This window comes from Microbacterium sp. cx-55 (assembly GCF_021117345.1).
Taxonomy (GTDB): Bacteria; Actinomycetota; Actinomycetes; order Actinomycetales; family Microbacteriaceae; genus Microbacterium.
Genome location: NZ_CP088261.1, coordinates 2398372 through 2455203 on the forward strand (window position 1 = coordinate 2398372; position 56832 = coordinate 2455203).

Below are 56832 nucleotides of genomic sequence, written 5' to 3' on the forward strand. Positions count from 1 at the left end.
GAGATCACGGTGCCCTGGGATCGGGTCGCACCGACCCCGTGACGCCGGCGCATCGCGTCACAGTCGGGGAATGGCCGCGCGTGCATCGTCGTCGCCGACACCGCAGGCGGTCAGCAGGTCGACCGTGAGCGGACGCATCGCGACCAGGAGGTTGTTCTCGCCGGTCGTCGCATCGGTCAGCATCTCGGCCGGGTCCAGGTGCGCGGCGATCGCGCGGACGCCCTCTCGCGCCACCGACTCCTGCCCGATGTCTTCGAGCGACTCTCCGACGAGCGCGAGACCGCGCCCGAGACCCGCGAGCACGTCGGCCGACACCGGGCGGGGCACGCCGTCGTCAAGGAGGTAGGCCGCCCGCCGCCCGATCACGCGAAGGTTCCGGACGGCGAGGTCGGTCGCGGTGAGCACCCGTCGGTAGCGATCCAGCTCGCTCCGCCGCCGGCGCAGGAACGGCGAGATCCGGGCGACGGCGGATGCGGAATCCAGCGACTCCTGCCACGCGCGGACGAGCGGGTCGAGCGCGCGCGCCTTCTCCAACCCGCGGTCGGCTCGAGCCCGATCACCGCTGCGCAGCCCCTGCACGATCGCGTTGATGGCCGCATCCGCCCCGGCGAACAGCGCACGCGCGTCGCGCAGCAACTCGGCACGAGGATTTCGGGGAATCAGCGCGGTCACGAGCAGCGCCGCGATCCCGCCGATCGCGCCGTCGACCAGTCGATCCCACGCGGCGTCCGTGCTGGCGAGAGGGAAGAGCAGGACGATCAAGCCCTGGATGGCCGCCGCGATCGCGAAACTCGCCTGCGGAGAGAACACCCGGGCCAAGAACAGCACGACAGCGAGCGTGACCGCGAGTTGCCACCATCCGGGACCGATCGCCCACAGCAGAAGCTCGGCGACGAGAATGCCGAGCAGCATCCCGGCCACGGTCTCCGCCACGCGCCGCGGGCGGGCGTCGCGGACGAGTCCGAGGCTCGAGACGGCGACGGTTCCGGCCAGCACGGGCGAGGCGTGGCCCAGCACGAAGTGGGCGAAGGCGAAGGCTCCCGCCGACGCGACGACGATCTGGGCGATCGCGGGCCAGGATTCGACGGCGCGGACCAGACGCGGCCGCGGATCCAGGCGGTCCCGCACCCGCAGCGGGACGGCGCGGGTGTCCGGCGTCGGCTCCTCCACCGCGGTCAAACGCGGCGGGACAGGCGCGTCAGACGCGGGATGGCCGCCGTCGCGCCGGCATCCGCCGGAACGATCGGAGTGGCCGACGCGGTGATGTCGCCGCCCTCGGTGACGACGATGAGGGTACCGTCGGTTGCGGCGGACCGCTTCACCACGGCCAGCGCGATGGGGCCGTCCTCGTGGTGACGGGCGACCGAGGTAATGCGGCCGACCTCGGTGTCGCCGACGCGAACGACGTCACCGCGTCGCGGCAGCAGATCGTCGCTGCCGTCGAGGTCGAGTGCCACGATGCGACGGGGAGGATGCCCGAGGTTGTGCACCTTCGCGACGGTCTCCTGACCGCGGTAGCACCCCTTGTCGAAGTGCACCGCCGTGCGCATCCAGTCCACCTCGTGCGGGATGGTGCGTTCGTCGACCTCGGTGGCCCACGCGGGCCGCCAGGCGGCGACACGCAGCGCATCGACCGCGAGCGCACCCGCGAGGGTGAGATCGCCGGCCGCGGCCGCATCCACCAATCGCTGCGCTTCGTCGCCGTCGACGAGCAGTTCGAACCAGCGGCGCTCGGCACCCGGATGACCGTCGACCGGCGCGTATCCGATGCCACCCGGCCCGATCTCTGGCCACGGGTCGCGCCACGCGAGCGGCACACCGTTCGGCGCGGCGGGCGTCACGTTCGAGAGACCCGCCTCGGTCACCCCGATCACCGTGAGTTCATCGCTCGCGTCGCGAGGAGCGACGCGGAGGCGGAACCGCATCCGCATCAGCCACGCCAGCAGCGCGTCGGCATCGCCACGATCGACGATGAGCCACGTCGTCTCACCGTCGTCGAGCACCGCCGCGGCGTGCTCGACGCGGCCCTGCGGGTCGAGGATGAGGAGTTCGGTGGAGCGTCCGGGTTCGAGCGCCGTGAGCGCCTGCGAGCTGACGGAGTCCAACCAGGAGAGGCGGTCATCGCCCGCGACCGCCAGCACGCGCCGATCGGCGCGGGGTGCGACGGCGGTGCCCGCCACCAGCCGACGCTGTTCGATCACGGGTTGGCCGGTGTGCTGCAGCACGCCGTCATCGACGACGGCCCCCGGCACGAGACCCAGATCGAGCGCCATCAGGAGGCCTTCGCGAGTCGAGCGGATGCGTGCGACGCGAGTTCGGCGCCGAGGGCGGCGATGTCCCACGCCCACAGCAGATGGCCGTCGACCAGACCGTACATGCGCGTCGCGGCCGTGTACTCCTTGGCGCTCGCGGAGCGGACGACCGCATCCGTCGCCAGGTCGATGCGCGGCCCGCGGATCTGCCCGAGGTAGAGCTCGCTGACGCCGTCGGCGTGCACGATCGCCGCTTCGATCTCGAAGCCGCCCTCCGCGGTGCGGAGCGCTTCGACGTCGTCGGCCGTACGCTGCGGCGCCGCGCCCCGCCCGGGAAGAAATGCGGGTCCGGCGTCGGCGTCGGTCGCGGGTCGGACGAGTCGCCAGAAGCCGACTTCGGACACCAGCGGAACGCGACGATCGCCGTCTTCGACCCACGCGGATGCGGAGTAGTTCATCGCGTCGCCACCGTCGTGACTGAAGCTCACTCGCTGCGAGAACTCGCCGGTGAAGCGTTCATCGCCCGCGGTGTAATCGATGACACCGCTGCCTTCCCACACTCCGAGCAACCAGGAGAGGGGCCCGAGGTCGGCGGGCAGGTCTGTCGGAATCTCAATCACGGGCTCAGCGCTGGCCGCGGTAGAGGTTCTTGATCACGACTCCGGAGACGAACACGATCGCGAGCGACGCGAGGGCCAGCAGACCCACGAAGAAGAGTTCGAGAGCGACGAGGTCCATGCTCACACTCTAGACCGTGCCGACCCCGGCCGGCGCGGCGTTACGCGATCGCCGTGGCGAGTGCGCCGAGCCCGAACGCCGCGCTGATGACGCCGAGGATGAGGAGCGCGCCGAGCGTGCTGATCGCGACCCGCTGGATGAAGCGCTGCGCCCGACCGTAGAAGAGCTGCACGGTGAACGCGAGGATGAGGCAGAGGCCGAGCGTCAACGCCATCCACACCGCTCGTCCCTCTTCCGGGACGGCGACGGCCACGGCGATACCCGCGACAAGAGCCACGATCCAGACGCCGGCGATGCCGCCGATCGACCGACGCGGCACGAGTTCCGGGGTGGACATACGATCATTCTCACTCACCCGTGGCGCTCGCGCACGCACCCCGCCGCGCGCCGTGGGGTCGGCGTGACGCGCGCCACCCCATAAGATGAGGCCCACACCGCCGACCTCGCCCGGGAGGGTCCTTTTGGCACAGCTTCTCGTTCTGAGCTCCGCTGGTGGCGCGCCCGCGCTGCCGGCGCTCGAACTGTTGAGCCACCGTGTCCGGCAGATTCCCGCCGAGCCCGCGCAGCTCGTGAACGCCCCGAGCGCCGACATCATCTTCGTCGACGCCCGCCACGACCTCGTCGGCGCGAAGTCGCTGTGCAAGATCCTCACCACGACCGGCGCCGACGCTCCCCTTCTTCTGATCGTCACGGAGGGCGGCCTCACCGCCGTCTCCACCGACTGGGGCGTCGACGACGTCATCCTCGTCACCGCCGGTCCGGCGGAGGTCGACGCCCGCATCCGACTCGCCGTCGGACGCATGTCGAAGGAGCAGGTTTCCACCCGCATCCAGACCTCCGGCATTACGATCGACGAGTCCTCGTACTCCGCGAAGGTGCACGGCAAGCCGCTCGACCTCACGTACAAGGAGTTCCAACTCCTGCACTTCTTCGCGACCCACCCCTCCCGAGTGTTCACCCGCGAACAGCTGCTCAGCGAGGTATGGGGCTACGACTACTTCGGCGGCACCCGCACGGTCGATGTGCACGTGCGCCGCCTCCGCGCGAAGCTCGGTGACCTCGAGCAGCTCATCGGCACGGTGCGCAACGTCGGCTACCGCTTCAACGTCTACGAGGACGAGCAGATCCCGCCGGCCAAGGAGCGATCGGGCGTCTGACGCGTCGCCGTCCGCGAGGCGGTAGGGGCCGTTCACACGCAGGTCACTTCCCCCTGCAATGATGAGGGGATGATCGCAGACGAGATGCTCGATGCCGGTTTGGGCGACGCGGATGACGACGACTTCGACTCGGGAACGGGCGCGGCCGACGGCGAACTGCCCGAGAACCGCTACCTCGACCGCGAGGTCAGCTGGCTCTCGTTCAACCAGAGGGTGCTCGAACTCGCCGAAGACCCGAATGTCCCCACCCTCGAGCGGGCGAACTTCCTCGCGATCTTCGGCAGCAACCTCGACGAATTCTTCATGGTGCGCGTCGCCGGGCTCAAGCGCCGCATCCTGACCGGCCTCGCTCTGCCGACCAACGTCGGACGCGCGGCGCAAGACGTCCTCGCCGACATCTCCCACGACGCCCACGCGCTCCAGCTGCGGCACGCCCAGGCGTGGCAGAACCTCGTGCGCCCCGCCCTCGCCGACGCCGGCATCGAGGTGCTCGGATGGTCGGAGCTCACCGACGACGACCGCGCGCGGCTCTACGAGTACTTCCAGACCCAGGTGTTCCCGGTGCTCATGCCGCTGGCCGTCGACCCGGCGCATCCGTTCCCGTACATCTCCGGCCTCTCGCTGAACCTCGCGATCCGGGTGCGCAACGCCAAGACCGGACGCCAGGAGTTCGCACGCCTCAAGGTGCCGCCCATGCTCCCCCGGTTCGTGCGCGTCTCGCGCGAGGGCGATCAGGTGCGCTACCTGCCCCTCGAAGAGCTCATCTCCAACAACCTCGGCGATCTGTTCCCCGGGATGGAGATCCTCGACCATCACGCGTTCCGCCTCACCCGCAACGAAGACGTGGCGATCGAAGAGGACGAGACCGAGAACCTCATCCAGGCCCTCGAGGCCGAGCTGCTGCGCCGACGTTTCGGGCCGCCGATCCGTCTCGAGATCACCGACGACATGGACGACCTGACGCTCGATCTGCTCCTCAAGGAGCTCGACATCACGGATGAGGAGGTCTACCGGCTGCCCGGAACCCTCGACCTCCGCGGCCTGTTCGACCTGTCGCGCATCGATCGCCCCGACCTGCACTACCCCCCGCACGTGCCGACGACGGCGACCGCGTTCCAGCCGGGTGACAACAACGAGCGTCCCGACATCTTCGCCTCCATCCGCAAGGGCGACGTGCTGGTGCACCACCCGTACGAATCCTTCGCGACGAGCGTGCAGGCGTTCCTCGAGCAGGCGGCGAAAGACCCGCACGTGCTCGCGATCAAGCAGACGCTGTACCGCACCTCCGGTGACAGCCCCATCGTGCAGGCGCTCATCGACGCCGCCGAATCGGGCAAGCAGGTGCTGGCGCTCGTGGAGGTCAAGGCGCGCTTCGACGAGGCGAACAACATCGTCTGGGCGCGGAAGCTCGAGAAGGCCGGCGTGCACGTCGTCTACGGCCTGGTCGGCCTGAAGACGCACTGCAAGCTCGCCCTCGTCATCCGCCAGGAGAACGGCGTGCTCCGCAGCTACAGTCACGTCGGAACCGGCAACTACAACCCGAAGACCAGCCGCATCTACGAGGACTTCGGCCTGTTCACGGTCAACCCCGAGGTCGGCAAAGACCTCACCCGCCTGTTCAACGAGCTCAGTGGTTACGCGATCGAGAAAAAGTTCAAGCGTCTGCTCGTCGCCCCGTTGCACCTGCGGAAGGGCCTGCTGCGGCTGATCGATCGCGAACGCCGGCATGCCCTCGATGGGCGCCCCGCCGGCATCCGGATCAAGGTCAACTCGATGGTCGACGAGCAGATCATCGACGCGCTGTACCGGGCGAGCCAGGCGGGCGTTCCGGTGGAGGTCTGGGTGCGCGGCATCTGCAGCATCCGTCCCGGCGTGCCCGGCATGAGCGAGAACATCACGGTGCGGTCGATCCTCGGCCGCTACCTCGAGCACTCGCGCATCTTCGCGTTCCAGAACGACGGCGCACCCGATGTGTACATCGGCAGCGCCGACATGATGCACCGCAACCTCGACCGCCGCGTCGAGGCACTCGTGCGCATCGTGGCACCGGCGCAGGTCGCCGAGCTCACGGACCTCTTCTCGCTCGCGATGAGCGACGAGACGAGTTCCTGGTGGCTCGACGGCGACGGGGTGTGGACCCGGCATTCCACGGATGCCGACGGCAAGCCCCTGATCGACATCCAGGACAAGACGATGGCCGCCGTCCAGCGGCGCCGACGTTCGCGGGCGGTGCGATGACGGCGACAGCCGTCTACGCGGCGGGGGGTGTGCTCTGGCGTCAGGTGGACGGAAAGCTGCACATCCTGCTCATCCACCGCACCCAGTACCGCGATGTCACCCTGCCCAAGGGCAAGGTCGACCCCGGCGAGACCCTCGTCGAGACGGCGATCCGCGAGATCTTCGAGGAGACCGGCATCCACGTCGCCCTCGGCCTCCCGGTCGGCGTCTCGCGTTACCACATGCCGAAGGGGCGCGAGAAGATCGTGCACTACTGGTCGGCCGAGGTGACCGAAGATGCTGTCCGGGACTCGAAGTTCGTACCGAACAAGGAGATCGCGGCGCTCGAATGGGTCACCCCCAAGCACGCGCTGTCGTACCTGAGTTATCCCGTCGACGTCGAGATCGTCGAGAACTTCCTGCGGTTCGTCGACGACGGCGTGCTCGAGACGTTCCCGATCATCGTGCTGCGTCACGCGAAAGCGATGTCGCGCACGGACTGGGAGAAGTCGGACGCATCGCGCCCGCTGGCGCGCCGCGGGTTCCGTCAGGCGGCGTCGATCGTCGCGCCGCTCCGCGCCTTCGGCGTGCGCCGCATCATCTCGAGCGACGCCGTGCGCTGCGTCTCGACCGTCGAGCCGCTCGCGAAGGCGCTCGGGCGCGCCGTGCGCACGAGCGAGCTGATCAGCCAGGATGCCTGGGAAGAGGGAAAGCACGACTCCCGCACGATCGTCGGCAAGCGGGTGCGCTCGCGCAAGCCCGCGGTGATCTGCAGCCACGGCCCCGTGCTCCCCGACATCATGAACGAGCTCGCGCTGGCGACCGGCACCCTCCGCGGTTCCTATCTGGGCAGCGCGTCGGCCCTCGAGGTGGGTGCGTTCTCAGTGGTGCATCTCTCCCGCACGAACCCGGGTTCGGGGATCGCCGCCATCGAAACGCATCTGCCGAAGGTCTGACGTGCACAGCGGGCTCGACGCGGTCCGCATCCGGTGGGCCGACGCGGATCCGGGTGACCGGCGCGGCACCTCGCGCCTTCTGCTCGGCGACCTGCTGCCGGGCGCCGTTGTCCGCGCGGGACCGTGCGCGCGCTGCGGCGGAGCGCACGGTCGCCCGTACGTCGAGGGCGGCCTCGACGAGGTGTCGGTCGCCTACGCGGCCGGCCGAGCCTTCGTCGCGGCCGTCTCGCGCTCGGTCGCCACGGCCGTGGGCATCGATGCGGAAGCGGGCGCACCGGATGCACCGGCACGGATCGATCGGATGCGGCCGGAGACCACCCTGCGGGAGTGGACGCGCATCGAAGCCGCCCTGAAGGCGGATGGTCGCGGCCTGACGCTCGACCCCGCGCTCGTCCGCATCCGCACCGCCGCGGACGGGTGGACCGCATTCGTGCCCGGCCGGAGCGCACCGATCGTCGGCCGAGATCTCGACGGGCCGGCCGGCGTCGTGCTCAGCGTCGCGATCGTGCCCGCGGAGGCAGCCGCGGCTCGTCGAGCCACCGGCTGAGAAGCACGACCGCTGCCGGATCGACCTCGCGGACGATCGCGCGGAAGTCGTCGCCGGTGACCAGCCCGTGCCGGTGCCGCGTCGCCCAGTCCCGCAGCAGCACGAAGAACCGGTCATCGCCCAGGTGCCCGCGGAGGGCATGCAGCGTGAGCGCGCCGCGCTTGTAGACGCGGTCGTCGAACATCAGCTCCGGGCCCGGGTCGGCCAGCAGCAGATCCTGCGGTTCGACGCGCAGCACCGCCTCGTGCGCGGACGCACATTCCTGCGCCGTCGGTCCTCCGGAGGCCTCCGACCAGAGCCACTCGGCGTAGCAGGCGAAGCCCTCGTTCAGCCAGATATCGCTCCACCGCGAGATGCCGACACTGTTGCCGAACCACTGGTGCGCGAGTTCGTGCGCGACGAGTCGTTCGGAGTCTGCGGCGAGGTGGTTGGCCCCGAAGACGCCCATCCCCTGCGCTTCGAGCGGGATCTCGAGCACATCCGCGGTCACCACGAGCGTGTACTGCGGCTGCGGGTACGCCCCGAACGCTCGCGAGAACACCGCCCCCATCGCCGCGACCTTCTCGAACGCGCGGACGGATGCGGCGCGAAGCGGCGCCGGCACCCAGAGCTCGACGGGCGCCCCGTCCAGCGACGGTAGCTCGGTGCGGACGTAACGCCCGATCTGCACGGCGGCGAGGTACGTGGCGGTCGGCACGTCGGAGACGTACTCGACGACGCTCCGCCTCCCCTCCGTGCGTTCGGCGACCCGCGTGCCGGTGGCGACCGCCGCGTACTCGCGGTCGGTGGTGATCCGCATCCGGTACCGCGCACGATCGGCCGGACGGTCGTTGCAGGGGAACCACGTCGCGGCGCCCGTCGGCTGGTTCGCGACGAGCGCGCCGTCGGTCAGTTCCTCCCAGCCGATCGTTCCCCACCGCGACCGCCGCGGCGCGGGCGACCCGGCGTAGGCGACCTCGACGGAGAAGGACTCGCCGACCGCGAGCGGACGCGGAAGAGTGACCTGCAGGGCGCGCTGAACCTGCCGGAACACCGTGCGCGCATCGCCATCGACCCGCACGCGCGAGGCGCGGAGGCCGATCAGGTCGAGCGACACGGTACGGATCGGCTGCGTCGCGACCGCCGCGATGAGTGCTTTGCCCTCGAGCCGGTTCGTGCGCACGCGGTAGTCGAGGTCGAGGTCGTAGGACACGACGCGGTACGACGGGTCGCCGCTCTGCGGCGCGTAGGAGTCGCCGCCCGTCACGATGTCGACTGGTACGCGCGCACCTTGACCGCGCGCCACGGGCCGATCGGGTTGCCGCTCCATCGCGTGCCCACGGGAACCGACTCGCCGCGCATCACGAGCGAAGCGGGGCCGACAGTGGCGTCGGCGCCGATCACCGCGGCAGGAAGAACCACGCTGTGCGGCCCCAGGGTTGCTCCGGGTTCGAGTTCGACGACATCCATGCTCATGATTCGATCATGGAAGAGGTGGGTCTGCACGACGCAGCCCCGGTTGACGGTGGATCCGTCGCCGAGAGTGACGAGATCGGGCTCGGGCAACCAGTAGGAGTCGCACCAGACGCCGCGCCCCACGCGCGCGCCCATCGCCCGAAGCCACACCGCGAGGGCGGGGGTGCCGACCGCGCCGCGGGCGAACCACGGGGCGGCGAGCATCTCGGTGAACGTATCGACCACCTCGGTGCGCCAGACGAAACTCGACCAGAGGGGCTGCTCGCCCGCGCGGATCGGGCCGACGATCAGCCACTTCGCCACGACCGTGATGCCGGCCGCGACCGCCCCGGCCGCGAGCAGCACGAGCCCGGAGAGCAGGAAGGCGACGAGCATGCCATAGGCCGCCGTCAGGGCGACGAGCGCGAAGAGCACCCCGAGTCCCACGGCGCAGGTGACGAAGACCGGCAGGATGCGGCAGATCTCCCACAGCGTCCGCGCGAGGCGGAGGACGGGCGTCGGGCGGTAGGTGCGGCTCTCATCACCCTCCGCCACCGCGCGGCGCAGACGCACCGCCGGCGAACCGAGCCAGGATGATCCCGCCTTGGCCTTGCGCGGCGCCGCCGAGAGGACGGCGACCAGGCCGTCGCGCGGCACGCGGTGCCCCGGCGCTGCCATGCCGGAGTTGCCGAGGAACGCGCGCTTACCGATGCGTACCGGCCCGATCCGCAGCCATCCGGCGTGCAGTTCGTACGACGCCACCATGGTGTCGTCGGCGAGGAACGCGCCATCCTCGATCCGCGCCATAGACGGGATCAGCAGCACGGTCGATGCCTCGACGTCGTGTCCGACGCGGGCGCCCAGCATCCGGAGCCACACCGGGGTGAACAGGCTCGAGTACAGCGGGAAGAGCACCGTGCGCGCCGAGTCCAGCAGCCGCTCGGTCGTCCAGGCCTGCCAGGCCACCCGGCTACGTACGCCGTAGGTGCCCTCGCGGAGCCCGATCGCCAGCAGTCGCACGGCGCCGACCACGAAGCCGGCGTAGACGACGCCGGTGACGAGCACGCCCGGCACGAGCCAGACGAGCGCGGCCCCGAACGCCGCGAGGAGGTCGGGGGCGCCGCGCATGCCGGTCGCGACGACGAGCGCGCCCACGAGGAACGCCGTCACCGGCAGCAGCGCCAGAACGAGGGCGGATGCGGCGTACGCCCACAGCCAGCCGTGCGGCGCGGCCGGGCGCCCCTCGGGCCACTCCCGGGCGACCCCGCCGACGCGCACCGCGGGCGATCCCGCCCACGTCTGGTCGGCACGCACGCGGCCGAACACGGCGGAGCCGGCCGCGACCACGGCGCGCTGGCCGATGTGCGTTCCGGGCGCGAGGGTGCTGCGCGCACCGACCGTCGCCTGCGCCCCGATGCGGATGCCGCCCAGGCGCAGCAGGTCGCCGTCGATCCAGTACCCCTTCAGGTCGACCTCGGGCTCGATGGACGCGCCGTCGCCGACCTCCAGCATCCCGGTCACCGGGGGCAGGGTGTGCAGGTCGACGTCGCGGCCGATCTTCGCGCCGAGCGCGCGGGCGTAGTAGGTCACCCAGGGCGCCCCGGCGAGCCCCACGGCGTCGACCTGATCGGCGATCTGCTCCGCGAGCCAGAGCCGCAGGTGCACCGAGCCGCCCCGCGGGTGGTCTCCCGGGCGCACCCCGGAAAGCAGCATCCGGGCGGCGAGCGCCGAGATCGCCATCCGCCCGAACGGGGTCGCGAACAGCAGCCAGCCGGCGATGAGTGGCAGCGGGTGGACCGTCGGGAGCGCGTCGAATCCCGGCACCATGTTCAGCAGAGTTCCCGCGGTCAGCACGTACAGCAGCCAGCGGACGCCGGTGAGGATGAACAGGGGCACTCCCGCGAGCAGCTGCACCCACTGCGACGAGCGCGGAGTCGGGCGCGGACGGCGGTACTCGCCCGGGGCCTCCTCCGCGAGCATGGGGCCGATCGCCTTCGCCATCGCGCCCAGGCGCGGCACGTCGTAGATGTCGGCGACCGCGAACTCCGGAACGCGGGCGCGGATGCGGGACACCAGCTGCGCCGCCGAGAGCGAACCGCCGCCGAGGTCGAAGAAGTCGACCTTCGGCCCCGGCACCGCGATGCCGAGCACGGCCTGCCATTGCTCGGCGAGCCATGCCTCGGTCGGGGTGAGGCCGGCGGCCGGCGTCTCGACGCCCGGGAGCGGCCAGGGCAGGGCGGCACGGTCGACCTTGCCGGAGGTGCGGACGGGCAGTTCGTCGACCGTGGCGAGCAGTGGGACGATCGCGGCGGGAAGACTCCGGGTCAGCCCCGCGCGGGCAGCGGACCGGTCGAGCTCGATCCCGGGCTCCATGACGAGGTAGCCCACCAGAACCGCGACACCCGACTCGGTCATCTGCACTGCGGCGGTCGCCGCCGACACGCCGGGAAGGTTCTGAAGAGCGGTCTCGACCTCGCCGAGCTCGATGCGGCGACCGCCGACCTTGACCTGGTCGTCGGCACGGCCCTGGAATACGAGACCCTCGGGGTCGTAGCGCACGAGGTCGCCCGACCGGTACGCGCGCTCCCAGCCGAGCGTCGGCATGGGCGCGTACTTCTGGGCGTCCTTCTCCGGATCGAGGTAGCGGGCAAGACCCACGCCCCCGATGATGAGTTCGCCGGTGCCGCCCTCGGGCACCCGGAAACCGTCAGCGTCGACCACGGCGAGCGCCCAGCCGTCGAGCGGCAGCCCGATCCGGACGGGCACGCTTCCATCGAGCAGCGCCCCGCACGCGACGACCGTCGCCTCGGTGGGGCCGTACGTGTTCCACACCTCGCGCCCCTCGGCGGCCAGACGCGCCGCGAGCTCGGGCGGGCACGCCTCTCCGCCGAAGATCAGCAGGCGCACGTTCTCGATCGCCTCCGCCGGCCACATCGCGGCGAGCGTCGGAACCGTCGAGACGACCGTGATCCCCTGCCGGATGAGCCACGGCGCCAGATCTTCTCCCGAACGCACCAGCGCGCGCGGCGCGGGCACGAGACACGCGCCGTGCCGCCAGGCCAGCCACATCTCCTCGCACGAGGCGTCGAACGCGACCGACAGACCCGCCAACACTCGGTCGCCGGGGCCGAGCGGCGCGGCCTGCAGGAACATGCGCGCCTCCGCATCCACGAACGCCGCCGCCGACCGGTGCGACACCGCGACGCCCTTGGGCACCCCCGTGGAGCCGGACGTGAAGATGATCCAGGCGTCGTCCTCGACGCGGGGCTCCGGCACCGTGAGCACCGCGTGGGTCGACGGATGCGGCGGAGCCCCGACGTAGAGCTCGGATGCGGCCGCCGGGGCATCCGCATCCGCCCGCTCGCCGTCGCCGCCGTCCACACCGTCGTCGGCGCGCGGCACGTACACACCGCCCGCGCCGATCACCCCGCGAACCGCCGCCTCGCCGAAGACGAGTCGCGCTCGCTCATCGGGGTCGTCCGCGTCGACCGGCACGTACGCGGCGCCCGCCGCGATCACGCCGAGGATCGAGATGTACAGCTCTTTCGCCCCTGACGGCATCCGCACCCCGACGCGGTCTCCGCGCCGCACTCCCGCCTCGTGCAATCGCGCGGCCGTGCGCACGACATGCGCCATCAGCTCGCGGTAGCTGAGGGCCGTGGAGCCGTCATCGATCGCGGATGCTTCCGGGAACAGCGCGGCGGTGCGGCGCAATACCTCGAGGAGAGTCCGCGGTTCGGGCGTCTCCCCGACGCGATCGAGCGCGGCCTGCGGGTCGTGGTGCATTCCCTCAGGGTAGGGAGAACACATGAACGGGCGGTGACGGAGCGCGGGAATCGGCGCGTTCTCGCCTACGGTCGTTCACCTTCCGTTCACCGCCACTGCGCAGTCTGGTCAACACAGATGTCTAGCGTCGGGTGAGCCCCGCACCGGGCACGAGTCCCCAACCCGAAGGATGATTCCGCAGTGAAGATCAACCGCATCGCCCAGGTGGGCGCCCTCGCCGCTGTCGCGGCCCTCGCCCTCGCCGGCTGTGCCGCGAACGAAGGCGGCACCACGTCGTCGTCCAGCGACGCCCCCGCGGGCAACCTCTCCGGCGACCTGGTCGGCGGTGGAGCCACCTCGCAGGAGGTCGCCATCCAGACGTGGACCGCCGGCATCCAGAAGACCAACGCCGACCTGACGGTCACCTACGACGCCGGTGGATCCGGTGCCGGTCGCGACTCCTTCCAGGAGGGCGCCTTCCAGTTCGCCGGCTCCGACCGCGCGTTCAAGACCGACGAGATCGAGGCCGGCCCGTGGGCCGGTTGCGTCGACGGCTCCGACATCGTCGAGATCCCGACCTACATCTCTCCCATCGCTGTCGTGTTCAACCTCGACGGTGTGGACTCGCTGAACCTCGACGCCGCCACCCTGGCCGGCATCTTCGCGGGCACGATCACCACGTGGAACGACCCGGCGATCACCGCCCTCAACGACGGCGTCGACCTCCCGTCGACCGCCATCAACACGGTGCACCGCTCCGACAAGTCGGGCACGACCGGAAACTTCACCGACTACCTCGCCAAGACCGCCGAGTCCGTGTGGACCTACGGCTCGGTCGAGGAGTGGCCGGTCTCCGGCGGCGAGGCTGCCAACGGCACCTCCGGCGTCATCTCCGCCGTCCAGGGCGGCCAGGGCACCATCGGTTACGCCGACGCTTCGCGCGCCGGTGAGCTCGGCACGGTCGCCATCCAGGTCGGCGAGGACTTCGTCTCCTACTCGCCCGAGGCTGCCGCCGCGGTCGTCGACGCGTCTCCCGAAGAAGAAGGCCGCGCCGCGACCGACATCGCGATCGCGATCGACCGCACCAGCACCGAGAAGGACGTGTACCCGCTCGTTCTCGTCAGCTACCTCATCGGCTGCGCCGAGTACGAGGACGCCGATGTCGCCGCGAACGTGAAGGGCTTCTTCTCGTACGCCGCGAGCGAAGAGGGCCAGGCCGAGGCCGCTGCGGCTTCGGGCAGCGCACCGATCACCGACACGCTGCGCGACCAGATCACGACCGCCATCGAGGCGATCAAGTAATTCCCCTTCGATGCCCGGTTCCGGCCTTGCGCCGGAACCGGGCATCATCGTGACATCACCCTTTCTCATCGAGAGAATCGAGCCATGACCACCACACCCGCGGTGTCTCCTCCGGAGACGAAGAAGGTTAAACAACGACCGGGCGATCGATGGTTCTCCGGAGCCGCACTGTTCGCCGGGTCCATGATCCTGGTCATGCTCGCGGCGGTGGCGATCTTCTTGATCGTCCAGTCGGTGCCGGCTCTCACCGCCACGAACGAGCAGGCATCGATCCTGCCCGACAACTTCTGGTCCTACGTCGGACCGCTGGTGTTCGGCACGGTCTGGGCCGCGTTCCTGGCGCTGCTGATGGCGGTTCCGCTCTCGATCGGCGTCGCGCTCTTCATCTCGCACTACGCCCCGCGCCGCCTGGCGCAGGCACTCGGCTACGTCGTCGACCTGCTGGCCGCGGTTCCCTCGGTCGTCTTCGGCCTCTGGGGTATCGGCGTCCTCGCCCCGGCCGCTCAGCCGATCTACGACTGGTTCGTCACCAACGCGAGCTGGTTCCCGCTCTTCTCCGGCCCGGTCTCGAGCACCGGCCGCACGATCTTCACCGCCTCGCTCGTGCTTGCGGTCATGGTCACCCCGATCATCACGGCGATCTGCCGCGAGATCTTCCTGCAGACGCCGACCCTCCACGAAGAAGCGGCGCTCGCCCTCGGGTCGACCCGCTGGGAGATGGTGCGGATGGCCGTCTTCCCCTTCGCCCGCAGCGGCATCGTCTCCGCCTCGATGCTCGGCCTCGGCCGCGCGCTCGGCGAGACCATGGCGGTCGCGATGGTGCTCTCCGTCTCGGGCGGCGTGACCTTCGCCCTCTTCACGTCCGACAACCCGAACACGATCGCCGCCAACATCGCACTGAGCTTCCCCGAGGCCTACGGGCTGAACGTGAACGTGCTGATCGCCACCGGCCTCATCCTGTTCGTCGTGACATTCGCCGTCAACGCACTCGCCCGCTACATCGTGAGCCGGCGCAAGGAATTCTCGGGGGCTAACTGACATGACCGCTACGGCCACTCCCCCGCGCGTGCAGAGCGCATCTTCCTCCTCTCCGAGCCTCACGACCGGCCGGCTCCCGCGCTGGACCCCCTGGGTCCTGCTCGTCGCCTCCCTCGCGGTGATGCTCGCGGTCTTCGCCGTCATGGCTGCCGCCACCGGCGAAGGACTCAACATCGCCGGCTGGCTGGTGACCGGCTCCCTTCTCTACCTCGTGCTGATCTTCGCCATCTCCGCGATCATCGAGGGCCGCCGCAAGGCCGTCGACCGCCTCGTCACGGGCGTCGTGACGGTGGCGTTCGTGCTCGCGATGGTGCCGCTCATCTCGGTCGCGATCACCGTCGTCAGCCTGGGAGCCCCGAACTGGAGCGCCGAGTTCTTCTCGAGCTCGATGCGCAACGTCGTCGGCGAGGGCGGCGGTGCGCTGCACGCCATCATCGGCACGCTGCTCATCACGCTCGCCGCGGCGATCATCTCCGTCCCGATCGGCCTGTTCACCGCGATCTACCTGATCGAGTACGGCAAGGACAACCGCCTGGCCCGGGGCATCACGTTCCTCGTCGACGTCATGACGGGCATCCCCTCGATCGTGGCGGGTCTGTTCGCCTACGCCCTGTTCGCGATCTTCCTCGGACCCGGCGTCCGCCTCGGAATCGTAGGCGCCATCGCGCTCGCGGTGCTGATGGTGCCGGTCGTCGTCCGATCTTCCGAGGAGATGCTGCGCCTCGTGCCGAACGAGCTGCGGGAAGCCGCCTACGCGCTCGGCGTGCCGAAGTGGCTGACGATCTGGAAGGTCGTCCTCCCGACGGCCATCGCGGGTATCACCACGGGCGTCATGCTCGCCATCGCCCGCGTCATCGGCGAGACCGCGCCTCTGCTGATCACGGCCGGTATGACCGCATCCATGAACTACGACCTCTTCAGCGGCCGGATGGCGACCCTGCCGGTCTTCACCTATACCCAGTACATGAACCAGGGCATTCCGGCCGAGGCCTACATCGGACGGGCCTGGGCGTCCGCGCTCACCCTCATCGTCATCGTCATGGTCCTCAACCTTGCCGCCCGGGCGGTCGCGAAGATCTTCGCGCCCAAGTCCGGCCGCTGAGCTCCCGAGAGAAAGAACCTCCGTGTCCAAGAGCATCGAAGTCAAAGACCTCAACGTCTACTACGGCGACTTCCTCGCCGTCGAGGGCGTCTCCCTCCAGATCGAGCCGCGCAGCGTGACCGCCTTCATCGGCCCGTCCGGATGCGGCAAGTCCACCTTCCTGCGCACCCTGAACCGCATGCACGAGGTCATCCCCCGCGCCCGCGTCGAGGGCGAAGTGCTGCTCGATGGCGACGACCTGTACGGCCCGGGTGTCGACCCGGTGCTCGTGCGTCGCCAGATCGGAATGGTGTTCCAGCGCCCGAACCCGTTCCCGACGATGTCGATCCGCGAGAACGTGCTGGCGGGCGTGAAGCTCAACAACAAGCGCATCTCGAAGTCCGACTCCGACGCACTCGTAGAGCAGTCCCTGCAGGGCGCCAACCTCTGGAACGAGGTCAAGGACCGCCTCGACAAGCCCGGCTCCGGCCTGTCGGGCGGGCAGCAGCAGCGTCTGTGCATCGCGCGCGCGATCGCCGTGTCGCCCGACGTGCTGCTGATGGACGAGCCCTGCTCGGCCCTCGACCCGATTTCGACCTACGCGATCGAAGAGCTGATCGACGAGCTGAAGAGCGAGTACACGATCGTGATCGTGACGCACAACATGCAGCAGGCATCGCGCGTCAGCGACAAGACGGCGTTCTTCAACATCGCCGGCACCGGCAAGCCCGGCAAGCTCATCGAATACGACAACACCTCGACGATCTTCACCACCCCGACCGTGCAGGCCACCGAGGACTACGTCTCCGGCCGCTTCGGGTGACCCGCGTTCCCGGCTCCGGCCGGGAACGGACAAGAAGGGGGCGGATGCAGACAGCATCCGCCCCCTTCTTCGTCCTCACCCCGCGTTCGCCTCGGCGAGCGGCGGCGTGCCCCGACACGTCGCGCGCTACTTTTCTGTTCGCGCGCCACAGATCTGTGGCGCGCGAACAGAAAAGAGGCGCGGCGGGAGGAAGGCGCGGCTGCGAGGGTCAGGGAGTCGACGCCTCGGCGAGCGGCGGACGGCGATCGGCCCACGGACGCGCGCTCTCGAGCTGTGCGGAGAGAGCGAGGATCGTCGGCTCGCCGTTGCGGGGACCGATCACCTGCACGCTGAGCGGCAGGCCGGCATCCGTGAACCCGGCGGGAACCGCGGCCGCGGGGTTGCCAAGCGCGTTCCAGATCGACGTGAACGAACTCACCGGACCCGCCTTCTGCACGGCGGCGATGGCGCCGGCACCGTCGAGCTGGCCGACCGGCAGTGCGGCGGTCGGTGTCGTCGGGGTGATCAGCAGGTCCACTCCCCCGAACAGTCGCGTCAGGAAAGGCTCGCCCCGCTCCGCTGCCGCACGCTCGGCCCAGGCGCCGAATCGCGACAGCGGTCGAGCGAGTCGGAGCATGGCCCTCGTGCGCCGCTCCAAAAGCTCGGGATGGTCGGCCCGCGCGGCCTCGTCGCTGATCCCCGCCGCCAGCTGCACCTGGAACGGCAGCGCGAGCCGCGGGTAGTCCGGGTCCGCCTCGATCACCTCGTGTCCGAGGCCCCGCAAGAGGTCGGCCGTACGCCGCACGGCCGATGCGGTGTCGGCGTCGGCCGCCTGTCCGCCCATCGGATTCTTCAGCGACACCATGATCCGCAGGGGCCGGTCGAGAGGTTCCGTGGCGCTGCGCAGCATCGGGACGGGCAACGCTTCTGCCGAGAACCTGTCGGCGGGGCCTGCGCCTCCGATCACGTCGTGGATGAGGGCGCTGTCGGCGACCGATCGTGTGAGTGGGCCGATCACGCCCAACGCGCGCCAGAGGTCTGCGTTCGGGGCGAGGCTGACGCGACCGCGCTGCGGCTTCAGGCCGAAGAGTCCGCACCAGCTCGCCGGAAGCCGGATGGAGCCGCCGCCGTCACCGCCGATGCCCGCCGCGACCATGCCGGATGCGATGGCGGCCGCGGTTCCGCCGCTGGAGCCCGCCGTTGACCGACCGGTGTTCCACGGGTTCCGGGTCCAGCCGAACGAGTCGGATTCCGTGAACGGCCAGATGCCGAATTCCGGCATCCGCGTCGTACCGATGATGATCGCGCCGGCATCCCGCAGTCGCTGCACCACCGCACTGTCGGCCGTCGCCGGGGTGGTGAACGCGGAGCTCCCGAAGCGAGTTGGGATCCCCGCGACATCGTTCTCCTCCTTGATGGCGATCGGCACGCCGTGCAGCGGGCCGCGGAGCGCCCCGGCCGCGCGCTCCGCGTCGAGGCCATCGGCGTGCGCGCGGGCCTCCTCGGTGAAGACGTGCGCGAACGCGTTCAGTACGGGGTTGAGCGCATCGATGCGGGCGATCGAGTGTTCGACGAGCTCTCGCGCGCTGATCTCTCCCGCGGCCACCCACCCGGCCTGCTCGATGACGGTGCTGTACAGAAGTTCCGGCATATGGTGCTCCCTTTCGTCGTCCCCCAAGCGGCCGCGCGACACGCTCGGCCCCGCACTCCTCCGCCCTCCGTCGCGCCGATCAGTCGCGCGGCGAGAGGAGGTACGCGTTGAGCTCCGCCGTGACGTCTGCGTCGTAGGCGAGCGGCGAGCCGTCGACCGCGGTGATGCCCGCGGCGAGCCGGACGCTGGAAACGAGCCAGGCGGCATCCGCCTCACCGAGTGCGGACGCCGGCAGCGTCTCGTACGCGGTCTCGAATCCACGGCCCTCGAGGTGGGCGAACAGGCTCAGCTGGGTCGTGCCGTGCAGGATGCCGGCGCCGGGCGCGGGGGTCACGAACCGGTCGCCGAAGCGCAGGACGAGAGACGACGTCGGGCCTTCGAGCAGAACGCCGTCGCTCGCGACGAACACCGCGTCGTCGGCCCCGCGGCGCCGCGCTTCCCGGATCGCCGCCATGTTGGTCGCGTACGACAGGGTTTTCGCGCCGAGCAGCAGCCAGGGCGCGCGCGCCGGCGCACCGCTGTCGAACCCGCGATCGAGCACCACTACGCGCACGCCGTCGCGGCGCACCGCGGTGTTGTCGGGCGCGGTCGCTGCCGTCACCCAGGCGGTCGGCGCCGGTCCGTGCTCGACGCCCCGGCTGAGGATGAGCTTGATGACGCTCTCCCCCGGAGGGCACTCGGCGGATGCGGCGGCCACCGCCTGCGCCCACTGACCGAGGTTCGGTGCGGGCAGGTCGCAGAGCCGGGCCGAGTGCGCGAGGCGCTCGAGATGGGCCTCTACCTCTTGCGGGTGCCCGTCGACCACACCAATGGACTCGAAGATGCCGTCACCGCGCTGCGTGCTGAGTTCGCCGATGCTGAGCGCGGGGGCGGCCGGGTCGATCGGTCGAAGTGTCGAGGCGTAGTCCGTCCGAAAGTCATCGGATGCTGCCGGGTCGATGATGAGCGCGTGACGCCATGCCATGCCCGCAGCCTACGCGGTGCGGAATACCCCGCGCGCGAGTGCCGTTACACTGGAACAGCCGGGCCGCAGTAACCCCGGGCTCCAAAATTTGCCGCTCCGAGCGGCCTTGCGCCGAGAGGCGTTTCTGCGGCCTGGCACTTACTTTTTCCGGCGGGCGATTCACCCGCCGCTCCCCCTCAGGTGAGGGTGTCGCGCCGCCAGAGTCCGGCCGCCGCGGTCAGGTCGTCGGCATACGTCGATAGGCGGAGCGCCCGAGTGGTGAGACCCGAGGCGCGTTCCGGCTCGGTCTGGTCGTAGTCGTCGGCGAGGTGCGTCGCCCCGGAGGCGACGACACGGCAGAACGCCGCCGCCCGCTCAAGCGCGACCGCGAAGTCGCCCTGGAACAGCCCGCGCATGATTGTGTCGATCAGCGCCACGAGCTCGTCCGGTCCTGCCGGCACGGGTGCGCCGGCGACGATCTCGTCGGCAGACGCGAGCTCGGTACGCCCACGTTCGTAGAGGAGCGCAGCCGTGTGCGGGTCGTCGTGAATCATGACCTGCAGCAGGTACAGCCGCCACAGCGCGCCGGGCAGCGACCGCGCCGGTGAGCGCGACCACAGTTCGGCAATGTCGTCGATGCCGTGCTGGTCGGTGAACGACACGAGACGGTCGACCGTGCCCGCATCCGGATCCGCGCGCACCCGCGTCAGCAACGCGGATGCGGTCGAGTGCGCCACGCGCGACACCTCCGCCGGATCCTCGGCCGAGAAGAGGCGGTCGAACAGCTCCGCCGGGCGTCGAACGGGTTTATGGAAGTGCCGCGAATCGTCCGTCACTCGATCCAGGGTACCGGCGCGTGCGGGCTTCGGCGCGTGTCGGTCAGGCGGTGGCGATGGCGAGGACAGCGTCCGACGTGGGAACGCCGTTCGGCGATCCGCCCGCGTCTTCGACGGTTACCGCGATGACGTCGCCGGGCTGCATCGATCCGTCCAGGACGGCGGTCGCGTCGCCGCCGTCGGCCGAGAAGACGCCGGCGGCGATCGGCTGGCCGTCGCGGACGTACCAGAGCTCGAACTCCTTGCCCTCGTCGATGCTCGGCAGGCCTTCGGACACCAGCACGGCCGAACCGACGCTTTCCGACCAGTGCAACGTCGCTTCGCCTCCGCCCGTCACAGAGCCGGCTGCGGATTGCGCGTCGGGCGCATCCGTGATGCGTTCGAGCGCGACGACGGATGCGGGTTGGGTCACCTGCTGCGAGACCACGACCACAGCACCGCCGATGCCGAGGATGAGAACGAGGCTCGCGGCGAGCGCGAACCAGGAGCGCATTCCCCAGCCGCCGCGCGCAGCGGGCGCCGGCTCCGGGGCCGTAGCTGCGGGCGCTGCGACGGGGTCGGCGGCTGCCGACGTCGCGGCCGGCGCCGCGTCCTGCGGTGTCACGGCGATGCGAGCGAGGAGTTCCGCGCGGATGGCGGGTGGGGGGACGACCTCGGATACGCCGTCCGCAAGTCTCGCGGCCATGGTCGCATCCTCGTCCAGTGTCGCGCGGCGCTGAGGATCAGCCTCAAGAGCGCGAGCCAACATCCGCTGGTCGTCCGGAGTGAGCGCGTGGACGGCGTCGCCCGCAGACAGTTCGTCGAATTCGCGGTCGTTCATGATGCCACCCCCATACTCACTCGTAGGCGGGACAGGGCGTCCCGCATCCTGGTCTTCACTGTTCCGAGTGGTGCACCCACCAGAGCCGCGATCTCGCTCTGCGAATACCCACCGAAGTACGCGAGCGTGATGGCTTCGCGCTGCGCGTCGGGGAGTTCCGCAAGGGCTGCGGCTACCCGTTGTCCCTCTATTCTCAACTCAACCTGCTCAGCGACGCCGTCATACGGCACACCCAGGTCGCGGATTCCTGCACGTACGTCACGATCGGTGCTCGACTGCGACGACCGCACGCGGTCTACCGCTCGCCGATGCGCCATCGTCAGCACCCACGATCTTCCTTGCCCCTTGTTCGGAGCGAACCGTGCGGCGGATTGCCACACCTCGAGGAATACCTCCTGCAGCACCTCTTCGCTCTGCGAACGATCGACCAGAACGCGAAGGATGAGTCCGAACACCCGCGAGGACAGCATGTCGTACAGGCGCGCGAAGGCGGCCTGATCACCTGCCGCCACGAGCTGAATGAGCTCTCCGGCGTGGTCGACGGATGCACCCCCTTCATCGGGGACGTCAACGCCGTCGATCACCATCCCTCCAGCATGCCCGACGCGACCTGAACTTGCCGTCAATGGACAGCGGTTTTCCCTGCCGATTTTCCGCGAGTTCACGGGCGTGGACGGCGAAAACCGCATGCGTCTGCATCCGATTTCCCGATCCGATCCAATCCGATTCGGGGGCGAGGCCGAATGCATATCGACGTCGCACCGCGGCGGGGATGAGGCTCACCGCCGAATCCTTATCGGATCGGCCCGCACCGGGCCTGCACACCGGAGGAACTCATGCTCACCAAGAAGTCCAAGATCACGGCAGCCGTCTCGCTCGCTTTCGTCGGTGCATTCGCACTCTCGGCGTGTAGCGGTGGGTCAGGCTCGACAATGACGGAGGAGACCTCGTCGGCGCCGATGACGTCGGAGTCCGCCAGCCCCAGCATGGAGACCGCATCCGACCTCGTCGGCCCCGGTTGCGCCGACTACGCCGCCGCAGTGCCGAGCGGTGCCGGTTCGGTTGAGGGAATGGCTCAGGACCCGGTGGCCACCGCCGCGTCGAACAACCCGCTCCTCACCACGCTCGTCGCGTCGGTCAGCGGCCAGCTGAACCCCGACGTCAACCTCGTCGACACGCTCAACAGCGGTGAATTCACCGTCTTCGCCCCGGTCGACGACGCCTTCGCGAAGATCGACGCAGCCACGATCGACACCCTGAAGACCGACTCGGCTCTGCTGACCAAGATCCTCACGTACCACGTGGTGCAGGGTCAGCTCTCCCCCGACGAGATCGACGGAACCCACACCACCGTCGAGGGTCAGGACCTGACCGTCGAGGGTAGCGGCGACTCGATCACCGTCAACGGTGAGTCCGCTGTTATCTGCGGTGGCGTCCAGACCGCCAACGCAACCGTGTACCTCATCGACACGGTGCTGATGCCGCCGGCTGAGTAGTCACGCCTCGCGAAAGGCCGCTGACGGGTTCTCCCGTCGGCGGCCTTTCCGTCTGTCCGGGTGCGGGGTGCCGGCGCGTTCGTCCGCGCACCGCGCGAACTATTAGGCTGGACACCGAGGGCCTCTAGCTCAGTCGGTAGAGCATCGGACTTTTAATCCGCGGGTCGTGGGTTCGAGCCCCACGGGGCCCACCAGATTCGCCTTACTCGAACAAACGACCTTGAGATAAAGGTTTGAAGGCTGTTCGTCGAGAGCGTCGGAGATTTCTCCGGCGCTCTTTTGTTGTTGTGCGGCCCATTCGCTGGAAGCCGCTTGGATCAGGGCGATCGGCTCGTGAACCTCACCGTGAGCAGTGACCTGGTTCTGCTCGTCCTCGATCCAGACGCCGCTGAAGAAGGCCTCCAGGATCTTCCGTTTCGTCTCCTCCCCCGCCGATACGTAGAAACTGTAGGGCCGGGCGAGGAGATCGAGGTACGCCAAGACTGTGTCGGCTTGACGCTTCGCCTGGTCCTCACTACGGGAGAGCTTGTCGAGAAGGGTTCTTCTCTGCACGGCGATCGAGCGGAGCCGTTCCTTCACCGCGCTGGCGGCGAGCTCGCCGTCCGCGGCGACGTCCAAAAGGTTCGACTCCTGCGTTTCAAGCTTTCGCAGCTGAGCGGTCAGGCGCCGACGAATAGTGCTCTCCGCCTGCTGTCGAACATCGACCGCGTCCCGCACATGCTGCTTCATCAAGGACACGAAGTCCTCGTCGAGGCTGAGCTTCTTCACCTCGCGGGCAACGGCGCGCTCAATGTCGCTCACGGGTAGATGAGGCAGATCACAGGCGCCGTCTTGTCTGCCCCGGCAGAGGTAGTAGCCGTAGATCTGATCTGCGTGATTCTTCGCTTCGGTGTAGATCATGCGGTGGGCGCGTCCACCTTTTTTGCAGCGGTCGCAACACATCAGGCCACGAAGGAAGTGCTTGTGAACGCGGTCGCGCTGATTCGGACGGCTCCTCTCGGCGTAGACCTCTTGCGCTCGTTCGAACGTCTCACTGGAAATGAGCGCTTGATGGCGGCCGTCGAAGACCTGACCTTTGTATGTGACCATCCCCAGGTAGTACGGGTCTCGGAGGATGAGGCTCAGCTGACTCAACGAGACCGGTCCCGCCTTCCACTTCGCGGTCGGGCGGGTGACGAAGCCCTGCTCGGTGAGCGCATCACGGAGCTGCGCGAGGCTGTACTTGCCGCTGCCGTACTGCTCGAAGGCCCAGCGGATGAGCGGCGCACGCTCGGGATCCACGTCGATTGTGTTGACGAGTCGTCCGTCGAAGTCCTTGCGCACATTGAGGTAGCCGAGCTTCGCGCGACCGACCGTGCCGCCATTTTGCGCCTTGTGCAGCATCTTGTTCCTGATGTCCTCACCGCTCTGGCGGACCTGGACCTCATTCATGATGTCGGTGATCGCTTCCATGGCGTCGGCCATGTAGCCCTCACCAAACTCCTCCTTCGCGGAGATGAGCTTCACGCCCATACCGGCAAGGATGCGCTTGGTGATGGCAGCATCGGTCTGGTTCCGAAAGATGCGCGATCGCATGTAGATGATGACGTGGCGCACCTCGGGATGCTCCTCCACGTAGCCAATAAGTTCGCGGAAGACGGGGCGCTTCGCGATGGACTGGGCAGAGTTGCCGGGTTCGACAAACTCGGCGAGGATCGGCGCCTTTAGGCGTTTACAGCGCTTCACGCACACCTCTCGTTGGGTGGCGATGGAGTTGCCGTCGGCATCGATGTCGATTGCCGTATGCATCTGCCGCTGGGTGGAAACGCGCAGGTACAGCACCGCGCCGCCGCCGTCCGTAGGCGTGTTCAGACTCTCGTCTGGGGCGGTTCCATTTAGGCCAAGAAGTTGCTCCCAGCCTGCGAACGAGGCGCGGCGGGGACGCGTGCTCGGTTGTTCTTCAGTGGTTTCGTTCATGGAGTGTGCCTCCTTTCCGCCGCCCGGACGAGACCGGAGCGGGCTTCCTTATTGACGCTCTCTTCGCTGAGAATGTCGATAGTTCAGGTGATGCGGAATTGTCATCGCTCCGGATGCTCCTGGGGTGCGCATCCGATGACCGTGCCTCCCTCTCGCGGCCTCCGCATGAGACGTCGCGGCGCTAGCGGTAGAACGCGTGCGTGACTCCATCGAGCTTGACGAAGCTGTACATGTCGTTCAGCCGGTCGTGGAAGGCGGTGTGATTCCAGGTGAGGTAGTCGTCGGGGACGCCGTTTTGTTGTTTGAAGGTGGCGAGTTCGGCCTGCCATCCGAGCGCTTCGATGGTGTCGATGACCAGGTCGTCGATGCTGTTCCAGGCGTCGGCATAGCACTGCTCGTAGCGTCGGATCAGGGTGGGATCCTCGGGGGCTGTGTCGGTGAGGCGGAGGAAGGCAGCGAATCCGGCGCCGTGCGTGAGTACCCCTTCGATGACGCGCAGTTCGTCTTCAGGGTTGCTGAGGCGTCCGAGGATGGTGTCGATCGTTCGCTGCGCCTCGGCGCCTGGCGGGGTGAAGAATGCGCGGCGTTCTGGCGGGTCTTCGTGGTGCGGGTTCTCTGGCTTCATGGCCTGGGGTCCTCCTTTCTTGGTTCCGGTGCGGCGTCGGCAGTCGGGGTCGGGTCGCTGATGACCCGGAGCAGCTGATCTGGCGTGGTGACCGCGAACAGTGGGGCTGGGGTGTCCGGGTCTGCCCGGATGGCCGAGCTCAGCCGCGCTACGCGCCGCTCTGTGGGGACAACCCACAGCACTCGGGGAAAGACCCCGCGCTCGACCTGTGCTGCCCCCGTACGCCGGTAGGCCTCGTAGGTGCGGCACTTCTCGAGTAGCACCGGGAGCGATTCCGTTCCGCGGTCGATCTCGATATACCAGTGGTCTTCATAGTCCCCGGTGACGAGCGCGACGTAGAGGTCGGGCTTGAGGATCTTGATGGTGCCGGCCGGTCCGAGAAAGCTTCGCCAGGCTTCGGATTCAACCTCGACCGCCATCGGTTCGCTGCCGTCGGCGCGACCGTACTCGTACAGCTGGGTCACGGTCTCGGTGATTTGCAATGAGTGTTCAAGGAACGGCAGGGCCGGGTCGACGAAGCGTCGTCGCGATGCATTCCGCTTACGTGTGAGGCGTTCGCCGGCACCGTCGAGGTGCCACACGAAGGCGGCGGAACCTCGAGTGTGTCCGCCGACGGGCCTTTCCAGCCTCGTGACGAGACCGATCGACAGGAGCCGGTCGAGCACCCGGATGGTGGCTCTCGTGGCGGCGGTCCTCGTGCGGTGGTTCGTGAAGTACATGCGGCGCAGGTGGCTCGTTGTGGCGTAGCGCTGTCGAGAAAGGAACCGCAAGATCTCGCCATCTCGCTCCGACAGACGGGTGACGAGTCTGGCGAGTTGGACCTGGCTGATGCGCGGCGCATAGTGCGCATCTGGTTCTGACTCGATCGGCTGCACGGGTGAGGGTGCCTCGTTCATCCGTCGCGCCTCCAGGCGAACTGGTTGGTGGGAAGGGTTCCCGCCAAGGGCGGGAATGTCGGCTCCCGTACTGCCGATGGATGGCCGGAATGCCGGGGGTATCGAGCACGTAATGTGCTTGTGGCCGGACGGGCGACCGGACGCTCACTCACCTCTCGGATGGCACTCATTTGTGGCTCCGTTTCGTGCGTCCGATCGGCTCGTTTGCGTCCGGGAAGAGTCCGATCTGTACCGGCGGCGGGGTCTCGACGCAGGCGCCGAACCGGGACTCTGCTTCGGCGATCACTGCGTCTGCCGAAGACACGGCTTTAAGCGGTGGGAGTACCCGGGCGGAGAACCAACCGGTACGTCTGCCGTGGTGTTGGAGGCTGGTGTAGATCTCGTAGGGCGGAAGCCGCGTGAAGTCCTCCGCGTCCAGTCCGGTGAGTCGGGCGGCGGCACGGGCTTCGTCGTCCTCGAGTCCGAAGATGATCTTGTTGCGAGCATTCGCGTCGATGGCGCGCAGGAGTTTGTCGGGCATCTGTGCGCGGTGTTGGTGGGCGAGGTGCCAGGCAGCGCCGAGCGATCGAGACTGTTCGAGCGCCTCGGCGAGATCGCCGAGGTGTAGGAAGTTCTGCGCTTCGTCGATGTAGATGCTCACCGGGCGCCGCTTTGCGGGCGGTGTCGCGGCGCGAGCGAGGATGAGCTGCCAGAGCTGCGCGACGACGAGTGCGCCGATGAGGGACGCTGCGGTTCCTAGCATCCCCTTGTTCAGGCTGACGATGAGGATGCGCCGCTTCGTGAACAGGTCGCTGAGCTCGAAGTTTGGATTCGCTTGCTCGAGGACGGCGCGGACGCCTGGGCGCAGCAGGAACTGGCGAAGTCGGCTCATCGCGGGGCCAACGGCCGCTGCTTGCTGGCCAGGTGATTTGGCGTCGTACTGCGCCCAGAAGCCTTGGAGCGCTGGGTCCGTGATGCGCGAGACAACTCCGCGACGATAGTTCGGGTCGGTCAGGAGCTGGGGTAACCGGGCAAGGCTGGCGTCGGGGGCGTATGTCAGGGTGAGGAAACTCACGTGCAGCGTGTCGGACGTCTGCGGGCCGAACGCGGTCGGAAACAGGCCTCGGAAGAGGTCGAGCATGATGTCCGCCACCAGAGAGCGGCGTTCGTCGGCGTTGGGTTGGTCGAAGCCTGCGAAGGGATTGATGCCCGTTGGACGCGCCAGCGACGGATCGATGATGGCCACCTCTGAGACGCGGTTCTCGGGGATCAGGGTGAGCACGTCCATCGCGAGGTCCCGCTTGGGATCGATGACGACAACGGATCTGCCGGCCCGCAAGTCAGCGGCGATGAGGTGTTGGAGGAGCGTGCTCTTTCCCGCGCCCGTCGGACCGTAGAGGTGGGTATGGCGGGTGGCGTCGGCGATGTCGATCCCGACCGGCGCAGGGCCTCCTGGGGAGGTCGTCATCGCGAACACCCGATCGGCCGGCGCCTTGTAGGTGTTCGGAGGTGCGATCAGGCGAGGGTGCGCGGGCGGCAGACCAGGAAGATTCTCCGCACCAACGGGCCATGCCAGGAGCGGGAGAAGTTCGCCGGGAGTGAGCCGCAGAGGCTGTCGAAGCGGCACCGTCGCTGAGTCCAGATTGACCGGGTTCTTACTCGTGAGCGAGATCGTGGTGCCGCTGCTCTGCAGCGTTCTGAGCGCGGCCAGTATGGCGTGCACCATGAGTCGCCGACGGACGGGCGACGGTGAGGCCACTCCGACGCGGACGACAGCACGGAACCGATACTGAGCAAGCTTCTGCTGCAGCCGTCCCCGAACATCTGAAGGTGGTGGCGTCGAACCCGTCAGAAGTACACGCGCCAGTGATGCGGTTGGGTCGGGAGAATGTGGGTGAAGGAGTTCAGGTGCGAGGGCGCGTCCGAGGACTACCTGAAGCACGAGCACGTCGCCCTTGCCCGTCGCGTGGGTGAGCGCCGCCAGTACGGTCCGAAGGGTTTCCGGGCTGGCGTCGAGCGCCAAGTTGAGGTTGCGCTGTCGAATATGGAGCCTCCCCGCCCGCTCGACTTCAGTTCGCGCGTGGCTGAGCTCTGTCAGGACCGCGCCGGGGAAAAGACGGCGGAGCAGGGAGACGGTGCTCTGTACTTCACCGTCCTCTGCCCCGACGAGGTAGCTGGTCTTCCCTGCTTCCGTTCGAGCCTCGAAGGTGAGGCCCGAACGGGTGGTGTCCGAAGCGAGCGCGGTCAGGAAACCGACCGCTTGGTTGGCGTCGAGCGGCGACGGCCAGTGGATCTGACGCCACGAAGTCATTGCAGGCCTCGCTCGCTGCGGTCATCGCCGCGTTCGAGAGCATCGGGGTCCGGGGTGGCTGTCGTGTCGTGCTGCTGTCCCTCACGTTCCTGAATCGCGGCGTGCTCGAGGAGCGCCTGGGCGAGCTTGTCGTAGTCCGGGGTTGGCCTCAGCTCCGCTCGGGCGCGGATGCGGTATTCGCGTCGCGGACGACCGCGCCCGCGCTTCTGGTTACGCATGGAGACCTCTTGACGTCACCAGCGGTTGCGGCGTGATCGGAGCCAGACGACGAGCAGCCGCAACGCGCCTCCGCACAGGAGGATGATCAGCAGCCAGCCCCATATTTGCGACAGGATCCAGGTTGTCGCCCAGAGAAGAAGCGCGACGAGAAGCACTGACCACGCGAATGTCCTCACGGTGTCCATTGGGCCGCGGTCCGAAGGCGACATGGCGGGTTCCTTCCGCATAGGGGTGTGTCAGACAGATGCGGGCGTCAGGCATTCGGCACCTCGCGTCGGTGTCGGGCGTCACTGGGAACCGGGTATCCCGGGATCACGATGTCCGATTTCACCTCGTTGCCCCAGACTTTCCAGCCCGGAAACGGTCGGCGGGCGAAAATCTCGAGATACGGTCCGGGGCTGCATCGGGAAGCGAGAATGTGCACTTCCTCAGGCTTGTGGGAGTGATCCTGCCGCGGGTACATCGCGAACGATCGCTGCCCATGGAACTGGAACGGCAAGCGGCCTTTGACACCCAGCAGGAGCGTCTCGTGGGCGTGCCGGAAATACGGGCCGAGTCCCATCTGGTCCTTTCCCCAGACGAACTCGTCGACGAAGCGAAAGCCCCACGCCTCCATGACTTCTTCGGCTATCCGGCGGACGGCCGGGTAGCACCAGAGGTACAGGTGCGCGTTGTCGGCGGCGAGATCGCTGATCGGCATCGCACGGATCTGCTCGATGGACATGAGTGGGTAGTGCTGATCCGCGCCGTACTGCCCTCTTTGCCCTGCGTTTCCCCAGGGCGGGTCAATCATCAGGCAGGCAGGCCGTTCGTCGGCCGGATGGCCCGGGGGCGCCCCCTCGTCGGTGTGGTCAGTTCTCTTGTTGTTGCTGTTCATGGAAACCCTCCTTTCCGCAGCCCGAAGTGAAGAAAACGGGCACGCTGAACGTCGTTCATGGATGATGAATGGAGTCGGGTGCCCGGACTGCTGCACTGATTTATGAAGCATCGGGGCGAATTCGTAAAGTGTCCGGTCGAGCGACTCGCCCGTTGACCCCGGTGGCGCGGCCGAGCGCCGCGACGCCGTCCGATCGAGCTAGGTGACGGTTACGTCGGAGGCAGCTCGCCTCGCGCTACGTACAGCGCCTGCGAAATTCCCCGCTTCGCATGTTCAGCTGCAGCCTGTTCTTCCGAGAGGGCCTGGGCGAGACGATAGATCGCCGCGCGTAGCTCACGCTGCTTCCGCTCCCGCTCAGACCGCAGCCGTCTTACACGGGCGACGCGACGTCGTGTCAACGCGCCGCGAATGAGGTTCGCTGCATAGACCGTCACGAAGCCAAAGGCCAAGGTGAGGCCGAGAGCGACGAGGCAGACGCTGACGGCGGTAATGATGTCCACGTTCCGGCTGTCCCTTCGTCAGTACTGCTGACTACGGCGGGCGGCGCCCTGCGCATAGCTCGACAGGATCGGCAGAACCAGCGGTGCCGCTTCGGGGATGTCGTGCAGGCCGGCCTGCGTCATGCGATACAGCGTGAGGGTGTTGTTCATCGCGACTGCGGCGTGCACCAACGCGACTTGCTCGGTCGCGGCGGCGATGTCCGCGCGGGCAGCAATGGCCTCGAGCTCTCGCTTGGTCTGACGGGCTACGGCTCCGGTCAGTCGTTGTCCGTGCTGGGTGACATGGTTTCCTCCGAAGAGGGGCGTGAGGTCGGTCGACATACTCTGCATTCCTTCCAGATCCATCTACCGGGGGCTTTTCCGGCAATGAACTCACACTAAATCTCACCCTGACCAGGGAGAAAGCATAAGGGTGATAACACCCTCGGTAGGATTCACGCGTGGAAAGCGAACGTTATCCCGAGAACCACATGCAGTTCGTTCCCGACATCCCGAACCAATGGCAAGAGTTCGCCGATCGGCGCGAGGCACTACTGCTCGACTACGGCTACAACACCGCACGGGCCTACTGGGCGGATCTGCAGGACTGGTTCGAGTGGGCGGTCGCGCGCGACAAGAACGTACTGACGCTCACGGAATCCGACCGGACGCAGTACGTCGCACTGCTTCGGCGCCGAAAGTACAGCGAGAGCACCATTCGGCGACGGCTCGTGGTGCTTCGTCTGCTCCTCGCGCGCACATGATCAAATCGCAGGCGGCGCTTTGCAGAGGACGGCGGCATCTTCCATCCCCAGAGCGCCGGGCGATCCTTGGCGGAGCGGATCCCGACGCGCTCGACAGGTCCCGACCACTTCGGGACGTTTCTGCGTATCGTCGTCGACCTTAGGGAGCCGTGAGCGACGGCACGGGCGGCAGGAGCTCTTCGACGGCGATATCCAGCACCTGGCAGATCGCGAGGATAGTGGCGAGGCGCGGGTTGGTTGCCGCGCCTCCTCTCGTCACGGCGCCCCGTTCGTACTGCTGATAGGCGTACAGCGAGATGCTGGCTCGCTCAGCCATCTGCTCTTGGGTGAGCACCTTCGCGTCGCGGGCGCGGCGCAGATTGATCCCAAGCTCCCGAGCAAACTGCGCCCATTCGGGCGACGCGGCGGGGCTGAGGTTCACTGTTTCAGCCTGAAACCAAGAAGAGTTGGTGAGAACCAATAGAAATTGGTAAAGTCCGGAATTAGGCTGCCCCGACGCTCGCGAGACGGCCTGCCACATGCCCGGCTCACCGCTCAATGCCCTTGGGGGACCTTCCAATGACCCGACCCTGGCGCCGCTTCCGGCGCACCTTTTCCGTCGCCACCGCAGCCCTCGCCGTCGCAGGCGCACTAGCCATCACCCCGCAGGCTGCCGTTGCTGCCGAGGACCCGCTACAAGTCCTAGCGAGCAATGTCGCCGTGAACACAACCACCGCCGAATCCGCGACCGTGACCTTCGACTACGCACCCAACGACAGCGTCACCCTTCCCGCCCCGCCGTACTCGATGCGCGTCTACATCTCGCCGTCGAACGTGAACTACTGGGAAACCGACAACGGCGCTCGCGACTACTTCGACATCTCCACGCCCGGCTCCTATAACAAGGCCTTCACGCTCACCCCCGGCAGCTACAACCTCTCGATCGCGTCCTACCCGGTCCTTGATTGTGGCGACTGTGGCGGCCCCGAACCGACCGTATTCAGCACCATGCCCTTCACCGTGACGGCAGCCACCCCGACGCCGACTCCCACGCCGGAGCCGACAACAGAACCGGCGCCCACGCCCTCCGCGACAGCCGCGCCTGCATCGCCGGGAGCATCGCTGTCCGCCACCAACGTTTTCGCGGGCAGCAGCGTCACCGTGACGGCCTCGGGGCTGGCGACGAACGAGCCCGTCGAGTTGTGGATCCACTCGACGCCCGTGCAACTCTGGACTGGCACCGCCGACGCCTCGGGCGGACTTACCCAGGCGATTACTATCCCCGCAGATACCCCGCTGGGAGCCCACCGCATCGAACTACGCGGCGCCACGACCGGGTCGCTTTGGCTGGACCTCAGCGTGCATGGCGGCCAGCTTGCCGCAACAGGCGGCAACGGCATCCTGGTCGGCGGAATCAGCATCGGCGCCGCCGCTCTCATCGCGACCGGAGGACTGTCCATGCTGCTCGCACGACGGAGAAAGCAGCACAGCAACGCCTGAGCCCGCCCCGTTCACGTGCGCCCCTCGGACTCGCATCGGGGGGCGCACGTTTGCTTCCACAACTTGGACGCGACTTGCGAAGGCAGAGAACCCGAAGCGACCATTTCGGTGGAAATTGGTACGGCCGTGCCGAGAATAGAAGAAAGCAAAGCTCCTCCTTTCAGGCGCGAGGAGGAGAACAAAGCGTCGGAACCTGGCTGAGGCATCCAACTCAAGACCTCTTGGGACGGGGTGGTGCGCGATTGTACGGTTGCGCCCCCGCGTGGCGCGTCGTTCACTGGAGGTACTGTCGCCAGCTATGGGACGAACGCGATCGCCTACTTGGTTCACGTCTCGTCACGTGGAACGCTATAGGCTCGCTCTCTTGTAACACGTAATCGAAATACACGGAGAAAGTCTCGAAGCAGACTAACTGGTGGATAGTCTCGAGAACCGCAGATGGCGTGGCTGAGGGGCGCGTCGACCGCGCGATGTGCGCGGCGCTAGGTAGCCAGTGGGCGACGTCGGCGTCCGTCCCACGCAGGAGCGCCGCGGTGGCGGCATCGACAGTGGCAGAGAACGAGATGCCTGTGGTTGACTTGCGACATGAACGCGAATACTTCCCCGGCTCCAGCCGATCTTCGGGGGATGTGTGTCTCTCACGCTTAGATTCGTTCCCGTCGCACAAAGTGCGAGTGAGCTACCCGTTGCGCGCCAACATATATGGGTGGGGCTGACATTGACTGTGGGTCGACTCCTATTTATCCCACCTATTGTCTTTTCGGCCATTGACGAGAAATTTGTGCCGTACATCGCCTACATCGCCGCATTCATAGCTATAGACATATTTGATGGAGTCATTGCGCGTAGGTTCGGTGCAGAAACTGCAACGCGGCGAGCCCTAGACGGAATTGTCGACAAGCTGAGCATCCACCTCGTGGCCTTGGTGGTTTGCCTTGGTACACCCATGGCTGCCGTCTTTTGGCTAATCATGCTTGGGCGGGACTTGATTCAAGCAACGGTCGGACTTTACGTGCTCCGCTCGCGCAGAATTATCGCAGCGGGTGCGAAGTGGCATCGCTCTTTCACTCTCAGTGTCGCAGCTTGGGGGATCGGGCTGGTGCTAATAGGAGCAGCGTCCTGGCCTCTCGGAGTTCTAATGAGCATCCTGGGCATCGCGACCCTAATCGACTACTGCGCGCAATGCTTCAAGTTGCTAAGAATGCCACCGCGGGCAGTAGTTAGATCCGATTTGATCGACACCCTCGATTAGCCCGATTAGGACACGTGAACGTCATTAGATATTGCATCGATTGGAGAATCAGTGGTATCAAATAGTCCCGCCAAAGCTCCCAGATCTGCATATCGATTCAGCCTGAATCTATCACCGCAGGCTCAAGGGCTTGCAGTTGGTGGGGCAACGTTCGCGGCGATGTCTTATGGGATTCAAACTCAGCACTGGTTTATCCCGGATGCGAATGAGCTGCCGTTCACATTCTGGTCAGTTTGCATGGCCCTGATCGCTATATGGGTTCTCCTTGTGGTGTCGGCCGGGCCAATGAAGGAACTACTTCGTTCTACGATAATGAGCGCGGATGAAGCCGATGAGTTATCGATGGCACCGAGGGCCTGGCGCACGATCTGGTTTGCTCTACTTAATATCTTGGCGTTCGGCTGCGTATATGCACTCGGATGGTTCACACAGGCGACAGGTGGAGTTTTAAGCTCCCCCTACTCTTTCGCCCTTGCCGCAATATTCGCCGGCTCTATTTTCATAGCGCGTCGCTGGTGGGTACCGATCGTAGTTCTTGCGTGGACTTTAGCTGTCTCAATCATGTTTTCCGACTGGAGCGACACGGCGGAGTCGTTCACGATCCCCAAGTGGCTACTTTTTGTAACCTTCATAGTGAACGCGATCATCACTCTCTTAGTATGGTTGTTTCGAGTTTGGTACCACCGTTGGGTGGAGGAGAAGCTGTTGTCTTTCCCGTCGAATGGTGCCGACTAGGAAGCGCAGCTCGCTCCCCAGCTAATGAATTTACCGCTAGAATCCCCCCTTCTCGGGGTTTGTGTCAATTGCCAGAAGTGTGGAGCTGACCGCCATTGCGACGCCTGACGCCAGGAACAGTAAAGTTCGAGGATCATTCGAATCGCCTTGCGGATGGAACGAAAGCGTAACTGCTGTGATTACACTTACTGCAGAGGCTGCAATCAGCGCACCCACGAGGGCCAACTGTCGTATTCTCCGTTTCATTTCTCACCGCCTCAGTTATGAAGCGAGCTGCATTGCTATTTTCTCACAAAACGGCTCGCATTCTTTGGGGAAACGCATCAATTGGAAGTGGGAAGCGAATCTTGACCGGGGAGAAAAGAGCATTTCTTGGCGATGTGGATTTGACATCAATTTGGCTCTTCGCGAACGTGGGTATAGCGCTGGTCTGAATCCGCCCGCTTCGAGCAGTGATCTCGCGACGTGGTTCGTGAGATTTCGGAAGGCCGAGGGCGGAGCCGCGGAGGTGTTCGAAGCGGCCGTTGATGGCCTCCGTGGGTCCGTTGCTGGTGCCGGGTCGGTCGAATAACGCGAGCACGTCTGGCGCTCGCTGTTTGAGGGTGCGGCCGAGCTTGCGAATCTCGGCGAGCGCGGTCGGGACGCCGGCGGTGACCACGTCGGGCAGTTCTACGGCGGCGGCGGTCTTGAACACGGTGAACTCGTCCATTGCGACCACCTCGATGCCCTTGCTCCGTTGCTCCGTTGCTCCGTTGCTCCGTTGCTCCGTTGCTCGAGGCGATCAGCGAGCCACTTCTTGAACACCGCCTTGGAACGCCCCACACCATGTCCAACAGCCGTGCCGGCCCAGTCTCATCACGGGCCGGGGTGAGGTCGATGATCGAATAGACCACAATGTCGCGCACGATTCCGTTCTCGAAGATTGTGTGGTTACGCAGCACGCCATCATTTTTCGCGCCGAGCTTCTCGATGGTCGTGCGTGGCTGGCGGTTGCGCCAGGGCGCGTGGAACTCCGCTTACTCGAATACGAAACGGTGGTCGTGTTAGCAAGATGCTCTAATCTAATGACATGGCAAAGAAGCAGATTACCCAGATCACAGACGACCTCGACGGTTCTGTTCTCGAGGAGGGCGTAGCCGTCCAGTTCTCGCTGGAGGGACGCAGCTACGAAATCGACCTTTCGATTGAGAACGCCGAAAAGATTCGAGAAGCCCTCGCACCTTTCATCAACGCCGGCCGACTAGTCTCCGGCCACAGATCCGGGGCGCAAGGTCGGTCAGCAAAAAAAGACTCGCGTGATCTCAGTGCGGTTCGCGCATGGGCCGCGGCGAATGGCTACGAGGTGAGCGCGCGCGGTCGCGTTCCCCTCGCCATTCTTGAGGCGTACGACGCAGCACACTGAGGCCATGGCGAGTTACGAGCCAACAGGCAGTCAGTTCCTCTTCTACAGCCCGCGTGACCGAAACTACGTCGCCATGCCGGAACTAGAAGTGGCGGACGAAGGCTATTGGGGGTTGCGCTGCACCGATGGGCACCGCGCGATACGCAGACTCCCCGACAAGTGGCATCGACATCGCTACGCGTGCGAGGTAGATCATTACCTTCCGGAGCACGACGAGCTACCGCTGCTGCTACCCGATTCGGTAGCGCTTCTTTCGCAGCCGAATGCAGTGATCGGGTCCCTCTGGTACCACCGCACAGAGCGATCACATCTGAGTCGCGCCTACGACGGTGTCACCCACTTGGGAACTTCAGAAGCTGCTGAGGACCGCAACTTGTTCCTCATTTCTGGGGGCGCGCAGACCAACCTCTTCACAGCTAAGATTTCCGCTGGCGCTCGTGTTGCGCCCCACGTCCTTGTTGAGCCCACGTCCGGCGACCACGGCCACGAAATCTTCGACAAGTGGTTCGAAACGGCGGATGTCATCATGTATGTCAACAGTCACGAAGCACCTGGTTCTATCTCCTTGGCGATCAAGCCGTCCGTGCTTACCACAGTCGTTGGCGTTACTTGATCAACGGTCTCTGAAGCGGCGCCGTCGGTTGATGCTGGAGGTCGAGATCGTAGAAGGCAACCTCACGCGTGACCTGGCGTGAGCCCTCAGCGCGAACCTGTCGGAATTTCCGACGGGAAGTCGATACATCGAGCTCGCTCTCGTCGTAGACGTGCTTGATGTGCTCCTGAATGTTTTTTGCGCGATGCCTGAAACAGCTCAGCGATTTGCTGCTGGATTAGCCAAACCGTGTCCGCGTCAAGCTGGACGTCGAGCGCTGGAGTGCCGTCCTCACTTTGGTAGAGAATCACCGCACCGGATGGCTGGTCATCGCTTACGCCTCTGCATCCTCATGCTGCCCCGGAACCTCCCAGTAGTCCGGGATCATCGAGACGAGATAGCTGACGTTTCGGACGCGATTGGGATCATCACCGTTTTCAACCGTCATGATCGCGTCGTATAGCGCTTGACGGATGATCGGGTTCAGTTCCGCCATCTGGGCATCGGATAGATGCTTTACATGGAAGTCTTCCATCGCATTACGAACCTGCATCGCCAGGATCATGACGTGCTGCTGCTGCGGAGTCAAAGAAGCGAAAAGACGTGCATTCATCTGGCCCTGAGTATGCGAAACAATGTTCAATTCGTCAAGAGCTCGCTCGACGCAACCAGGCACCCGCCCCTCCCGTCGCGCTGCCCCGCCAATCACCCCTGGGACACCACGGATCAGGTGAACGTGATGAGTTAGACGACCCCGGCCAGGTCGCTGCCGAGGATGCAGAGGTCACTCATTGAATCGCGAATCCACCAGTTCGTGGGTCCAGGCGATCACGTTCGGTGTTTTGCCCCTCGCGATCGTCTGGTGAACGTGCCGCTCCCACAAGGTCCGCAGTGCATCTTGAGAGTCCGGTGGCATCTGCATCGCGCTCTCGACGGATCCCTGCCAGGTCAGCCCCGGTGCGCTTAGAGCAGACGCAATCTTCACGGCATTCGCTGCATTCGCCTGAGCCGTGGCAGCGTCGAGTGCCCCGAGAGCATCGAGCACATACGCGTCGAGAAGCCGAAGCATCAGTTTGCCGTCGTAGCGATCCGCATCAGCACTCATAGCTCAGCTCCAAGGGCGCGCCCGGAAGGGCGCCACAATCGCCACGAACGAACTCCTCAGCGGCGACAAGAGCATTGGATCGCAGCGGCACCTCTTCGTCAGTAGAGCTTGGGCGCCCGCCCCCCAAGCCAGTACTCGATTCCTCGAATTGGTGTGCGGTCGGTGTCGTCACCGTACTGCTCGTCTCGCGAGAGCTGACTGTCCAGTTTCTTCGTGGCCGACTCGTAGTACACGCGGTACTCGGTAGGCCGAGGAATGTTCGCCGCCTTAAACCTATCCTCGGCTTCAAAAAGATCCTCAGTCAGGAATCGTTGCACCTGGCGAATTCTGTTCTTCGAGGTGTCCGTGCCCTTGAGGTCTTCGGGGAAGACCACTACGCCGGCCTGGTCGAAATACGCATTGACGAAGCTCGATCCTCGTTCCGAAGAAGCATAAATGTAGACGGCGCGAACGTCTGGCGCGGAACCCGCATATTCAAGAGCGATCGAAATCCACTTCGAGAGGAGATCTTGGAGTACTTCTGCTTCTGTGGCCATCGTCTTCCTATGTTACCAAATCACTGTCGGAATGTCTGCGGCACCATATGACCATTGATGGTCGATTCGACGATAAATGCCGTTGGCCTGCCGGTGGGATCTGTGGTGATTCTCACGTCGACACTCACTACGCCAGGAGGATCGGCCTTCAGCGCGTTAGCCCAATCAGTCTCGAGTTTTTTGTAGTCGCTGAGATTGATATGGGACAGCTGACTCACGAGATTGTCCAGCTTCGGCGATCCGCCAAACTGATCCGCGGCGAGGTGCCCGGCATGATCCCCGTCAAGTTTGCCTGGTGTGTCTGGATCGTGGGACAGGCGGCCTTCGTGCGTCTTCAGCTCGAGGTTCTCGGCATGGAAACGGTCGATGTAGCCATTCGAGTCGGTGTGATAGATATAGTCGTGCTCGCCGGTCTGATACCACGTATCAGGTTGCAAACGGCCCTCAGGACTCATGTGTGTGCCATCGCGGACAACCGGGAGATCGTCAATGTCCTCCCGCGATAACGGTCGCCAACCCTCCGGTCCCGTCGAATCAAGTCGGTTGCTGGAGAGGGGCGCGCGTTCAGAAATTGCCTGCGGCGAGGTACTGCCGCCAGGTAACCGTGTGTGGAATCGCGCAAGCACCTTCTCGACCGCACCCGCAAGACGATCGATGAGCGGAAGGAACTCGCGAAGTGACCGCAGCAGCTTGGTGACGAAGCTCCCGATCCGCGTCGCCAGGGCACTGACCTTCGTGACGACTTGACCGATCGCAATCGGGGACCCGACTCCGAGCGTCGCCGCGGTGGTGATCGCTGCACTGATCGCCGTCCCTACTACCTGCGAGATGGCGTCGCGAACGAGCTCGTAGACCGCCTGCACCAAGGTGGAAGCGATCTGCAGACCAGAGCCGACGGCGCCGGCCCACTGTCCCGTGGCGCTCAGGTTCGACGCCAGATCGCGGACGTGCGCCGAGTACGCGTCGACGGTCTGCCCGCTCAGGCCATCGAGGTCGCCGAGTCGGTGATGAAGATCAGCGCCGACCTGCTCCAGACGACCCGCAGCATTCGCCCACGTTTGTCCGAACGCCTGCACCTCGGAAGCGTTCCCACTGAGATCCTGCAGCCACCCGCGGAGAGGCTCAATGTGATCGAGCACCCACCCGAGGCCATTGGCGATGAGCGTACCGATCGGGTCGATGACCATGCCGACGGTGTCGAGCGCTGTCGTGAAGGCGGCGACGCCCCCTTCGACCCAGTTGCCGCTCTGGATCGCATTCGCCAGGTCGGCTCCGTCCTGCAGCAGGTATGCACCACCAAAAGCGGACGGCTCAGACGCGGCCGGAGACGCGATCAGAGAGTTCGTGCTCATTAGCCGAGCGCCTTCTCGATGTTGGCGACGGACTGGGTGACGGACTCCTCATACTGATCGAACTCTCCGAGGGCGGCGCGGATTTCGGTTGCCGTCCGTCCGATGAGGTCCTCGCCGCCCGAGATGGCCGATGACACCACCCCGGACAACATTGAGACGGGCGGGACCATCCACGCGCACAGAAGCCCGAAAGCTCCCCCAGAGAGGTTGATGGAGTTGATCGCGGAAACGGCTTCGGCAGCATCGCTTGCCAGCTGCTCTACCCGACTCGCGTGCTGCTGGATCAGGTCAGCATCCACCCGGATCTCACCGGCGCTCATACGGTGCCTCCGGTGCGCCAAGCGTGAGAGCCCGTCTCCTGCGCTTCGAGGTCCGCAGCGACCGCCTTCACGATCGGATCGTCCTCTCCCATGATCTCGGCCGTAAGCGCCAGCGTCTTCGCTCGAGCGTCGCGATGTGCCGCGGATAGAAGCGCCATGACTTCCCTGCTCACTTGCCGCCCTCCGCGATCGAGCGCGGCGTCGGAGATCTCAAGATTTCGGAGCACTCCGCTGGCGTCGACCTCCACTGCGATGTCGCGCCGCAGAGAAACTGCACGAGCACGGACCTCATCGATCCCAGCCTGCAATGCCGGATAGCGCTCCGCGCGCTGCTGCGCCCTACGCACATCTTCTTCTACTCGCAAGATCGCCGCGTCAGCATCTTCAAACACCATCAGGCTCCCCTCTTACGAGTGACGACGCTACAACGCCGCACCAACGCGGTACCTGAGTTATCAACAGCCCAGTTCTGCGAGCGAGTCCGGCCGTGCAGATATCGTCTTCGGATGACACCGCGACCGGCTTGCCTCCACCGCGTGGTCTCGGTGTCGTATGCAGCTGGACAAGAAGCGCGGCGGCCATACGCATTACACCTCGCGCGGAGCGACGAGAAGGACGGGCTACAGGCGGCCCGTCCTTCTCGTGATTACGTGCTACGCGCTATCCAATGATGTTGACAGCGCTGTTGACGACGCGACTGTACTCTTCGCAGGTCGCAGAGGACGTGCCACCAGGGCCAGTGTCCGCGGCGTTGATCCACCACCGCGTGGTCCCGTTGATCAGGGTTGTTCTTTCGCACTGCACAGCAAGGCGGAAGAGGTACGACTCGCCGCTCGCGCGGGGTGCGCACGTTGCGGTGACCGTCCGATCTTGGATGGCTGTGGTGCAGCTGGGGAACTCTGCTGCGGATGCGGCCGTCGTTGGAGCGACGATCAACGCAAGTCCAAGCGTCGCGACAGAACTGCAAAGGGCGAGTACTTTCTTGACCTTGTTCATGGTTTCCTCCAATTTGGACTGGGAGTCCAAATTACCCAGCGCAACGGGTTACGGTACGCACGTGAGGCGACTCTCATTCCCGTATCACCTGCGCGCAAGAGCCCGTACAGCCGATACGACAGGGATCAAGAGGTCACGGATGGGATCGTGAGCTGGACACCACCAGTCAGAGATCCCTTGCCCGTCCTGACGAGAATCGGAAACTGTGCTTCGTAAAGCTGCGCGACACGTTCGTTCTGAGCCATGAAAAGAGGGGGGTCTGGCCGCAGCGTGCCGACCCAGCCCGCAACTGCCGCGCGTAGTGCCGACGCCGACGTACTACGCGTTAGGCGAGTGTGTTGCGCAAAGGAGAGCCGTCGGCGATGGACCAGAACATCGAGCACCGAGTCCCGATCGCTACTCAGCACAACAATGCGCCGTGGATCAAGCAGACGAAACACGGTGAGCCCGGCCATCAGAAGCCACACCACGATGACCGTCAGCGTGAACGTGCCTACTAGGAGAAGGACTGCCGAGCCGAACGGAGTCGAGGTGAGCACCGCAAGTAGGACGAGCATCAGAGCGAGAGCACTGACCATGATTCTCATGAGGATCGCATAAGGGCGCGACTTCCGTATTGATAGCAGACCGCCTTCGAACGACAGACGGGTCAGCCGAAGGATGTCGCGCCACGAGGCAATTCGCACGCCGGCCGGAGCGACGACATGTTTGCGATACACAAGGTCAAACTACTGCGCAAGGTGCCTGCGTAGCCCGCCTACCTCAGGCATAGATCGCGGACGAGCTCAGGGTCTTCGTGGAAAGCATTAGTCGTGCCGAGGACGTCCAACAACGAGGTCGCGGTGACGGTCGTCGCTACGAGAAGACGATTAATCCCAGTCAGCGAGGACGAAATCCGCGCACGCTGGCCGGTTCTCGCGTCCATCACACTGCGAGAAGATAAAACCACGCTTCACTTCCTCTTGACTGAGGTCTTCGGCTTGGACCATGTACTTCCAAGGCTCCTCGGTGCGGTGATTGTATGCGCCCGCATAAAGATCTTCGATACCAGAACAGGCGTCGTAGATCGGATCGGTAATCCTGTCGTACTCGGCGTTCGCATCTGCAATGAGGGCACGTTCGTGGTCTGACAACGCGCCGTCCTCGTACAGCGGTTCGTCGAGTTCTGTGTAAAGGGGGTGGCTCTGCAGGTGCTCCGCGTACGCGCGCGACGCTCCGCCGTACGCTTCGTCGCAGGAGGTGGACACACTTAGTGGACTGCTCTCAGGATCCGCCCCGCCGAAGACGGAACATGACCCCAACATCGCGCAGAGCACGGCGAGCGATCCCCCTGCAGCGAACCCGCGGAGCAACATCGCAAAATTGATACGAGCCAACCGGCTCGCTCTCCTGGTCATCGCCTAATCACTCCTCTGCCTGCGGCTGTCTACGCCTTCGGCTATTCCGTACGCGTCGCACGCATCACCACTTCTGATCGACAGTGCATCACCTTGAATCTGCACCGCAGTCACGTTACCCACCCCAGTTGCAGACGCCTCCGGGCATGCGCCCGGCCTTCCAGTAGTTGCTAAAAGCTTCGACAGGCGTACCCCAGCCGGGATTCGATCTACGGACGAACTCCAGATCCCACTCCGGATTGTTCGTGAGACCATCCATTGGGCCGCCCCAACTGTGACAATCCCACTGCTGCCGCATCGCAGGGGTGTCAACGGCGGGACCAGTAATTCGGATGATGTCATCGAACTTCACGAACTGCACAAATCCGCCTCGCGAAGTCAAATACAACTGGTCCCGCGGCACAATCACGCGCCAGCCTCTGCCCACCCACTCGATCTTCACTTCGATCCGAGCCGATCCGACACTTCCCGAGCGCGTATATGACCGCCCTTTCTCCAGAACATCTCCGCTCTTCAACGTCAGACTGGTTGTCGATTTGCACTGTCCGGCGTAATCACAAGCGCCGATCGGCCGCAGCCCGCTCAGATCATGCGCGCCAATTGGATCTGTGGGCCACGCGTAGCTATTGACGCCGGCTCCATCTATGGGATCGATCTGCAAGAACCGCGCGAGAGCTGGGACGTAAAGCCGTGCGCCCATTTCGATGATCATCATCGAGCCTGACGTCTCGATGATCTTCTGGCCGGACTCGTGCCATCCAGATGTGTCATCGACAGCCCCTGAGTCACCCTGCTCGGCGATTTCGGCTGAGTAGCCTTCCGGGTCAACGGACCGGCCGTCTGGATCATAGAGCTTGAGATCACTGGTCGTTTGTCCGTCGCCAGTGACTAAGGTGTGGCCCTGGATTGAAGGGTAGGACCACGTCGCCACACCAGCCGAGGGAATATCAACGCTCACTCCGCCAGGGAGCGAAAGCACCGTGGAGGCGGGCCCGTTACTGGGAACAATAGCCCACGGCGCATCGCCGGCGCCTGAGTAAAGGTACTTAGTAGTCATAGCCGTAACGCCTCCGCCAGGCGCTACTGTTCGTGCTGCGATGCGTCCCGCGGGGTCTCGACTGATCGAGACGACGGTGCCGTTGTCGTAGGTAGTTTGGACGTGTCGGTTACTGGAGTCATACGACAGCAGCATGTCCGCTAGACGAGTCGTGTTGCCGCGTTGATCGTACGCCAGCTCTGCTTCGGTGAGGCTGGCATCATCGAGGTCGGAGCCGGGAACACCGCGGTTAGCTCCGATGACGCTGGTAGAGACAGAACTCGACGTGAGTCGATCAGCCCAGTCGAAGCAATAGCGCGCATTTTTCACAATTTCCCCAAGGATGGGGTCGTAGCGCCTATCGGTCAGACTCGTGCGATTCCCGGATTTGCCCGCAGCCAAGTTTGCTCCGCAATCGATGGTTGCGCTGTAGCCGTAGTCGAGCCTATGTCCGGGAATGTTTGCCACGCTGAGCCGTCCAGCTGCATCGTACGTGTAGCTGGATTGAAGCTGGGCAGTGCCTGGCCGGCTCAGCAACTCTCCGGTAATCCTTCCCGCTCGGGATCGAGAAACAGTATCGGAGACGGGCGCGGCATTGTCGAATGTCCAGCTCTGGCTCTGGATCAGCCCGCGCCGGTCTCGTCCGATTGAGACGGCCGAGCCACCCAGATAAGCAACTTGCTCAAGCTGTTGCATCGCGTCATATGTTGGCGATGCGTAGGTCTGCCCGTTGTACGTGACGGAGGTGACCTTGCCGTCGAGGTCATAGGCGTAATCCGTGACTGCAGTCGGCAACCCGACGGCAGTGGTGGTGACCTTGGTGAGCCGGCCGGTCAGCGGCTCGTAGGTGGGCGTTGTCACGGTTCCCCACACGTCGCTGTAGGAAGTCACTCTGGCGAGGAAGTCGACCGACGTGCTGATGGCTGATGTATTGGACCCCGCAATCGGCGGCCCGGTTATCGAGGTCGTGCTCCCGTTCAGATTCGGAATGTGCGTCGTCGTCATTGTTCGTGTAGCTGCGCTCGTCGCCCCCTTGATCGTCTGGGCGACCACCCGACCGCGGGCGTCGTAGGTCGTACACGACCACCCCGAATCCCCCGACACTTTCGTCCCGACCACTCGCCCGAGAACGTCGTACACGTAGGAAGTCGTTACTGCGGCGCCGCTGGCCGGCGTAGGTCCGGTGAGCGACTTCAGCATCCCGTACTGAGCGACGTTTACGACGCCGCACGTGTTCGTAGTTATCTGACCGAGGTCGCTGTAGTAGACACGTTTCGTGCTTGTCGCATCGGACACGTTGTTAGCTGCGACGGCCGCGGGGAGGGTGCGTGATATCGGTCGCATCCAGAGGGCGCTACTTGCAGGATCTTCGAATCCAGTTCTTGTCGTGAGGTTCAAACCAGCCGGATCGACGGAGGTGGACGTGGCTTGACCCGTCCAAGGGTTCTGGTAGGAGGTCGCCGTCACGACCGACGGCGCACCGACGTCCTCAGAAACACTCTGCGTAACTAATCCGTAGTCCGGCCGCAACTGAGCCCCAGGTATCAACGCAAAGCTGGACGCGCCAGGGGTCTTCCATTGCAGGTTAAGTAGTGCGGCACCCGAGTTCTCGAAGTACTCCAGGCGAATACGTCGGGTCTCACCCGCAGCGACCGTGAACGGTTGACTGTCGGAGTCGGTGGCACCTTGGTCGACCCAACGGTTGACCTGGAGGACATCGTTGAGCCAGATCCGAACGCCATCGTCGCTGTACGAGCGAAGTGTGTACGTTCCGGCCTGGGGGAACGTAACGAGACCCATTAGGCGGATCGAGAACCCGTCAGCAGACACACCGGCCGCAGGCGCACTCGTGCCCCAGTCCCTGTTCACCGTGCCGTCCGCGGTTCCGATGCCAAGTGCGTAGGCGGCGGGCTTTCCAGAAAGGCTCTTCGTGTTCGTGTAGTACGCAGCTTGGAGACCGTTCATTCCTCCGTCGTACGAGGTGGAACTTTTTGCGGGGACTATTCCGCAGGCTGCGAGGCTAGCGGAGTTTGCGAGCGGCTTGCGGTCAGCGCCGAAGCAGGCAACGGGGCCCGGCCCGTATCCCTCAATCGGGCGATCCGTGTTGTCATAGATCCGTGTCGACGCGAGACCGTTGGACTCAGTACTGGAAAGGACAAGATCCTTAATCGGGTCCCACACGCGCGTGGACGTCGCTCCCATGGCGGACATCACACTTGTCTGCCGCCACGCTTCGTCGTACATGACCGTGCTCACCGGGCCAGCAGTGCCCGCTGAGGTTACGACGGTCTTACCTTGAATGCTGTAGTCATAGCTTCGAGTCGGCCGCGTACTCGATGTCACACCATCGGGAGCCGGAAGCTTGATAGATGCAATCTTCTTCCGACCATCGCTGTCCGCGTACGTGATGGCAACGGTCGCTTTATCGGTCGAGAGCGTCGCAGTAGTCAGGGGGCGGGAGTCATTCGCGTCCACGCCCCTTACCTGCGCGAGCAGACCGTTTGAGCCGTAACCGAACAGGGTCAGTGCGTCGCCCGGGTCGACGATCGCGGCCAGTTGACCGTTAGCGTTATAGAAGACTTGCGTGCTCGATCCGTCTGGGTACGCAACTTCGCAGAGCATGTCGACCGGAGCTTTGGCGAATCCCTCGCCGGTCCTCTCAGGACATGTGGATTGCTGTCCGTTCTGATACGTGAACATGATCTTGCGCAGATATTCTGTGCCGCTTTTAGAGACAGGATCCACGACTGCTTGCGCGACACCATTCGCGCCCAACTGGACCTGTGGAGACGCGGACTTCTTAATGTCAGCAGATGGCGTCGCACTTACGACCCGCCCCTCTTTGCCGAACTGGTAGACGGTCCCGTCCTCATCGGACAGTACAACCCATCCATTGCCGTCGAGTGACACTGTGCCGTATTCACCGGCTGGTGGCGTGTATCCGCCACTGGAAGTCTTCGAGTACGTGTGCGCTTTACCTGCTGAGTCGGTTAGGACTACTGAGGAGTCCGTGATCATCGCTGTCACCCAGCGGGAGGTGGCACCTCCGATGGGAGTGGAGGAACCCCAGCCGACCGGCAGGGTCTGCACCTTCTTGGTAAACCAATTTGGCTGCAAGAGAGTACGGGTCGGCGCAGTGGCGCCTTCGGCGGTGTATTCGACCCATAGCTCTACGTAGGCAGCGCCGGTCTGTTCGTAGTACTCGATCTGAATTGGCACTGCTTCACCGACCCCCGCCACTGTGGTCGACGCGGCAGTGGTCCACCCTCCGCCTTGCCACTTCGAGACGAGCTCTTGCCCGCCGTAGCGCAGCTTGAGCCCATCGTCGTGGTTTGCGCCGAAAGTGAGGTTCTTTCCGACGTAGCTCGCAGGCAAGGTCAAGAACCCTGACCAGCGCGTCAGGAAGTGATCAGTCGGCACAGCGTCTGCAGGTGCGTTGGTACCCCATTGGAATGACACTGATGGGTCAGTCCGCACGAGCACCGGCGTTTTATTGTCAAACGTGTATCCGGATGGCGCCGATGGGACTACGCCGTTGACGCGTGCGTCGAAGTACTCAGCAGTGAGCCCCTTGTTGGCGTTTGGCACCTCCTGCGTGTTGTAGGAGAACGACATGCCCATTTCTCCACCAAGCGTCCGAACAGTGGGAGAGGAGAAGGACAAGTTCCCATTCCCGTTCGCGAGGTTGACGTTGATGCCCCCAGCCGAGTCATACGGTGAGGGTCCATTTGCACCCAACCGAAGATCCGCGCGTATTCGTTTCACCCATGTGTTTGCGTAGTTCTTGTCCTGCCCGTCGTAGGTCGCTACCGTCCAGGAGTACACGCCGCCGTCCTGCAACGTCCCGGCTGGCACGGTCCACGACGCGATCCCATTCACCGCTGTGATCCAGCCCGACGTGACCACGGCTCCCGATTTTGCATCGGATCCAGTGGCGATCTTGAACTGATACTTCATGTTTCCGCCGGTTGCGTCCGTGTCATTGACGGCTGCCACCTGGAGCTTCGGCGCCAAAGTCGTCACCGTCTGAGCAGCGCCTGATACCCCGGTAACTCCAGGAGACGCCCATGCGCCGTCCGGAAGCGGAACTTGATTTGTCGAGAACTTTCGGACTCCGGTAGATCGCTGTGTGGACTGCCCGAGGTGACCGTTGTAGTTGTCGACAACACTTGCCCGCCAGTAGTAATCACGTCCTGGCTGGAGAACATTCGCGGGAACCTTCCACGAAACGGTCCCCGACCCTGAGAGCCACCCAGATGCCGCAATAACGTTTGTCATTCCGGGATCCGATGCGACCTCGTACCCGAGCCATCCGGCCGTGCCCGGCCACCACAGGCTTGCCGGACTCAGCGTGGGAGTGAGTGAAACTCCTGTCTTATCGGCCGCAGGTGCGCCTTGCGTGATGATCGGATACTCGTAGTACTCGATGTACATGGCGGCATCGATCTGCTTATGGGAGTAGCTACCGCCCTCCCATCCACCGATCATCCAGGCTGGGCGATCACCGACCTTGAAGCGGTCGACTAGTCGCTGAACAAAGCCGGATCCTTCCGTTTGAGCTGTACCAGTCCCGAGATGGTAGTAGCCGACGTGAGTGCCCATACCGTTGTAGCTGAATGCGCTCGCGTGCTGCACCCAGCCTTCCTGGACTGCAGTGTCATACCCCTGATATGCAACCGCCAGCTGGGCGTTCGCGATGAAGTAGTTCGGAAGACTGCCGTAGTCGATACCGATGATCGAGCGCCAGTAGCGGTTGGTGTTGTTCTCGCGGGTGTTGCCTACATGCATCTGTCCACTGAAGTGCGTTCCATCCGACTTGTAGCCGTCTCGTGAGCTCGGATACCAGGTGGCTGTGGGGTCGACAAACACCGGGTAGACGCGGTCGTCGTTCGCGAGCCACGCGGGATCCGCGCCGAGAGTGTAGCGCCACGAACCGTCCGCTGCCTGCGCCAGTGCGACCCGTAGCGGGATAGTCGCGGGAGACGATTCGCCTTCCACGCCGGACGAGTCCCACGCCATCGGCGTCGGCACAGTAAGCACGACTTCACCGTCAGCGTCGGCCAATTCCAGCGTGTTGGCTTCGCCCAGACTAGGCGTGAGAGTGCCTGCGTCTAACCGCCAGGTCCATCGCGATCTCGACGGAACGTCTTTCAGGATCAGTGTCTCCTTGACCGCGCCTTTCTGGACCTCGTATTCCATGTCGACGTCGTCTGCGACGTCCCGGTACGTCACTGTGTCCCAGTCATCCCACCACCAGAACGGCGTCTGGACACTCGCATCTTCGGCACCCACTAACCCGAACGAGACCTCATGCCCGTCTCTCGACACGGTCACCGTTTTTCCGTCACCGGCCGAGTCGGCAAATACTGGCTCCAACGGGTGGTCAGCGACCGTGACCCCGTCATCTGTGCGCCGCACCGACGTGTTGATCTCAGCCCACGAACCGTCGTCCTTTTGGACGTTCTGCGGCGTCATCGAGATCGCATCGACCAACGAACCCGATTCCGTTTCATACGTCGTCGTGGTTTCGGAACGAGACACCACCTCAAGACCCGCCACATCAATCGACTTGCCTGTCTCGATGTCCTCGGCGCCTCCGGTAGCCGCCGTCGGTAGTTGTGTCAGATCCGGAATCGCCGGAGCAGACACGCCCGGCTCTATCGCTGTGCCGTCCGGGGTGCCTTCGACCTCCGCAGGTGCCTCTTCTGGAAGTGGTTGTGCCGGCAGCGCCGGAGAATCATCCTTTGGCTCCTCGTCCGTAGACGTCGTGGCCCCGAAGTCGATCGCCTGCGCAGGGACCGAAACCCCGATAGACAATGACGCAACCAGCAATGCCGCTAGCGCGACAAACTTCACCCGACGAATCACGAACGCCCCGTTCAAAATGCGCACCGCGACCGGCGCCCCCGTATGCCATTCAGGCAACACTGAGCGTACACACAGGTAAGTTTCAGGTTTGTGACGCGGTGTTGCGTCTCGCACAACGATCAGCAGCAACCACTCGACCTCACATTCACATTTGGCATTGCGAGGAAAATCAGTCACGCCGAGAAGGCAGACGGCTGAAGCGATATACGAAGTTCTCGGTCGGTCGGACATTCGCGACGCGAACAGCAGGCCAACCGGGCTTTCGGGCAGTGATATAGGCGGCACTTGTGTCGCTGCTGACGTGCTTCACCACACCTCACAGATGCGTCACCATAGAACATGCCAAGCAAGCCGATCGACAACGACGCCGAGCAGCGATTCCAGCTAGCGGCAGGAGCGTCCCGGCGTATCGTTCGCCAGTCCCGCACCCACGCGGAACGGGTTACGGCGAGGCTCTCCGATTGGATTAATGCGGTACCGGCGACGATTTCCACGCCGTGCGGGCGCGACAAAGTGCAGGCCTTGGCCGGCGATCATCTGTCTAGCTTTGGACAACGACTCGAGCATCTGGAAGCCCAATGCAACGCGATCGTCTCCCATCTGAGCGGAGTTCAGACGCTGCTCTTTAGCGACCCCTTTCAGATGTTGCCTTCTGTCCCGATCGCGCGCGCAGTCGCGGAGATCTCAGCGTCTTGCGCATGGGAACTGGACTCACGTGTCGACTCCGATGAGCGCGCCGCCAGATCCTACGCAATGGCATTTCGCTCCATAGAAACCGTGATCGCCCAACTCGACGGATCGGAAGCCGAACAGCTCGAGCAGCTTCGTGAGCGGCTCGTTGAGCGGTTGCGGAGCCAGGGCTACGGCGTGGTTCGCAAAGATAGAGACGGCGTGACAACAAATGAGGTCGTCCAAGTCAAAGTTGGCCGCAGGTACGCGAAGATCGGATTCCAGTACTCCCAGCGCATAGCTGCGGAGATTCCTGCGCTCGGATCTCTGTACGCAAGCATGTCGGGTCTCACCCACGGAGAGCCTTCGTATTTGGCGACGAATTGGGGCACCCCCGATGCGGTAGCGCGGCTTCTGGGCGTCGTTACCTTGCGATCTGTCGAAGCCTGGTCCGTCGCCATACATCGATGGATTGGGGCAAGTAACCCGCCCTTCACCAACCGCGGCCACTACGAGGATCTGATGCGGTCGGTGCCCGAAGCTCATCGCATATAGACAGCATCGTTCCTGGCGTGCGCGAGCTCTCGGAGTGAGGCGCGATGCGACAGCGGAAGCGTGCACCAGTGCTAGTGACGATCGGACGGTTGGCAACCCTCCCGAGCTGTCCTTTACTAAGTACGCGGGTGCTGCAGTAAGTCCTGGCACCCGCTCCGAGCCTCACTGCCGGTCAGCGGTCTCGTAGAGAACACCAAAGTTCTCGGCCGCATCCGTCAAGGAGGTGATTCGCCATGAGCGAGTCCGAAGGTTCCACCACTCCCCCGTCCGCCAATGGCCTCGGCTACGGCCCCGTCAAGCCGCTCGCAGTTCGACTCAACGAGTCGACTCGTGTGCAGCTCGACATCATCGCTGGGCTCAATGACCGCACGGTCACCGACGAGATCCGCCTCGCCATCGAAAGCTGGATCGAGAAGATCAAGTCGGACCCCGCCGTGCAGCGCCGAGCCGAGGAAGTGCGCGCGGACATCGAGCGCAAGGCAGCTACCAAGCGCGAGGCCATCGCGGCGATCTTCGATGCTGGCTCACCCAGTCCGAAGTCGCCGCGCGGCCGGACTGCGAGCAGCTGAACTGCGCATCTGCGTGGGCGATTCGATATAGAGCCAACTATGCGCTCTCTCGGGTCGCCCACGTCGCCCATCCCTCGTTTGCGTTCTGCGGCACCGCGGAGAACACCTGGTTCTCGGCCGCTCACGCAAAGGAGGCACCATCATGGTGCGTGGCATTCTCATCCCGGCCGCGGAACAGCGCGACCCGGAACTCAGATCGTTCGCGATGCTCGAGGACTACCAGGCAGCGGTTGGCGGCTGGATTGAGGCTGTTGATGTTCCCGGCTTGGGCGTCACGATGTACGTCAACGAAATGGGGCTGATCCGTGGTCTGCCGTTCAACCGGCGCGCGACATTTCTTTGGTGGTATCACCTGCCATCAGTGAGGAATCAAGCGCGGCTCGCCGGAGATGCAATTTTGGTTGGCTGGCCGGACCCGGAAGGGAACAACACAGACGCACCACGTGAGGTCGAGCGGCACGTACTCGGCGGTGGTTTTCACCGCGTACAGCTACGAGATGAAGGGATGGAGGAGTGGCGAGATGACCTCGCTCCTGGCCAGCCCTAGCTCGAAGCGGTGATCTGGGCGAGCATGATCGATCAGATCTCCCCCGCCACCGAAACCCGAGTCGTCCCTGATTGCTCGCGCACGACAGCGGTGAGCGCCTTTCGCTCCCGGGCCCCTGGCTCGCGCGCGAGGCACTCACCGCTTTCTTCGACTGCCATCGGATTCGCGTGCCGAAAGCGGTGTCTCACCCGATACCGTCAGCGTGTGAACTGCGCGAATCTACTGGACTGCTTCAACCTGCTAGCCAGTTCGGTGGGGCGGATCGCTGACGGTGATCAGCCGAGTTGGTTCGAGTGGTTCAGCCTCGTACTCACAAGCGTTGTTGCGGTTGCTGCGGTCTTCGTCGCCTGGCGCGTCTTTCGTTTCGATCGTTCGCGGACACTGGCTGCCGAGCGCGAACAAGTGCGTCAGGATCTCCGCCTCTGGTTTCAGACGTTGAGCCGCAGCGCGCCAACGAGCCTGCGGCGACAAGAGGGGAAGCTTCGATCGTCAATCGAAGAGATTGCAGACGCAGAGCGATACTCCGAGATCCTGATCCTGATGCAGTGGGCACGTGCCATGCATGACCGTTCCTATGAGTTGGCGAAGGCGAAACAGCTTGGCGCTGATGACGCCCACCTGTGCCGGATCATTTTGAAGAGACGATTCCGGCAGTTCATTGCCCAATGGGCGCGCAACCGCTGGGAGGGTAGACGGCTGATCGCGTCCTACACCCGGAAGGGCTGGGCTGCGATTGCAGCGGAACCGGTGAACGCTACGCGGACAGCTCAGTTTCTTGCTCCGCGGCGAAGCTGGAGGAACCTACCAAACACATGGAAGCCGGTCGCCGCCGACTCTCGACCCTGAGGTGGACGCGCGCGCAACCGGGCACTGCCGTAGCGTGACATGGCTGGCAACCAGATCCTCCCCACAGAGCCAGCGCCATGCTCGCAGCGCAACTCCGATTTTCAGACCAAGCCGACTGAGCGGCGTGTCTGAAGCCTCACATTCGATGGCAGCCCTTCGTGTTCAATCGACGTCACCATCAAATCCGTGTCCCGTCGCCCCTCAGCGAGTCCGTCTGGTGGACAACACCCATCGCTGTGTAAGGCCGTCCGAGCGCCGTTCATGGTGAGCACACCATCCTCACGGCGGAGTTGTCTGCGACACTGCAATGGTGCCTTGCTGCTGCCATCTACGGGATTTCGTTCGCGCCGTCCTCGACCTGCAGTGGGGCTCGATCGCAGAGTGGGCGACCGCCGGAATCGCCCTCCTCGCGCTCGTGGCGGCCGGCGGCTCTGCGTACTTCGCTCACACAGCGTCCGCCGCCGCGAGACAGCAAGCGAGAGCCGCGGAGACTGCTCTCGCAGCCGATATGAGAACGCGCGCAGAAGCCCAGGCGCGAAAGGTGTACGCGATCGAAATCCAACGGACGGTGAGTGAACCCGGGCATCCCGAGATCAGTCTCTTTGGCGATAGCTATGACTTCGTTGCGGACCCCACGCTGTCCACCTACGGGGAGGACCACTCCTCCTTCGATTCGCACGTTCTGCACATCGGAATCGAAGTGCAGAACGGTAGCGACGAGATCGTCGGTCCAATCACCATGGCACTCTTCGATAGCCACGCGAACACGCATTCGGTGTACGACTACCGATACACCGCGATCCTGCCCGGGCAAGCTCACAAGTTCGAGATCATCGTCGAGGTGCCCCGCGGATATGACACGAGACTTCCCGCCGAAGAGATCATGAAAGGCCTGCAACCCGTGATCGAGTTCCGAGACTCGTCGGGCCAATGGTGGTCACGACGAGGGCTTGATCCGATACAGCGCCTAGCGAGGGGCACCCATGAGACGCCGTGAAAGCTAGCAGGCGGGGTTGGTGAGAACGACGATCCGTCTGCGGCTAGTTCGAGCGAACGCTTAATTTGCCGCGCATTACAAGACTTCAAGGTTCACGACGCCCCTGTGCGGTCAGAACGTAGCCGCTGCGAGCAGCCCGAAGCGCGGTCGGTCCGTAATTCCCCGGGCTCTACCTCCGATACTCGACATACCCGTCATGAGGGATGCTGATCGAACCGGACTCTCCCTGTATCTGAAAGCCGTCAGCAGACATCGTGATCGCCACAAGCGGTCCGATGCCGATGAACTCCCGTCCAAAATGGCGGATGCCAATCGATTGAGGCCGCATCCGAACTATGTCGGAGCGTCCAGTTCGAGGGCTGTCGGGTACGTTCGGCGAGCAGACCTGGCACCGCCGGTACCGACGCGGCCATGCCACCAGCTCGTCAACCGTCACCAGTAGCGCTTCGTAGTGGGTAACGGATGAATTCGGCTTTTCGAGAATGACCGAATCACCATCGTCGTTCTTGCCGACGTACTCGTAGCTGTACCCGCCGTCTTCCCACTTCACTGCCTGCTGGACCTGATGCTGGATCGTGCCGCAGGCCGAGGTGTGAACGACGGCTACCCCGTCGCCCTTCTCGTTCAGGACGTACAGCGTTGCTTCCCCATTCATGGGTACTCCATCCTCAGCACAGGATACGAGCGGCCACGACGTGGCGGCCTGAAAACCTCATTAGATCAACACCGTACTCGGCAGGCCGGACTTGAGCGGACTCGGCCGAATGTCCGACTGGGCAGACAGGATGTTTCTCATGACCAACGAACGTGCCGCCGAGAAGGAACTCGCCGGAGTGCAGGCTTGGATTTCAGCGGAGGCCCCTGGCTTGGCAGAGGATTTTCTACAGCTCGGTCGTGAAAGCCGCGCACGTCGGGAAGCCAAAGAGGCAGACGTCGCGGAACGTATCGCGCACCTATGGGCTCGCGGCTGGACCGTATTCGACGCTGTTGTCGCCGCAATGGAGCAGAGCGCAGCGCTGATGTTTGATCGTTCGGAGATCGAGGACAACCACGCACCGACGCGGGAAGCCCTGATGCTGATTCAGAGCGCCTCGACGCTCACATTGCGAGAAATCCAGGTACTCCTCCGAGCGGGTTACCTCTCGGGTGCATCAGCTCGATGGAGGGCGCTGCATGAGCTGGCGGTGACGGCGATCCTGGTAGCCGAAGGTGGACCCGATATCGCCCAGCGCTACCTCGACCACGGCATCATGACCCAGTTCGTCCGGCTCGAAGAGTTCTACCGTCAACCACACCCCGAAGCGCCGTCCGATGAGGAACGCGCGGAGCGTCTGACGCTAGTTCGAGACCTAACCGCGAAGCACACGCTCGCAGACGAGACGATTGCGTTCGGCCGCCCGTATGGGTGGGCAACACCTCTCATGCCCCGGCGTCGAGACGGCAAGTTTCACGAGCCCTCATTCACCCGTCTCGAGACCGCCGCGCGTCAAGCCGACATGCGATTACTCGTCCAGCACGGCGCTCACGGTCACGTCCACCATGATGCGGGCGCGGTTAGGACAGCGGTCTTGGTCGGCGGGACGAAGCTCATCGCGGGACCGCGAGACGACGAGATCCCGTCAGTCGCGGTCCCCGCGCTTCGCACGGTTGTTAGTGTTGCGGCCGCCACCCACATGGGATTCGAACCGGAATTCAGCGAGTTCGGCAAGCTCATAAGCTTGACCGCCGCGTCCATTGCCGACCTCTCCATGCGCGGCGTCGATGAGTTCAAGAACGTGCATCGTTCGACCCGCCTTCTCTTCTGAACCAGCGGAGCGCCGCTTCGTATCCAGCGTGTCGGTGCCCGCGGGCATACTCTCTCAACGTGGGATCAACGCGCGAACTTGAGTCAACACTCGCTCGCCCTCTCGGCGCCCGAGGGTCGCGGGCAACGGTCGGGTCGGCGGACCCGGCAGCGGAGCTCACCCCCACCACTGCTGCTGTTCTCGCCGCTATCCCGGCTTGGTGGTCGGCACAAGCCGCCCGCGCGGGTCTCAACGGGGCGTGGCTCGACGTCCACTTCGCGCTCGACACGCTCCCTCCGCTTGCTCTCGCGGAGGCACCCCCTCTCGAACAGCAGTGGGGTCCCCTCAGCGCCGAAGAAGTGGGCGCTGCGTACGTCGAGTCGCTCGCCGCGGAGACGCGTTCGCGACACGGACGTCACTACACCCCTCATGAACTTGCTTCGCAATTGTGGAACATGACTCGCACTGCGCTGGGTATGCGCCGTGGTGCTTCCCTTCCGCTCCCCGGCCTCATCCGAGATCCCGCGTGCGGGGCCGGAGCATTGCTACTGCCGGCGCTCCGTGAACACCTGCGTGCGAGCGCCGATAAGGATCCGCGTCTGGTACTCAGTCGCATCCCTTGGCTGCTCGAGGGAATCGATATGGACCCAGCGGCCGTCTGGGTTGCGAACGTCGTATTCGCCGCCGAGATGCTTCCAACCTTTGCGCGAATCCCCGAGCATCTCCGCCAGCCGTTGCCCAAGCTGGCACGAGTGGGCGATGGGCTGGATGCTGAGGTTCGGCCTGCACGCGCGGTTGTAATGAACCCTCCTTATGGCCGCGTTCGGCTCACAGTGCCAGATCGTGAACGATTCGCCGACGTCCTTTATGGGCACGCGAATCTTTACGGCCTGTTCATGGCCGCGGCATCGGGCTCCCTGGACGAGGATGGGGTGCTTTCTGCGCTCGTGCCGACTTCCTTCACTGCGGGTCGCTACTTCGAACCCTTACGTCGGCGCCTCACGACGAGCCTCCGCCTCCGTGAGGTTGCCTTCGTTGCAGACCGTTCGGGAGTCTTCACCTCGGTACTTCAGGAAACGTGCCTCGCGACTTTCACACGCAAACGAGCACAGAAGACGCGGATCAGCTCGGTCGGGTCGACACTCACCTACGTCGCCACGGTGAAATCGCCGACGGGCGGAGCACCGTGGCTACTGCCGCGCCGATCGGATCTTGCTCCGATAGCGGCCGCAGCAGCTCAGCTTCCCCTTAACCTCGGAGCTGCAGGCTGGCGGGTCAGCACAGGGCCGCTTGTCTGGAATCGACGACGAGATGATCTTCACGCACGCCCCGCGAGCGGACGACTCCCCATCGTGTGGGCCGCCGATATCGATGGTGGGGTACTACACCGCGACCAGGCGCGCGCAGCGCATCGATACATCGCTCTTCGCTCAGAGGCGGACTACAAAACGCTTGAGCTTGGGAACCCGTGCATTCTGGTCCAGCGGACTACGGCACCCGAGCAGTCACGGCGTCTGGTCGCGGTTGAACTCACGGACGCCGCCTTGGCGGAACTCGGTGGCGGCGTGGTTGTGGAAAACCATGTCAACGTGCTTCGAGAGAATGAGAAAGAACCGCTCGTCAGCCGGTCTCTCCTGACACGGCTTCTCTCCAC

The 56832-nt window shown here is 64.8% G+C and carries 54 protein-coding genes, 1 tRNA gene and 3 pseudogenes (2 of these 58 cut by a window edge); 26 read left to right on the top strand and 32 right to left on the bottom strand.

What is annotated here, in order from left to right; translation table 11 throughout:
• A protein-coding gene (locus LQ938_RS11305; protein WP_223722964.1) for a class I SAM-dependent methyltransferase crosses the window boundary here: on the top strand, positions 1-42 show its 3' portion. 777 nt of this gene lie to the left of the window's left edge; 42 of the gene's 819 nt are visible here — the last part of the coding sequence; its start codon lies beyond the left edge, outside the window; its stop codon occupies positions 40-42.
• Between the two features lie 15 nt (positions 43-57).
• Here the strand turns inward: LQ938_RS11305 and LQ938_RS11310 are convergent, their stop codons facing one another.
• The 4 genes from LQ938_RS11310 to LQ938_RS11325 form a co-directional block, all read right to left on the bottom strand.
• A complete protein-coding gene (locus tag LQ938_RS11310) occupies positions 58-1170 on the bottom strand; it encodes an FUSC family protein (RefSeq protein WP_223722963.1) in 1113 nt (370 codons plus the stop codon).
• Between the two features lie 5 nt (positions 1171-1175).
• Positions 1176-2273, bottom strand: coding sequence for a CAF17-like 4Fe-4S cluster assembly/insertion protein YgfZ (ygfZ, locus tag LQ938_RS11315; RefSeq protein ID WP_223722962.1), 1098 nt, complete (start codon positions 2271-2273; stop codon positions 1176-1178).
• On the bottom strand, positions 2273-2872 hold the full coding sequence (locus LQ938_RS11320) for an FABP family protein (protein ID WP_223722961.1): 600 nt from the start codon (positions 2870-2872) through the stop codon (positions 2273-2275). The genes ygfZ and LQ938_RS11320 overlap by 1 nt, the downstream gene beginning before the upstream one ends.
• 158 nt (positions 2873-3030) lie before the next feature.
• Positions 3031-3327: a hypothetical protein gene (locus tag LQ938_RS11325; RefSeq protein WP_223722960.1), complete on the bottom strand. Its 297-nt coding sequence runs from the start codon at positions 3325-3327 to the stop codon at positions 3031-3033.
• A gap of 124 nt (positions 3328-3451) precedes the next feature.
• Here LQ938_RS11325 and LQ938_RS11330 point away from each other — a divergent pair, with 124 nt between their 5' ends.
• From LQ938_RS11330 to LQ938_RS11345, 4 genes are all read left to right on the top strand, one after another.
• Positions 3452-4147 carry a response regulator transcription factor gene (locus tag LQ938_RS11330; RefSeq protein WP_223722959.1) on the top strand — a complete coding sequence of 232 codons (696 nt, stop codon included), beginning with the start codon at positions 3452-3454 and terminating at the stop codon, positions 4145-4147.
• 69 nt (positions 4148-4216) lie between these two features.
• A complete protein-coding gene (locus LQ938_RS11335; protein ID WP_223722958.1) occupies positions 4217-6385 on the top strand; it encodes an RNA degradosome polyphosphate kinase in 2169 nt (722 codons plus the stop codon).
• On the top strand, positions 6382-7320 hold the full coding sequence (locus LQ938_RS11340) for an NUDIX hydrolase (protein ID WP_223722957.1): 939 nt from the start codon (positions 6382-6384) through the stop codon (positions 7318-7320). The genes LQ938_RS11335 and LQ938_RS11340 overlap by 4 nt, the downstream gene beginning before the upstream one ends.
• Position 7321: 1 nt before the next feature.
• The gene (locus LQ938_RS11345) at positions 7322-7867 is read left to right on the top strand and encodes a 4-phosphopantetheinyl transferase (protein WP_223722956.1); all 546 of its coding nucleotides are present in this window, start codon (positions 7322-7324) and stop codon (positions 7865-7867) included.
• Here the strand turns inward: LQ938_RS11345 and LQ938_RS11350 are convergent.
• Complete coding sequence (locus tag LQ938_RS11350) at positions 7812-9113, bottom strand: M1 family metallopeptidase (protein WP_223722955.1); 1302 nt, start codon at positions 9111-9113, stop codon at positions 7812-7814. The genes LQ938_RS11345 and LQ938_RS11350 overlap by 56 nt on opposite strands.
• A complete protein-coding gene (locus LQ938_RS11355; protein WP_223722954.1) occupies positions 9110-13087 on the bottom strand; it encodes a Pls/PosA family non-ribosomal peptide synthetase in 3978 nt (1325 codons plus the stop codon). Before LQ938_RS11355 ends, LQ938_RS11350 begins: the two co-directional genes overlap by 4 nt.
• Positions 13088-13267: 180 nt before the next feature.
• On the opposite strand from LQ938_RS11355, the gene LQ938_RS11360 reads away from it, so the two are divergent.
• The 4 genes from LQ938_RS11360 to pstB all read left to right on the top strand — a co-directional run bounded on the left by LQ938_RS11360 (position 13268) and on the right by pstB (position 17310).
• Positions 13268-14368 carry a phosphate ABC transporter substrate-binding protein PstS gene (locus LQ938_RS11360; protein WP_223722953.1) on the top strand — a complete coding sequence of 367 codons (1101 nt, stop codon included), beginning with the start codon at positions 13268-13270 and terminating at the stop codon, positions 14366-14368.
• Positions 14369-14452: 84 nt separating this feature from the next.
• Entirely contained in the window at positions 14453-15406 is a 954-nt protein-coding gene (gene pstC, locus LQ938_RS11365; RefSeq protein WP_223722952.1) for a phosphate ABC transporter permease subunit PstC, read from the top strand.
• Position 15407: 1 nt separating this feature from the next.
• On the top strand, positions 15408-16508 hold the full coding sequence (gene pstA / locus LQ938_RS11370) for a phosphate ABC transporter permease PstA (protein ID WP_223722951.1): 1101 nt from the start codon (positions 15408-15410) through the stop codon (positions 16506-16508).
• A 22-nt stretch (positions 16509-16530) separates the two neighbouring features.
• The gene (pstB, locus tag LQ938_RS11375; protein ID WP_223722950.1) at positions 16531-17310 is read left to right on the top strand and encodes a phosphate ABC transporter ATP-binding protein PstB; all 780 of its coding nucleotides are present in this window, start codon (positions 16531-16533) and stop codon (positions 17308-17310) included.
• Between the two features lie 208 nt (positions 17311-17518).
• Here pstB and LQ938_RS11380 read toward each other — a convergent pair whose 3' ends face one another.
• The 5 genes from LQ938_RS11380 to sigK form a co-directional block, all read right to left on the bottom strand.
• On the bottom strand, positions 17519-18940 hold the full coding sequence (locus LQ938_RS11380) for an amidase (protein WP_223722949.1): 1422 nt from the start codon (positions 18938-18940) through the stop codon (positions 17519-17521).
• 79 nt (positions 18941-19019) lie between these two features.
• A complete protein-coding gene (locus LQ938_RS11385; RefSeq protein WP_223722948.1) occupies positions 19020-19904 on the bottom strand; it encodes an aminotransferase class IV in 885 nt (294 codons plus the stop codon).
• Between the two features lie 176 nt (positions 19905-20080).
• Positions 20081-20719 (bottom strand): DNA-directed RNA polymerase subunit beta, encoded by a 639-nt coding sequence (locus LQ938_RS11390; RefSeq protein ID WP_223722947.1) that lies wholly within the window; start codon positions 20717-20719, stop codon positions 20081-20083.
• 43 nt (positions 20720-20762) lie between these two features.
• A complete protein-coding gene (locus LQ938_RS11395) occupies positions 20763-21539 on the bottom strand; it encodes an anti-sigma factor (protein ID WP_223722946.1) in 777 nt (258 codons plus the stop codon).
• On the bottom strand, positions 21536-22126 hold the full coding sequence (sigK, locus tag LQ938_RS11400) for an ECF RNA polymerase sigma factor SigK (RefSeq protein ID WP_223722945.1): 591 nt from the start codon (positions 22124-22126) through the stop codon (positions 21536-21538). Before sigK ends, LQ938_RS11395 begins: the two co-directional genes overlap by 4 nt.
• A gap of 249 nt (positions 22127-22375) precedes the next feature.
• On the opposite strand from sigK, the gene LQ938_RS11405 reads away from it, so the two are divergent.
• The 3 genes from LQ938_RS11405 (at position 22376) to LQ938_RS11415 (ending at position 23842) form a co-directional block, all read left to right on the top strand.
• Positions 22376-23035, top strand: coding sequence for a fasciclin domain-containing protein (locus LQ938_RS11405; RefSeq protein WP_223722944.1), 660 nt, complete (start codon positions 22376-22378; stop codon positions 23033-23035).
• Positions 23036-23153: 118 nt separating this feature from the next.
• Positions 23154-23229, top strand: a tRNA-Lys gene (locus tag LQ938_RS11410).
• 139 nt (positions 23230-23368) lie between these two features.
• On the top strand, positions 23369-23842 hold the full coding sequence (locus LQ938_RS11415) for a hypothetical protein (RefSeq protein ID WP_223722943.1): 474 nt from the start codon (positions 23369-23371) through the stop codon (positions 23840-23842).
• Between the two features lie 246 nt (positions 23843-24088).
• Here the strand turns inward: LQ938_RS11415 and LQ938_RS15540 are convergent.
• The 9 genes and pseudogenes from LQ938_RS15540 to LQ938_RS11460 form a co-directional block, all read right to left on the bottom strand.
• Positions 24089-24991: pseudogene (locus tag LQ938_RS15540) on the bottom strand (recombinase family protein); the annotation flags it as partial.
• Positions 24992-25172: 181 nt separating this feature from the next.
• Complete coding sequence (locus LQ938_RS11425; RefSeq protein WP_223722942.1) at positions 25173-25616, bottom strand: hypothetical protein; 444 nt, start codon at positions 25614-25616, stop codon at positions 25173-25175.
• Positions 25613-26491 carry a replication-relaxation family protein gene (locus LQ938_RS11430; protein ID WP_223722941.1) on the bottom strand — a complete coding sequence of 293 codons (879 nt, stop codon included), beginning with the start codon at positions 26489-26491 and terminating at the stop codon, positions 25613-25615. Before LQ938_RS11430 ends, LQ938_RS11425 begins: the two co-directional genes overlap by 4 nt.
• Before the next feature lie 187 nt (positions 26492-26678).
• Positions 26679-28802 carry a type IV secretory system conjugative DNA transfer family protein gene (locus LQ938_RS11435; protein ID WP_223722940.1) on the bottom strand — a complete coding sequence of 708 codons (2124 nt, stop codon included), beginning with the start codon at positions 28800-28802 and terminating at the stop codon, positions 26679-26681.
• Positions 28799-29020: a hypothetical protein gene (locus LQ938_RS11440; protein WP_223722939.1), complete on the bottom strand. Its 222-nt coding sequence runs from the start codon at positions 29018-29020 to the stop codon at positions 28799-28801. Before LQ938_RS11440 ends, LQ938_RS11435 begins: the two co-directional genes overlap by 4 nt.
• A gap of 15 nt (positions 29021-29035) precedes the next feature.
• Positions 29036-29197: a hypothetical protein gene (locus LQ938_RS11445; RefSeq protein ID WP_223722938.1), complete on the bottom strand. Its 162-nt coding sequence runs from the start codon at positions 29195-29197 to the stop codon at positions 29036-29038.
• A gap of 77 nt (positions 29198-29274) precedes the next feature.
• Entirely contained in the window at positions 29275-29898 is a 624-nt protein-coding gene (locus tag LQ938_RS11450) for an MT-A70 family methyltransferase (RefSeq protein ID WP_223722937.1), read from the bottom strand.
• A 209-nt stretch (positions 29899-30107) separates the two neighbouring features.
• On the bottom strand, positions 30108-30398 hold the full coding sequence (locus LQ938_RS11455; protein WP_223722936.1) for a hypothetical protein: 291 nt from the start codon (positions 30396-30398) through the stop codon (positions 30108-30110).
• Between the two features lie 18 nt (positions 30399-30416).
• Positions 30417-30719, bottom strand: coding sequence for a hypothetical protein (locus LQ938_RS11460; protein WP_223722935.1), 303 nt, complete (start codon positions 30717-30719; stop codon positions 30417-30419).
• 119 nt (positions 30720-30838) lie between these two features.
• Here LQ938_RS11460 and LQ938_RS11465 point away from each other — a divergent pair, with 119 nt between their 5' ends.
• Positions 30839-31141: a site-specific integrase gene (locus LQ938_RS11465; RefSeq protein WP_223722934.1), complete on the top strand. Its 303-nt coding sequence runs from the start codon at positions 30839-30841 to the stop codon at positions 31139-31141.
• Between the two features lie 139 nt (positions 31142-31280).
• Here the strand turns inward: LQ938_RS11465 and LQ938_RS11470 are convergent, their stop codons facing one another.
• Positions 31281-31562 (bottom strand): helix-turn-helix domain-containing protein, encoded by a 282-nt coding sequence (locus LQ938_RS11470; RefSeq protein WP_223722933.1) that lies wholly within the window; start codon positions 31560-31562, stop codon positions 31281-31283.
• Between the two features lie 137 nt (positions 31563-31699).
• Here LQ938_RS11470 and LQ938_RS11475 point away from each other — a divergent pair, with 137 nt between their 5' ends.
• The 3 genes from LQ938_RS11475 to LQ938_RS11480 all read left to right on the top strand — a co-directional run bounded on the left by LQ938_RS11475 (position 31700) and on the right by LQ938_RS11480 (position 34607).
• Positions 31700-32620, top strand: coding sequence for a hypothetical protein (locus tag LQ938_RS11475; protein WP_223722932.1), 921 nt, complete (start codon positions 31700-31702; stop codon positions 32618-32620).
• Positions 32621-33344: 724 nt separating this feature from the next.
• Positions 33345-33872 (top strand): CDP-alcohol phosphatidyltransferase family protein, encoded by a 528-nt coding sequence (locus tag LQ938_RS15545; RefSeq protein ID WP_442922923.1) that lies wholly within the window; start codon positions 33345-33347, stop codon positions 33870-33872.
• A gap of 159 nt (positions 33873-34031) precedes the next feature.
• Positions 34032-34607, top strand: coding sequence for a hypothetical protein (locus tag LQ938_RS11480; protein WP_223722931.1), 576 nt, complete (start codon positions 34032-34034; stop codon positions 34605-34607).
• A gap of 411 nt (positions 34608-35018) precedes the next feature.
• Here LQ938_RS11480 and LQ938_RS11485 read toward each other — a convergent pair.
• Positions 35019-35506 (bottom strand): annotated as a pseudogene (locus LQ938_RS11485) (transposase); the annotation flags it as partial.
• Between the two features lie 170 nt (positions 35507-35676).
• Between LQ938_RS11485 and LQ938_RS11490 the strand changes: the two are divergent.
• Positions 35677-36009, top strand: a complete 333-nt coding sequence (locus LQ938_RS11490; protein ID WP_223722930.1) for a histone-like nucleoid-structuring protein Lsr2 — start codon at positions 35677-35679, stop codon at positions 36007-36009.
• A 4-nt stretch (positions 36010-36013) separates the two neighbouring features.
• Positions 36014-36622, top strand: coding sequence for a hypothetical protein (locus tag LQ938_RS11495; protein ID WP_223722929.1), 609 nt, complete (start codon positions 36014-36016; stop codon positions 36620-36622).
• 313 nt (positions 36623-36935) lie between these two features.
• On the opposite strand, the gene LQ938_RS11500 is transcribed toward LQ938_RS11495, so the two are convergent.
• The 9 genes from LQ938_RS11500 to LQ938_RS11540 all read right to left on the bottom strand — a co-directional run bounded on the left by LQ938_RS11500 (position 36936) and on the right by LQ938_RS11540 (position 49388).
• On the bottom strand, positions 36936-37214 hold the full coding sequence (locus tag LQ938_RS11500) for a hypothetical protein (RefSeq protein WP_223722928.1): 279 nt from the start codon (positions 37212-37214) through the stop codon (positions 36936-36938).
• A 171-nt stretch (positions 37215-37385) separates the two neighbouring features.
• Entirely contained in the window at positions 37386-37706 is a 321-nt protein-coding gene (locus LQ938_RS11505; protein ID WP_223722927.1) for a hypothetical protein, read from the bottom strand.
• Between the two features lie 98 nt (positions 37707-37804).
• Entirely contained in the window at positions 37805-38242 is a 438-nt protein-coding gene (locus LQ938_RS11510) for a hypothetical protein (protein ID WP_223722926.1), read from the bottom strand.
• A gap of 20 nt (positions 38243-38262) precedes the next feature.
• The gene (locus LQ938_RS11515) at positions 38263-39594 is read right to left on the bottom strand and encodes a DNA/RNA non-specific endonuclease (RefSeq protein WP_223722925.1); all 1332 of its coding nucleotides are present in this window, start codon (positions 39592-39594) and stop codon (positions 38263-38265) included.
• Positions 39594-39914, bottom strand: a complete 321-nt coding sequence (locus tag LQ938_RS11520; protein WP_223722924.1) for a type VII secretion target — start codon at positions 39912-39914, stop codon at positions 39594-39596. The genes LQ938_RS11515 and LQ938_RS11520 overlap by 1 nt, the downstream gene beginning before the upstream one ends.
• Complete coding sequence (locus LQ938_RS11525) at positions 39911-40309, bottom strand: YbaB/EbfC family nucleoid-associated protein (RefSeq protein ID WP_223722923.1); 399 nt, start codon at positions 40307-40309, stop codon at positions 39911-39913. The genes LQ938_RS11520 and LQ938_RS11525 overlap by 4 nt, the downstream gene beginning before the upstream one ends.
• 726 nt (positions 40310-41035) lie before the next feature.
• The gene (locus LQ938_RS11530) at positions 41036-41629 is read right to left on the bottom strand and encodes a hypothetical protein (protein ID WP_223722922.1); all 594 of its coding nucleotides are present in this window, start codon (positions 41627-41629) and stop codon (positions 41036-41038) included.
• 150 nt (positions 41630-41779) lie between these two features.
• On the bottom strand, positions 41780-42157 hold the full coding sequence (locus LQ938_RS11535) for a hypothetical protein (RefSeq protein ID WP_223722921.1): 378 nt from the start codon (positions 42155-42157) through the stop codon (positions 41780-41782).
• A 265-nt stretch (positions 42158-42422) separates the two neighbouring features.
• Positions 42423-49388: a PA14 domain-containing protein gene (locus LQ938_RS11540; protein WP_223722920.1), complete on the bottom strand. Its 6966-nt coding sequence runs from the start codon at positions 49386-49388 to the stop codon at positions 42423-42425.
• Between the two features lie 162 nt (positions 49389-49550).
• Here LQ938_RS11540 and LQ938_RS11545 point away from each other — a divergent pair, with 162 nt between their 5' ends.
• From LQ938_RS11545 to LQ938_RS11565, 5 genes are all read left to right on the top strand, one after another.
• Positions 49551-50435: a hypothetical protein gene (locus tag LQ938_RS11545; RefSeq protein ID WP_223722919.1), complete on the top strand. Its 885-nt coding sequence runs from the start codon at positions 49551-49553 to the stop codon at positions 50433-50435.
• A gap of 233 nt (positions 50436-50668) precedes the next feature.
• Complete coding sequence (locus tag LQ938_RS11550; protein WP_223722918.1) at positions 50669-51004, top strand: hypothetical protein; 336 nt, start codon at positions 50669-50671, stop codon at positions 51002-51004.
• A 142-nt stretch (positions 51005-51146) separates the two neighbouring features.
• Positions 51147-51551, top strand: a complete 405-nt coding sequence (locus LQ938_RS11555) for a DUF3846 domain-containing protein (RefSeq protein WP_223722917.1) — start codon at positions 51147-51149, stop codon at positions 51549-51551.
• Between the two features lie 204 nt (positions 51552-51755).
• Positions 51756-52397 carry a hypothetical protein gene (locus LQ938_RS11560; RefSeq protein ID WP_223722916.1) on the top strand — a complete coding sequence of 214 codons (642 nt, stop codon included), beginning with the start codon at positions 51756-51758 and terminating at the stop codon, positions 52395-52397.
• 541 nt (positions 52398-52938) lie between these two features.
• Positions 52939-53394 carry a hypothetical protein gene (locus tag LQ938_RS11565; protein ID WP_223722915.1) on the top strand — a complete coding sequence of 152 codons (456 nt, stop codon included), beginning with the start codon at positions 52939-52941 and terminating at the stop codon, positions 53392-53394.
• A gap of 169 nt (positions 53395-53563) precedes the next feature.
• Here the strand turns inward: LQ938_RS11565 and LQ938_RS11570 are convergent, their stop codons facing one another.
• Entirely contained in the window at positions 53564-54049 is a 486-nt protein-coding gene (locus LQ938_RS11570; protein ID WP_223722914.1) for a hypothetical protein, read from the bottom strand.
• A gap of 139 nt (positions 54050-54188) precedes the next feature.
• Between LQ938_RS11570 and LQ938_RS11575 the strand changes: the two genes are divergently transcribed.
• The 3 genes and pseudogenes from LQ938_RS11575 to LQ938_RS11585 form a co-directional block, all read left to right on the top strand.
• A complete protein-coding gene (locus LQ938_RS11575) occupies positions 54189-55199 on the top strand; it encodes a DUF5677 domain-containing protein (protein ID WP_223722913.1) in 1011 nt (336 codons plus the stop codon).
• Between the two features lie 338 nt (positions 55200-55537).
• Positions 55538-56233: pseudogene (locus LQ938_RS15550) on the top strand (Eco57I restriction-modification methylase domain-containing protein); the annotation flags it as partial.
• Between the two features lie 297 nt (positions 56234-56530).
• Positions 56531-56832: the 5' portion of a hypothetical protein gene (locus tag LQ938_RS11585; RefSeq protein ID WP_223723036.1), read on the top strand. Its footprint extends 169 nt past the window's final position; only the first 302 of its 471 coding nucleotides appear in the window; the start codon lies at positions 56531-56533; its stop codon lies beyond the right edge, outside the window.

What these genes read in the sequence shown, in the direction of transcription:
- LQ938_RS11405 (WP_223722944.1), top strand. Translation starts at nt 22,376, where the DNA reads ATGCTCACCAAGAAGTCCAAGATCACGGCAGCCGTCTCGCTCGCTTTC.
- LQ938_RS11515 (WP_223722925.1), bottom strand. Translation starts at nt 39,594, where the DNA reads ATGAGCACGAACTCTCTGATCGCGTCTCCGGCCGCGTCTGAGCCGTCC.
- LQ938_RS11575 (WP_223722913.1), top strand. Translation starts at nt 54,189, where the DNA reads ATGACCAACGAACGTGCCGCCGAGAAGGAACTCGCCGGAGTGCAGGCT.
- sigK (WP_223722945.1), bottom strand. Translation starts at nt 22,126, where the DNA reads ATGGTGATCGACGGCGTTGACGTCCCCGATGAAGGGGGTGCATCCGTC.
- pstA (WP_223722951.1), top strand. Translation starts at nt 15,408, where the DNA reads ATGACCGCTACGGCCACTCCCCCGCGCGTGCAGAGCGCATCTTCCTCC.
- LQ938_RS11480 (WP_223722931.1), top strand. Translation starts at nt 34,032, where the DNA reads ATGTCTTATGGGATTCAAACTCAGCACTGGTTTATCCCGGATGCGAAT.
- LQ938_RS11435 (WP_223722940.1), bottom strand. Translation starts at nt 28,802, where the DNA reads ATGACTTCGTGGCGTCAGATCCACTGGCCGTCGCCGCTCGACGCCAAC.
- LQ938_RS11475 (WP_223722932.1), top strand. Translation starts at nt 31,700, where the DNA reads ATGACCCGACCCTGGCGCCGCTTCCGGCGCACCTTTTCCGTCGCCACC.
- LQ938_RS11505 (WP_223722927.1), bottom strand. Translation starts at nt 37,706, where the DNA reads ATGAGTGCTGATGCGGATCGCTACGACGGCAAACTGATGCTTCGGCTT.
- LQ938_RS11395 (WP_223722946.1), bottom strand. Translation starts at nt 21,539, where the DNA reads ATGAACGACCGCGAATTCGACGAACTGTCTGCGGGCGACGCCGTCCAC.
- LQ938_RS11325 (WP_223722960.1), bottom strand. Translation starts at nt 3,327, where the DNA reads ATGTCCACCCCGGAACTCGTGCCGCGTCGGTCGATCGGCGGCATCGCC.
- LQ938_RS11460 (WP_223722935.1), bottom strand. Translation starts at nt 30,719, where the DNA reads ATGTCGACCGACCTCACGCCCCTCTTCGGAGGAAACCATGTCACCCAG.
- LQ938_RS11510 (WP_223722926.1), bottom strand. Translation starts at nt 38,242, where the DNA reads ATGGCCACAGAAGCAGAAGTACTCCAAGATCTCCTCTCGAAGTGGATT.
- LQ938_RS11495 (WP_223722929.1), top strand. Translation starts at nt 36,014, where the DNA reads ATGGCGAGTTACGAGCCAACAGGCAGTCAGTTCCTCTTCTACAGCCCG.
- LQ938_RS11450 (WP_223722937.1), bottom strand. Translation starts at nt 29,898, where the DNA reads ATGAACAGCAACAACAAGAGAACTGACCACACCGACGAGGGGGCGCCC.
- LQ938_RS11520 (WP_223722924.1), bottom strand. Translation starts at nt 39,914, where the DNA reads ATGAGCGCCGGTGAGATCCGGGTGGATGCTGACCTGATCCAGCAGCAC.
- LQ938_RS11380 (WP_223722949.1), bottom strand. Translation starts at nt 18,940, where the DNA reads ATGCCGGAACTTCTGTACAGCACCGTCATCGAGCAGGCCGGGTGGGTG.
- LQ938_RS11440 (WP_223722939.1), bottom strand. Translation starts at nt 29,020, where the DNA reads ATGCGTAACCAGAAGCGCGGGCGCGGTCGTCCGCGACGCGAATACCGC.
- LQ938_RS11385 (WP_223722948.1), bottom strand. Translation starts at nt 19,904, where the DNA reads ATGGCATGGCGTCACGCGCTCATCATCGACCCGGCAGCATCCGATGAC.
- LQ938_RS11525 (WP_223722923.1), bottom strand. Translation starts at nt 40,309, where the DNA reads ATGGTGTTTGAAGATGCTGACGCGGCGATCTTGCGAGTAGAAGAAGAT.
- LQ938_RS11335 (WP_223722958.1), top strand. Translation starts at nt 4,217, where the DNA reads ATGATCGCAGACGAGATGCTCGATGCCGGTTTGGGCGACGCGGATGAC.
- LQ938_RS11550 (WP_223722918.1), top strand. Translation starts at nt 50,669, where the DNA reads ATGAGCGAGTCCGAAGGTTCCACCACTCCCCCGTCCGCCAATGGCCTC.
- LQ938_RS11340 (WP_223722957.1), top strand. Translation starts at nt 6,382, where the DNA reads ATGACGGCGACAGCCGTCTACGCGGCGGGGGGTGTGCTCTGGCGTCAG.
- LQ938_RS11500 (WP_223722928.1), bottom strand. Translation starts at nt 37,214, where the DNA reads ATGAATGCACGTCTTTTCGCTTCTTTGACTCCGCAGCAGCAGCACGTC.
- LQ938_RS11555 (WP_223722917.1), top strand. Translation starts at nt 51,147, where the DNA reads ATGGTGCGTGGCATTCTCATCCCGGCCGCGGAACAGCGCGACCCGGAA.
- LQ938_RS11490 (WP_223722930.1), top strand. Translation starts at nt 35,677, where the DNA reads ATGGCAAAGAAGCAGATTACCCAGATCACAGACGACCTCGACGGTTCT.
- LQ938_RS11425 (WP_223722942.1), bottom strand. Translation starts at nt 25,616, where the DNA reads ATGAAGCCAGAGAACCCGCACCACGAAGACCCGCCAGAACGCCGCGCA.
- LQ938_RS11570 (WP_223722914.1), bottom strand. Translation starts at nt 54,049, where the DNA reads ATGAATGGGGAAGCAACGCTGTACGTCCTGAACGAGAAGGGCGACGGG.
- ygfZ (WP_223722962.1), bottom strand. Translation starts at nt 2,273, where the DNA reads ATGGCGCTCGATCTGGGTCTCGTGCCGGGGGCCGTCGTCGATGACGGC.
- LQ938_RS11545 (WP_223722919.1), top strand. Translation starts at nt 49,551, where the DNA reads ATGCCAAGCAAGCCGATCGACAACGACGCCGAGCAGCGATTCCAGCTA.
- pstC (WP_223722952.1), top strand. Translation starts at nt 14,453, where the DNA reads ATGACCACCACACCCGCGGTGTCTCCTCCGGAGACGAAGAAGGTTAAA.
- LQ938_RS11355 (WP_223722954.1), bottom strand. Translation starts at nt 13,087, where the DNA reads ATGCACCACGACCCGCAGGCCGCGCTCGATCGCGTCGGGGAGACGCCC.